Source organism: Streptomyces sp. CB02009 (assembly GCF_001905825.1).
Lineage (GTDB): Bacteria > Actinomycetota > Actinomycetes > Streptomycetales > Streptomycetaceae > Streptomyces.
Map to the genome: position 1 here is coordinate 343,975 of NZ_LIVV01000007.1, position 56,773 is coordinate 400,747.

The 56,773-nt window shown below is 72.0% G+C and carries 48 protein-coding genes and 2 tRNA genes (2 of these 50 running past the window's edge); 26 read left to right on the forward strand and 24 right to left on the reverse strand.

What is annotated here, in order from left to right; all coding sequences use genetic code 11:
• The 8 genes from AMK27_RS28280 to AMK27_RS28315 form a co-directional block, all read right to left on the reverse strand.
• Nucleotides 1-1,401, reverse strand: partial view of a hypothetical protein gene (locus AMK27_RS28280; RefSeq protein WP_073913868.1) — the 5' portion only. The gene continues 27 nt to the left of window position 1, outside the view; the window shows 1,401 of its 1,428 coding nt (coding positions 1-1,401); its start codon is at nucleotides 1,399-1,401; the stop codon falls past the left edge of the window.
• Nucleotides 1,402-1,708: 307 nt separating this feature from the next.
• Nucleotides 1,709-2,698, reverse strand: a complete 990-nt coding sequence (locus AMK27_RS28285) for an N-acetylglucosamine kinase (RefSeq protein ID WP_198955948.1) — start codon at nucleotides 2,696-2,698, stop codon at nucleotides 1,709-1,711.
• Nucleotides 2,689-3,954, reverse strand: a complete 1,266-nt coding sequence (locus AMK27_RS28290; protein ID WP_073913872.1) for a 6-phospho-beta-glucosidase — start codon at nucleotides 3,952-3,954, stop codon at nucleotides 2,689-2,691. The genes AMK27_RS28285 and AMK27_RS28290 overlap by 10 nt, the downstream gene beginning before the upstream one ends.
• A gap of 7 nt (nucleotides 3,955-3,961) precedes the next feature.
• A complete protein-coding gene (locus tag AMK27_RS28295; RefSeq protein WP_073913876.1) occupies nucleotides 3,962-4,858 on the reverse strand; it encodes a carbohydrate ABC transporter permease in 897 nt (298 codons plus the stop codon).
• A 3-nt stretch (nucleotides 4,859-4,861) separates the two neighbouring features.
• Nucleotides 4,862-5,821: a carbohydrate ABC transporter permease gene (locus tag AMK27_RS28300; protein ID WP_073913879.1), complete on the reverse strand. Its 960-nt coding sequence runs from the start codon at nucleotides 5,819-5,821 to the stop codon at nucleotides 4,862-4,864.
• A gap of 19 nt (nucleotides 5,822-5,840) precedes the next feature.
• The gene (locus AMK27_RS28305) at nucleotides 5,841-7,184 is read right to left on the reverse strand and encodes an ABC transporter substrate-binding protein (protein WP_073913883.1); all 1,344 of its coding nucleotides are present in this window, start codon (nucleotides 7,182-7,184) and stop codon (nucleotides 5,841-5,843) included.
• Between the two features lie 70 nt (nucleotides 7,185-7,254).
• Nucleotides 7,255-8,469, reverse strand: coding sequence for an ROK family transcriptional regulator (locus AMK27_RS28310; protein WP_073913886.1), 1,215 nt, complete (start codon nucleotides 8,467-8,469; stop codon nucleotides 7,255-7,257).
• 206 nt (nucleotides 8,470-8,675) lie between these two features.
• Nucleotides 8,676-9,755: a mechanosensitive ion channel family protein gene (locus tag AMK27_RS28315; RefSeq protein ID WP_073913889.1), complete on the reverse strand. Its 1,080-nt coding sequence runs from the start codon at nucleotides 9,753-9,755 to the stop codon at nucleotides 8,676-8,678.
• A 237-nt stretch (nucleotides 9,756-9,992) separates the two neighbouring features.
• Here AMK27_RS28315 and AMK27_RS28320 point away from each other — a divergent pair, with 237 nt between their 5' ends.
• Nucleotides 9,993-10,556, forward strand: a complete 564-nt coding sequence (locus AMK27_RS28320; protein WP_073913892.1) for an HNH endonuclease — start codon at nucleotides 9,993-9,995, stop codon at nucleotides 10,554-10,556.
• Nucleotides 10,557-10,635: 79 nt separating this feature from the next.
• On the opposite strand, the gene AMK27_RS28325 is transcribed toward AMK27_RS28320, so the two are convergent.
• On the reverse strand, nucleotides 10,636-13,830 hold the full coding sequence (locus AMK27_RS28325) for a beta-N-acetylglucosaminidase domain-containing protein (RefSeq protein WP_079188617.1): 3,195 nt from the start codon (nucleotides 13,828-13,830) through the stop codon (nucleotides 10,636-10,638).
• A 238-nt stretch (nucleotides 13,831-14,068) separates the two neighbouring features.
• Between AMK27_RS28325 and AMK27_RS28330 the strand changes: the two genes are divergently transcribed.
• The 3 genes from AMK27_RS28330 to AMK27_RS28340 are packed head-to-tail and all read left to right on the forward strand — an operon-like array spanning nucleotide 14,069 to nucleotide 16,636.
• On the forward strand, nucleotides 14,069-14,266 hold the full coding sequence (locus AMK27_RS28330) for a hypothetical protein (RefSeq protein WP_073913896.1): 198 nt from the start codon (nucleotides 14,069-14,071) through the stop codon (nucleotides 14,264-14,266).
• A 1-nt stretch (nucleotide 14,267) separates the two neighbouring features.
• Entirely contained in the window at nucleotides 14,268-16,388 is a 2,121-nt protein-coding gene (gene malQ, locus AMK27_RS28335) for a 4-alpha-glucanotransferase (protein WP_073913898.1), read from the forward strand.
• Between the two features lie 20 nt (nucleotides 16,389-16,408).
• On the forward strand, nucleotides 16,409-16,636 hold the full coding sequence (locus AMK27_RS28340) for a hypothetical protein (RefSeq protein WP_073913903.1): 228 nt from the start codon (nucleotides 16,409-16,411) through the stop codon (nucleotides 16,634-16,636).
• Nucleotides 16,637-16,768: 132 nt separating this feature from the next.
• On the opposite strand, the gene AMK27_RS28345 is transcribed toward AMK27_RS28340, so the two are convergent.
• The gene (locus AMK27_RS28345) at nucleotides 16,769-17,293 is read right to left on the reverse strand and encodes a MarR family winged helix-turn-helix transcriptional regulator (RefSeq protein ID WP_073913907.1); all 525 of its coding nucleotides are present in this window, start codon (nucleotides 17,291-17,293) and stop codon (nucleotides 16,769-16,771) included.
• A 134-nt stretch (nucleotides 17,294-17,427) separates the two neighbouring features.
• Here AMK27_RS28345 and AMK27_RS28350 point away from each other — a divergent pair, with 134 nt between their 5' ends.
• The 4 genes from AMK27_RS28350 (at nucleotide 17,428) to alc (ending at nucleotide 21,575) form a co-directional block, all read left to right on the forward strand.
• The gene (locus tag AMK27_RS28350; RefSeq protein WP_073913911.1) at nucleotides 17,428-18,435 is read left to right on the forward strand and encodes an EamA family transporter; all 1,008 of its coding nucleotides are present in this window, start codon (nucleotides 17,428-17,430) and stop codon (nucleotides 18,433-18,435) included.
• Between the two features lie 5 nt (nucleotides 18,436-18,440).
• Nucleotides 18,441-19,391, forward strand: coding sequence for a DMT family transporter (locus AMK27_RS28355; protein ID WP_073913915.1), 951 nt, complete (start codon nucleotides 18,441-18,443; stop codon nucleotides 19,389-19,391).
• 10 nt (nucleotides 19,392-19,401) lie between these two features.
• Nucleotides 19,402-20,328: a LysR family transcriptional regulator gene (locus AMK27_RS28360; protein WP_073913919.1), complete on the forward strand. Its 927-nt coding sequence runs from the start codon at nucleotides 19,402-19,404 to the stop codon at nucleotides 20,326-20,328.
• 110 nt (nucleotides 20,329-20,438) lie between these two features.
• Nucleotides 20,439-21,575, forward strand: coding sequence for an allantoicase (gene alc / locus AMK27_RS28365; RefSeq protein WP_073913923.1), 1,137 nt, complete (start codon nucleotides 20,439-20,441; stop codon nucleotides 21,573-21,575).
• 181 nt (nucleotides 21,576-21,756) lie between these two features.
• Here alc and pepN (AMK27_RS28370) read toward each other — a convergent pair whose 3' ends face one another.
• The 3 genes from pepN (AMK27_RS28370) to AMK27_RS28380 all read right to left on the reverse strand — a co-directional run bounded on the left by pepN (AMK27_RS28370) (nucleotide 21,757) and on the right by AMK27_RS28380 (nucleotide 26,159).
• Nucleotides 21,757-24,333, reverse strand: a complete 2,577-nt coding sequence (pepN, locus tag AMK27_RS28370) for an aminopeptidase N (RefSeq protein ID WP_073913927.1) — start codon at nucleotides 24,331-24,333, stop codon at nucleotides 21,757-21,759.
• A gap of 160 nt (nucleotides 24,334-24,493) precedes the next feature.
• On the reverse strand, nucleotides 24,494-25,513 hold the full coding sequence (locus AMK27_RS28375) for an aspartate-semialdehyde dehydrogenase (RefSeq protein ID WP_073913931.1): 1,020 nt from the start codon (nucleotides 25,511-25,513) through the stop codon (nucleotides 24,494-24,496).
• A 103-nt stretch (nucleotides 25,514-25,616) separates the two neighbouring features.
• Complete coding sequence (locus AMK27_RS28380; RefSeq protein ID WP_073913934.1) at nucleotides 25,617-26,159, reverse strand: CGNR zinc finger domain-containing protein; 543 nt, start codon at nucleotides 26,157-26,159, stop codon at nucleotides 25,617-25,619.
• Nucleotides 26,160-26,295: 136 nt separating this feature from the next.
• Between AMK27_RS28380 and AMK27_RS28385 the strand changes: the two genes are divergently transcribed.
• The 5 genes from AMK27_RS28385 (at nucleotide 26,296) to AMK27_RS28405 (ending at nucleotide 30,223) form a co-directional block, all read left to right on the forward strand.
• Entirely contained in the window at nucleotides 26,296-26,751 is a 456-nt protein-coding gene (locus tag AMK27_RS28385; protein ID WP_073913939.1) for a VOC family protein, read from the forward strand.
• Nucleotides 26,752-26,870: 119 nt separating this feature from the next.
• The gene (locus AMK27_RS28390; RefSeq protein ID WP_073913943.1) at nucleotides 26,871-27,752 is read left to right on the forward strand and encodes a pyridoxamine 5'-phosphate oxidase family protein; all 882 of its coding nucleotides are present in this window, start codon (nucleotides 26,871-26,873) and stop codon (nucleotides 27,750-27,752) included.
• Nucleotides 27,753-27,830: 78 nt separating this feature from the next.
• Nucleotides 27,831-28,466 (forward strand): HPP family protein, encoded by a 636-nt coding sequence (locus AMK27_RS44385; protein WP_073913946.1) that lies wholly within the window; start codon nucleotides 27,831-27,833, stop codon nucleotides 28,464-28,466.
• Between the two features lie 9 nt (nucleotides 28,467-28,475).
• Nucleotides 28,476-28,943, forward strand: coding sequence for an NUDIX hydrolase (locus AMK27_RS28400; RefSeq protein WP_073913949.1), 468 nt, complete (start codon nucleotides 28,476-28,478; stop codon nucleotides 28,941-28,943).
• 134 nt (nucleotides 28,944-29,077) lie between these two features.
• On the forward strand, nucleotides 29,078-30,223 hold the full coding sequence (locus tag AMK27_RS28405; protein WP_073913953.1) for a serine hydrolase domain-containing protein: 1,146 nt from the start codon (nucleotides 29,078-29,080) through the stop codon (nucleotides 30,221-30,223).
• 4 nt (nucleotides 30,224-30,227) lie between these two features.
• Here AMK27_RS28405 and AMK27_RS28410 read toward each other — a convergent pair whose 3' ends face one another.
• Together AMK27_RS28410 and pepN (AMK27_RS28415) are read right to left on the reverse strand one after the other, a co-directional pair.
• Nucleotides 30,228-31,232 carry a hypothetical protein gene (locus tag AMK27_RS28410; protein ID WP_073913957.1) on the reverse strand — a complete coding sequence of 335 codons (1,005 nt, stop codon included), beginning with the start codon at nucleotides 31,230-31,232 and terminating at the stop codon, nucleotides 30,228-30,230.
• Nucleotides 31,233-31,450: 218 nt separating this feature from the next.
• On the reverse strand, nucleotides 31,451-34,012 hold the full coding sequence (gene pepN / locus AMK27_RS28415) for an aminopeptidase N (RefSeq protein ID WP_198955949.1): 2,562 nt from the start codon (nucleotides 34,010-34,012) through the stop codon (nucleotides 31,451-31,453).
• A gap of 161 nt (nucleotides 34,013-34,173) precedes the next feature.
• On the opposite strand from pepN (AMK27_RS28415), the gene AMK27_RS28420 reads away from it, so the two are divergent.
• Complete coding sequence (locus tag AMK27_RS28420; protein WP_073913965.1) at nucleotides 34,174-34,809, forward strand: mycothiol-dependent nitroreductase Rv2466c family protein; 636 nt, start codon at nucleotides 34,174-34,176, stop codon at nucleotides 34,807-34,809.
• A 157-nt stretch (nucleotides 34,810-34,966) separates the two neighbouring features.
• Here the strand turns inward: AMK27_RS28420 and AMK27_RS28425 are convergent, their stop codons facing one another.
• From AMK27_RS28425 to AMK27_RS28435, 3 genes are all read right to left on the reverse strand, one after another.
• Entirely contained in the window at nucleotides 34,967-35,611 is a 645-nt protein-coding gene (locus tag AMK27_RS28425) for a superoxide dismutase (protein WP_073913969.1), read from the reverse strand.
• Between the two features lie 227 nt (nucleotides 35,612-35,838).
• Nucleotides 35,839-37,257, reverse strand: a complete 1,419-nt coding sequence (locus tag AMK27_RS28430) for an amino acid permease (RefSeq protein WP_073913973.1) — start codon at nucleotides 37,255-37,257, stop codon at nucleotides 35,839-35,841.
• Nucleotides 37,258-37,374: 117 nt separating this feature from the next.
• Nucleotides 37,375-38,748: an amino acid permease gene (locus AMK27_RS28435; protein ID WP_073913977.1), complete on the reverse strand. Its 1,374-nt coding sequence runs from the start codon at nucleotides 38,746-38,748 to the stop codon at nucleotides 37,375-37,377.
• A gap of 254 nt (nucleotides 38,749-39,002) precedes the next feature.
• On the opposite strand from AMK27_RS28435, the gene AMK27_RS28440 reads away from it, so the two are divergent.
• Nucleotides 39,003-39,614, forward strand: coding sequence for a biotin transporter BioY (locus AMK27_RS28440; RefSeq protein ID WP_073913980.1), 612 nt, complete (start codon nucleotides 39,003-39,005; stop codon nucleotides 39,612-39,614).
• A gap of 94 nt (nucleotides 39,615-39,708) precedes the next feature.
• Here the strand turns inward: AMK27_RS28440 and AMK27_RS28445 are convergent, their stop codons facing one another.
• Nucleotides 39,709-41,169, reverse strand: coding sequence for an amino acid permease (locus AMK27_RS28445; protein WP_073913985.1), 1,461 nt, complete (start codon nucleotides 41,167-41,169; stop codon nucleotides 39,709-39,711).
• 196 nt (nucleotides 41,170-41,365) lie between these two features.
• Between AMK27_RS28445 and AMK27_RS28450 the strand changes: the two genes are divergently transcribed.
• Together AMK27_RS28450 and AMK27_RS28455 are read left to right on the forward strand one after the other, a co-directional pair.
• Entirely contained in the window at nucleotides 41,366-41,860 is a 495-nt protein-coding gene (locus AMK27_RS28450; protein WP_073913990.1) for a ribose-5-phosphate isomerase, read from the forward strand.
• Complete coding sequence (locus AMK27_RS28455) at nucleotides 41,860-42,669, forward strand: Fpg/Nei family DNA glycosylase (RefSeq protein ID WP_073913995.1); 810 nt, start codon at nucleotides 41,860-41,862, stop codon at nucleotides 42,667-42,669. The genes AMK27_RS28450 and AMK27_RS28455 overlap by 1 nt, the downstream gene beginning before the upstream one ends.
• Before the next feature lie 153 nt (nucleotides 42,670-42,822).
• On the opposite strand, the gene AMK27_RS28460 is transcribed toward AMK27_RS28455, so the two are convergent.
• Nucleotides 42,823-44,052: a GNAT family N-acetyltransferase gene (locus tag AMK27_RS28460; RefSeq protein ID WP_073914000.1), complete on the reverse strand. Its 1,230-nt coding sequence runs from the start codon at nucleotides 44,050-44,052 to the stop codon at nucleotides 42,823-42,825.
• Nucleotides 44,053-44,158: 106 nt separating this feature from the next.
• Here AMK27_RS28460 and AMK27_RS28465 point away from each other — a divergent pair, with 106 nt between their 5' ends.
• Nucleotides 44,159-45,304 (forward strand): PP2C family protein-serine/threonine phosphatase, encoded by a 1,146-nt coding sequence (locus AMK27_RS28465; protein ID WP_073914005.1) that lies wholly within the window; start codon nucleotides 44,159-44,161, stop codon nucleotides 45,302-45,304.
• A gap of 155 nt (nucleotides 45,305-45,459) precedes the next feature.
• Nucleotides 45,460-45,654 (forward strand): hypothetical protein, encoded by a 195-nt coding sequence (locus AMK27_RS28470; RefSeq protein WP_015033610.1) that lies wholly within the window; start codon nucleotides 45,460-45,462, stop codon nucleotides 45,652-45,654.
• 56 nt (nucleotides 45,655-45,710) lie between these two features.
• On the opposite strand, the gene AMK27_RS28475 is transcribed toward AMK27_RS28470, so the two are convergent.
• Both AMK27_RS28475 and AMK27_RS28480 read right to left on the reverse strand, forming a co-directional pair.
• Complete coding sequence (locus AMK27_RS28475; RefSeq protein WP_073914010.1) at nucleotides 45,711-46,199, reverse strand: amphi-Trp domain-containing protein; 489 nt, start codon at nucleotides 46,197-46,199, stop codon at nucleotides 45,711-45,713.
• 152 nt (nucleotides 46,200-46,351) lie between these two features.
• Nucleotides 46,352-46,425, reverse strand: a tRNA-Gly gene (locus tag AMK27_RS28480).
• A 132-nt stretch (nucleotides 46,426-46,557) separates the two neighbouring features.
• Here AMK27_RS28480 and AMK27_RS28485 point away from each other — a divergent pair.
• The 5 genes from AMK27_RS28485 (at nucleotide 46,558) to clpX (ending at nucleotide 51,214) form a co-directional block, all read left to right on the forward strand.
• Nucleotides 46,558-46,634, forward strand: a tRNA-Pro gene (locus tag AMK27_RS28485).
• A 172-nt stretch (nucleotides 46,635-46,806) separates the two neighbouring features.
• Entirely contained in the window at nucleotides 46,807-48,192 is a 1,386-nt protein-coding gene (gene tig, locus AMK27_RS28490; RefSeq protein ID WP_073914014.1) for a trigger factor, read from the forward strand.
• A 240-nt stretch (nucleotides 48,193-48,432) separates the two neighbouring features.
• On the forward strand, nucleotides 48,433-49,050 hold the full coding sequence (locus tag AMK27_RS28495) for an ATP-dependent Clp protease proteolytic subunit (RefSeq protein WP_073914018.1): 618 nt from the start codon (nucleotides 48,433-48,435) through the stop codon (nucleotides 49,048-49,050).
• A 61-nt stretch (nucleotides 49,051-49,111) separates the two neighbouring features.
• A complete protein-coding gene (locus tag AMK27_RS28500) occupies nucleotides 49,112-49,774 on the forward strand; it encodes an ATP-dependent Clp protease proteolytic subunit (protein WP_030317610.1) in 663 nt (220 codons plus the stop codon).
• Nucleotides 49,775-49,930: 156 nt separating this feature from the next.
• Nucleotides 49,931-51,214, forward strand: a complete 1,284-nt coding sequence (clpX, locus tag AMK27_RS28505; protein ID WP_024755522.1) for an ATP-dependent Clp protease ATP-binding subunit ClpX — start codon at nucleotides 49,931-49,933, stop codon at nucleotides 51,212-51,214.
• Between the two features lie 64 nt (nucleotides 51,215-51,278).
• On the opposite strand, the gene AMK27_RS28510 is transcribed toward clpX, so the two are convergent.
• Nucleotides 51,279-51,563, reverse strand: coding sequence for a hypothetical protein (locus AMK27_RS28510; RefSeq protein ID WP_073914023.1), 285 nt, complete (start codon nucleotides 51,561-51,563; stop codon nucleotides 51,279-51,281).
• 182 nt (nucleotides 51,564-51,745) lie between these two features.
• Nucleotides 51,746-52,708 (reverse strand): hypothetical protein, encoded by a 963-nt coding sequence (locus tag AMK27_RS28515; protein WP_073914027.1) that lies wholly within the window; start codon nucleotides 52,706-52,708, stop codon nucleotides 51,746-51,748.
• A gap of 138 nt (nucleotides 52,709-52,846) precedes the next feature.
• Between AMK27_RS28515 and AMK27_RS28520 the strand changes: the two genes are divergently transcribed.
• Nucleotides 52,847-55,468: a valine--tRNA ligase gene (locus tag AMK27_RS28520; protein WP_073914030.1), complete on the forward strand. Its 2,622-nt coding sequence runs from the start codon at nucleotides 52,847-52,849 to the stop codon at nucleotides 55,466-55,468.
• Nucleotides 55,469-55,675: 207 nt separating this feature from the next.
• Nucleotides 55,676-56,773 carry the 5' portion of a sensor histidine kinase gene (locus AMK27_RS28525; RefSeq protein WP_241847627.1) on the forward strand. It continues 42 nt past the right edge of the window, so 1,098 of the gene's 1,140 nt are visible here — the first part of the coding sequence; its start codon is at nucleotides 55,676-55,678; its stop codon lies off the right edge, out of view.

Sequence of the window (56,773 nt, forward strand, 5' to 3'; positions counted from 1 at the left end):
GATGCCGAGCACGGCGCCCGCCGCGCCCAGGATCCCGAGGGCCAGCGCGCCGAGCGGCAGGGCCGTCAGCGCGTCCCTGGCGTCCCCGGCGGAGCGGGTGAACTCGGTCTGCTCGTGCGCCAGGGCGCGGTCCAGGGCGGCGTCGACCTGGTCGAAGGTCTGGCCCGTCGATTCCCCGGAGCCGACGATCCGGCCGAGGGCGCCCTCGAAGTCGCCCGCCTCGTCCTTGGCGCGGGCGTCCTTGTGGCGCTGCTTCCACTCCGCCGTGCGCGAGGCGGCCTCGTCGACGGGGCCGCGGCCCGCGTCGTCGTCGGCCAGCTCCCGCGCCACGGCGAGCGCGTCCGTCAGGGTGCCCGAGCTCGACGTGTACTCGGCCTCGTACTTGTCGTTCTTGCCGTCCTCGGTGAGGACGGCGCCGCGGGCGACCAGGGTCAGGAGTTCGTTGGCGCGGGCCGTGAGCGAGCCGATCCGGGCCGTGTTGAGCGACTGGAGGGACTCCTGCCCGTGCTCCCGCGCGTCGTCGAGGCCGCTGCGGGCGACGGTGTGCGCGGCGAGCAGCCAGAGCAGCACGGTCAGCGTGGCGGCGGTGGCGGCGAGCAGCCCGTGGTTGAAGACCCGGTTCGTCCGCGCGTAGGTGCGGCGCTGGGCCCAGGCCAGGGCGGCGAGGGTGAGCAGTCCCAGGCCGAGGGCGAGGAGCGGCCAGGCGCGGGCCGACTCGTCGTCCTCGTGGAGCCGCACGGTCTCGGCCTCGTACAGCCGCTCGGCGGCGGGCAGCAGGGTGCTGGTCATCTGCTGGTTGGCGTACCGCAGATAGGCCCCGCCCAGCGGGAGTCCCTGCCGGTTGGCGGCGCGGGCGCGCTCGATCAGGCCCGTGTAGCGCGGGAGCTGTTCGTTGAGGGTGGCGATCTCGCGGGCCGACTCGCCCGAACCGTCCGTGCCGGCCGCGGCCTTGACGAGCAGTCGGGCCGCGGTGGCGATGTCCCGGTCGTACCGCGCGCGGGACTCCGCGGGCTCCAGGGTGCCCGCGAGGAAGCCGCCGGCGGCGGTGGTGTCCGCGTCGGCGAGGGACCGGTAGATCGCGGCGGCGTCCGCGGACAGCGGCTGGCTGCGGCTCACGACGTCGTCGGCGGCGGTCGTCCGGTCGTCGACCTGGAAGGCGGTGACGGCTCCGAACGCGACGACGAGCAGCGCGAGAACGGCCCCGAGGATCTGGAGCCGGCCGGGCTCGGTCGTCGCGGCGACCCGCAGCCGCTCCCGTCCCACGGCCCAGGCGCCGCGCCCCGCGGGCGGGGCGGAGCCCGGCGCGGGCGACGGCTGCGCGGGTACGCCGGCCGGGCGCGCGGGCGCCTGCGCCGTGCTCCGCGCCGCCGGGGCGGCGGGTGCGTTCGGCGGGTGTGTCACGTGACCTCCCCCTGGGTCGCCGACTTCGGCCGGTCCGGCCTGCAGTATGGCCGCAGGGGGCCGTCCGCACACCGGGATTGACTGGATCTTGTTCTTATCGTGCCGTATGCCCCCGGCACATCCGCGGGCGAACCCCCTCATGCCGAGGGGCGAGCCCCTCGACATCGAGGGGCGAATCCCCTCACTCTGAATACGTCACGAGGCCGTGATCGGTTCCGTACCGGCCCTCGCTCGAACAGGTGAACATGCCTGCGGGGCGTCTCCTCCGGCAGAGGAGACGCCCCGCGACCACACCCCCGCAGGTCCTTCAGGCCCCGTAGTGCTCCCGCAGCCGGGCCGCCGCCTCCGGGCCCGCCGCCACCTCGTCCAGGGCGAGCAGCCCCGCCCCGAGGACCGGCGGCGCCGTCACGAAGCCGATGACGGCCTTCGGCGCCCGCTCGGCGAGGAGTTCACGGATCCTCTCCTCCAGCTGCGGATGCCGCGCGGCGAGCACGCTGCCGCCCAGCATCACCGGCGCCTCCTCCGCCAGGAGTCCGAGCCGCCCGAGCGCGACCGCCGACAGCGCGACGACCTCCTCGGCGAGCCGGTGCACCAGCGACAGCGCGACCGGGTCGCCGTCCGCGCTCACCCGGAACAGGACCGGCGTCAGCTCGTGCCGCCGCTCGAAGGGCACAAGTCCCAGGTGCAGCGCCTCGATCAGCGCGTACATCGACTCCAGACCGAAGTGCGCCGGCAGCGCCCGCGCCAGCTCGGACGGCTCGCCGCGACCGTCCTCGGCGCGCGCCGCGAACCAGAGCGCCTCCTCGGCCATGCCGCTGCCGCCGCCCCAGTCCCCGGAGATCTTGCCGATCGCGGGGAAGCGCGCGGTCCGGCCGTCCGGGGTCATACCGACGCAGTTGATGCCCGCCCCGCACACCACCGCGACGCCGCGCGGCTCGTCGAGCCCGGCCCGCAGGATCGCGAAGGTGTCGTTGTGCACCCGCGCCGACCGGCTCCAGCCCCTGCGGAGGAGTTCTGCCTGGAGCGCGGTCTCCTCGACGGGCAGGTCGGCGTTGGCGAGACAGGCCGCGACATGGGCGAACGTCGGGGGGAGACCGGCGCCGCCGGCCTCCGCCCAGGCCCGCCCGACGATCTCCGCCAGGGTGTCGACGGCCGTCTCCACCCCCACCACCGGCGGCTGGAACCCGCCGCCGCGCGCCGCGCCGAGGACGGTGCCGTCCTGGGCGAGGACCGCGACGTCGGTCTTGCTGTTCCCCGCGTCGATCGCGAGGAGCACGCCGTTCAGGTTCACGCCCACGCGAGGTGCTCCCGGTTGTGCGCGATCAGCCGGTCGGTGAGCCCGTCGGCGTACGCGTACTGGCCCACCAGCGGGTGCGCGAGCAGGGCCTTGAAGACCCGGTCGCGGCCACCGCGCAGCGCCGCTTCGAGCGCCAGGTCCTCGTAGGCCGTGACGTTCGCGACGAGACCGGCGTACAGCGGGTCCACCGGCGCGGCCGGCAGCGGCGCGGGGCCGTGGGTGCCGACCGCGGCCTGCGTCTCGATGACGGCGTCGTCCGGCAGGAACGGCAGCGTGCCGTTGTTGTACGTGTTGACCACCTGGTACGGCGAACCCCCGCCGCCGAGCAGGGCGGCCGCCAGGTCCACGGCCGCCTCCGAGTAGAAGGCGCCGCCGCGCTTGGCGAGCAGGGCCGGCTTCTCGTCGAGCGCCGGGTCCCCGTACATCTCCAGGAGTTCCTTCTCCATCGCGGCGACCTCGGCGGCCCGCGAGGGCTTGGTGCCGAGCTCCCGGACGACCTCGTCGTGCGCGTAGAAGTAGCGCAGGTAGTACGAGGGGACGACGCCGAGCCGGTCCAGGACCGGGCGCGGCAGGCGCAGGTCGTCGGCGATCGCGTCGCCGTGCTCGGCGAGCAGCCGGGGCAGCACGTTCTCGCCCTTGGGGCCCCCGATGCGTACGGCGCGCTCCCAGGTCAGGTGGTTGAGCCCGACGTGGTCCAGGTGGACCTCGGACGGGGCGACGCCGAGGAGTCCGGCGAACTTCCGCTGGAAGCCGATCGCCACGTTGCACAGGCCGACGGCCTTGTGGCCGGCCTGGAGCAGCGCGCGCGTGACGATGCCGACCGGGTTGGTGAAGTCGATGATCCAGGCGTCCGGGTTGGCGCGCCGGACCCGCTCCGCGATGTCCAGGACGACCGGGACCGTGCGCAGCGCCTTGGCGAGACCGCCGGCTCCGGTGGTCTCCTGGCCGACGCAGCCGCACTCCAGGGGCCAGGTCTCGTCCTGTTCGCGGGCGGCCTGTCCGCCGATCCGCAGCTGGAGCAGGACGGCGTCGGCGCCGTCGACGCCGGCGTCGAGGTCGGAGGTGGTGGTGATCTTCCCTTCGTGGTCCTGCTTGGCGAAGATCCGCCGGGCGAGACCGCCGACCAGGTCGAGCCGGTCCGCGGCCGGGTCGACGAGGACGAGCTCGGTGATGGGCAGGGTGTCGCGCAGCCGCGCGAAGCCGTCGATCAGTTCGGGGGTGTAGGTGGAACCGCCCCCCACGACAGTGAGCTTCATGTGTGAGTCAGCCCTTCACTCCGGTCAGTGTGACTCCCTCGACGAACGCCTTCTGGGCGAAGAAGAAGACGAGGATCACAGGGGCCATGACCAGTACGGTCGCGGCCATGGTCAGATTCCAGTCGGTGTGGTGCGCGCCCTTGAAGGACTCCAGGCCGTAACTCAGCGTGTAGGCCGCCGGGTTCTCGGAGGTGTAGATCTGGGGTCCGAAGTAGTCGTTCCAGCAGTAGAAGAACTGGAACAGGGCCACGGCGGCGATGCCGGGCTTGGCCATCGGGAGCACGACCTTGAGCAGGGTGCGCAGTTCGCCGCAGCCGTCGATCCTGGCGGCCTCGATGTACTCGTTCGGGATCGTCAGCAGGAACTGCCGGAGCAGGAAGATCGCGAAGGCGTCGCCGAAGGCCATCGGGACGATCAGCGGCCAGAGCGTTCCGGAGAGGTCCAGCTGCTTGGCCCAGAACAGGTACATCGGGATGATGACCACCTGCGGCGGCAGCATCATCATCGAGATGACGAGCAGCAGCGACAGGTGCCGGCCGCGGAAGCGGAACTTGGCGAGCGCGTACGCCACCGGGACCGAGGACACCACCACGAGCGCGGTGCCGAGTCCGGCGTACAGCAGGGAGTTCTTCCACCAGCCCAGGAAGCCCGGGGTCTCGAAGACCCGGACGTAGTTGTCCCAGTGCCAGGTGTTCGGCGTGAGGTCGCGGGTGAGGGCCTGCTGGTCGCTCATCACGGACGTCAGGAAGACGAAGACGAACGGCAGGACGAAGAACAGGGCCGCGGCTATCCCGAGGGAGTGCACGGCGATCCAGTGCAGCAGCGCCTTGCGGCGGGCCGTCTTCTCGGCCGCTCCGGCGGACTCCCGGCGGACGGGCCGGTCGAGGGTGGATGTGGAGGTCATGGATCAGTCACCCGAGCCGATCAGGCCGCCCCGCCGGCGCATGAGCAGCGCCGTGAAGGCCATGGAGAGGGCGAACAGGACGAGGGCCACGACGCTGGCCGCGCCGTAGTCGAAGCGGCCGAAGCCGAGGTCGTAGACCAGCTGCGGCAGCGTGAGCGTCGAATCGTCGGGGTAGCCCGGTTCGAAGGTCTGGCCGGAGCCGCCCATCACGCCCGAGGCGACCTTCGCCGCCACGATCGGCTGGGTGTAGTACTGCATCGCGCCGATGATCCCGGTGACCACCGCGAAGAGGATGATCGGCGAGATGTTCGGCAGGGTGACGTAGCGGAAGCGCTGCCAGGGCGAGGCCCCGTCCAGCTCGGCCGCCTCGTACTGCTCCTTCGGTACGTCGAGCAGCGCGGCCATGAAGATGACCATGAGGTCCCCGACGCCCCAGACGGCGAGGACGGTGAGGGCCGGCTTGGCCCACGCGGTGTCGTTGAACCAGGAGGGCGCGGGGATCCCGACGGCCTCCAGGAGCGAGTTGACCGGCCCCGTGCCCGGGTTGAGCAGGAACACGAAGGCGAGGGTCGCGGCCACCGGCGGGGCCAGGTACGGCAGGTAGAACAGGGTGCGGAAGATTCCCGCGCCGGTCTTGATCCTGGTGACGAGCAGGCCGATGCCGAGGCCGAACGCGACCCGGCAGGTGACCATGACGACCGCGAGCCAGAGGGTGTTCTGCATCGCGGGCCAGAACTTCGGCAGGTCGGAGAAGACGTAGTCCCAGTTCTCCAGGCCCCGCCAGGTCGGCGGGTTGAGCCCGTCGTACTTCATGAAGGAGAAGTAGACGGTCGAGACGAGCGGGTACGCGAAGAAGACGCTGAAGCCGATCAGCCAGGGCGACATGAATGCCGCGGTGCGAAGCGCGTTGCGCACGCGCTTCGACCGCAGCGCCGCCTGACGCCCGGCGAGGGTGTCGGACATGAGATACCGGTCCCGGGTCTTACTTCGCCTGGGCGATGTCGCGGTCGATCTGGGCGGCCGTGTCCGCGAGACCCTTCTTCAGGTCCGGGACCTGGCCCTTCTCGTACTTCTGGGCGAAGTCCTGGAAGGTGTCCTGGTACGTGGAGCCGTTCACCGCGCCGTCGGAGGTGGTGGACTGCGGGTGCTGGGCGATGTCCAGGAAGGTCTTGAAACGCGCGTCGAACTTCAGGTTCGGCGACTTCAGCGCCTCCAGGGTGGAGGGGACGTTGCCGATGTCGTTGGCGAAGTTCACCACGGCCTCGGTGTCCATCGTCATGTACTTGACGAGCTCCCAGGCCGCGTTCTGCTTCTTGCTCTGCGGCGCGATGCCGATGATGGTGCCGGAGAGGTAGCCCTTGCCGTACTCGGCGAGCTCGTCGTCGGCGACGGGCAGCGGCGCGACACCGACGTCGATCTTCACCCCGGCGTCCTTGATGAAGTTGAGCCGCCACTCGCCGTCCAGCTGCATGGCGACCTGGCCGGTGTGGAAGGGGTGCTTGGCGCCCCACTCGTCACCGAAGGTGGTGCGGTACCGGTCCAGCTTCGCGAACCCGCCCAGGCCGTCGACCAGCGACTTCTGGTAGCTCAGCATCTCGGCGAAGCCGGGGTCCTTGCCGAGGAGCGACTTGCCGCTCTCGTCGAAGTACGCGTGGTCCCACTGCGACATGTAGTGGCTCGGGACGGTCTCGTAGCCGAGGTAGTTCGGCATGAAGCCGAGCTGCTCGTAGCCGTCGCCCTTGGCCTTGGTGAGCTTCTTGGCGACCTCGGCGAACTGGGACCAGGTCTTCGGCGGCGCCTCGGGGTCGAGGCCGGCCTTCCGGAAGGCGTCCTTGTTGTAGTAGAGGCCGTAGGCGTCGGAGAGCAGCGGCAGGGAGCAGCGCTTGCCCTCGAACTGGGTGTAGTTCTGGAGGACCTTCGAGAACGTCTTGTCGAGGTCGACCTTGTCCTTGTCGAGGAAGGGCTTCAGGTCCGCGAGGGCGCCGGTGTGGCAGAACTTGCCGACGTTGGACGTGGTGAAGGAGGCGGCCACGTCCGGCCCGTTGGAACCGCCGGCGCGCAGGGCCTGGCCGAGCTTGGCGTCGTTGATGCCGCCGACGACCTTCACCTTGATGTTCGGGTGGGCCTTCATGAAGCGGTCGATGTTGTTCTGGATCGCCTTGACCTCGGCGGGCGCCGACCAGCCGTGCCAGAAGGTGATGGTGGTCTCGGCCTTGGGGTCGTCGGAGGCCGCGTTGTTCGCGGAGCCCGTACAGGCCGAGGCGAAGAGGGCTATCGAGGCGGTGGCGGCGAGCGCTGCGGCTGCTCTGCGCGGGCGTACGGGCATGACGGTGTCTCCCTGTGGCGGGGGCTTACGGGGGAAGGGGAACGCGTGGGGCGGTGAGTCGGTCGGTGGGTCAGCGCGAGGTGTCGAAGACCTCGGCGCGCGTGGTGGCGAGGGCGCTTTCGAGGGCGCCGCGCAGCACGGGGCGCCGGGGGACGGCGGCGAGGACGAGCCGTGGCCGGGAGGCGGCGAGATCGGCGAGTTCGGACTGCACGCGCGCGCGGAGGGGTTCGCCGCCGGCGACGAGGACGTCGCCGGAGAGCACGATGAGTTCGGGGTCGAGGACGGCGACGATCGAGGCGAGTCCGATGGCGACGCGCTCGGCGTACCGGTCGAGCAGCTCCGCGTACCGGGGGTCCTCGCCGTGCGCCTCGACGGCGTGGGCGAGGAGTCCGCTCGCGACCTCCACGTACGGCTGCTCGGGGGTGTCGATCCCGATGGCGCGGGCGATCCGGGGCACCGCCTGGACGCCGGCGAGCTCCTGGAAGCCGCCGGAGTTGGCCTTGGTGACCTGCCGTACGAGCGGGGTGCCGGGCACGGGCAGGAAGCCGACCTCGCCGGCGCCGCCGGTGAAGCCGCGGTGCAGCCGCCCGCCGAGGACGAGGGCGGCGCCGAGGCCCTCCTCGTTCCACAGCAGGGCGAAGTCGGTGTGGCCGCGGGCCGCGCCGACGCGCTGCTCGGCGACGGCGACGAGGTTGACGTCGTTCTCGTACTCGAACGGCATCGGCAGGACGGCGGCCAGCTCCTCGAGCAGGGTGGGGGAGTGCCAGCCGGGCAGGTGGGAGGCGTACCGGAGGCGTCCGGTGGCCGGGTCGAAGGCGCCGGGGGTGCCGATGACCAGGCGCCGGACGTCCTCGCGGGTGATCCCGGCCGCCTTGACGGCTCCGTCGAGGGCGTCGGTGACCTGGCGGACGACGCCGGAGGCGGCGCGGCCGGGGGTGCGGAGCTCGTACTCGCCGACGATCTCGCCCGTGATGTCGGCGACGGCGGCGTGGATGCGGAACGGGTTGACGTCGAGTCCGGCGGCGTACGCGGCCCGCGCGTTCACCGCGTAGAGCTGGGCGTTCGGCCCGGGCCTGCCCGCGGTGGTGCCGGTGGCGACGACGAGGCCGGCCGCTTCGAGGCGGGCCAGCAGCTGGGAGGCGGTCGGCTTGGACAGGCCGGTGAGCTTGCCGATCCGGGTCCGCGACAGGGGGCCGTGCTCCAGGAGCAGGTCCAGGGCGGCACGGTCGTTCATGGCGCGCAGCACGCGCGGCGTGCCGGGGGTTCCCGGAGTCGTACCGGCCATGAGGTCGCACCCGCCCTTCGGTCTGCTGGTCGGGCCATTCTGCTGCCTCGCGGCGGCCCGTCTCCCCGACTTCACTGTTAGGAAAGTTTCCTATTCGGTGGGAGGAAAATAAGACGGCCGTCACGGGGCCGTCAATACCCGGGCACGCGAGACGCCCCCGAAGGCAACCAAAGCGTTACCTGCGGGGGCGTCGTGCCGGAGTCCGGCTACTTGTTGAGGTCCGTCCTCGGGAGCGGCGTCGCCGCCGCCGACTGGGGCGAGGTCGCCGAGGCGAAGGCCGACGGCGCCGCCATGCCCGCGGTCGGGTCGGCGGCCGCCTCCTCGGCCGGCGCCGGAAGCCCGCCCACGATCCGGATGCCGGCCCGGTCCAGGCCCTGCTTGATCCGCCAGCGCAGCTCGCGCTCCACGCCCAGCGCCTTCCCCGGCATCGTCTTCGCCGAGACCCGGACGGTCATCGAGTCCATCAGCACCTCGACCAGACCCAGCACCTCGACCGGACCCCACAGCCGCTCGTTCCACGGCTCGTCCTTCGCCATGGACTCCGCGGCCTCGGTGATCACCGACCGCACCTTCTCCAGGTCCTCCGTCGGCCGGACGGTCACGTCCACGCCCGCCGTCGCCCAGCCCTGGCTGAGGTTCCCTATCCGCTTGATCTCGCCGTTGCGCACGTACCAGATCTCGCCGTCCACCCCGCGGAGCTTGGTCACCCGCAGACCCACCTCCACGACCTCGCCGGAGGCCACGCCCGCGTCGACCGAGTCGCCCACGCCGTACTGGTCCTCAAGGATCATGAAGACACCCGACAGGAAGTCCGTCACCAGGTTCCGCGCGCCGAAACCGATCGCCACACCGGCCACACCGGCCGAGGCGAGCAGCGGCGCCAGGTCGATCTTGAAGGCGCCCAGGATCATCAGCCCGGCCGTGCCCAGGATCAGGAACGAGGCCACCGAACGCAGGACCGAACCGATCGCCTCCGAGCGCTGCCGCCGGCGCTCGGTGTTGACGAGGAGACCGCCCAGGGCCGTCCCCTGCACGGCCTGCGCCGAACGGTTCATCCGCTCGATCAGCTTCGTCAGGGCCCGCCGGACCGCCATCCGCAGCAGCAGCGCGACGATCAGGATCAGCACGATCCGCAGGCCCGTGTTCAGCCAGGTGGACCAGTTCTCCTCCACCCAGCTCGCCGCGTTCGTGGCCCTCTCCGCCGCCTCGTCGAGCGTCACCGGCATGGGCTCGGGTTCGGTGGCAGCCGCAGGAGCGGACCAAAGCACGGGGAAACCTCCAGGCATCGCGTACGCAGAGCTTCCACAGTAACGGGGCGTCGGACGTGGTCCCGTAGCCCTGTTCGAGGGAGAGACGGACCTCACCCGGGCAAAGAGAAGGAGACATGCCGATGTGGTCGAGAACACGCCGGGCCCGTCACCCCGGTCCACATACGTGGTGGCGTTCCGACCAGGCATGAGGAGAGACTGAGAGCAGTTCGTCCCGGCGCGAGCCACGCGCCGCCGGCGTCATAGGAGGCATCCGTGCCGCATGTCCTGGTCCTCAACGCGTCGTACGAGCCGCTCGGCGTCGTACCGCTCCGCCGCGCACTCGTCCTCGTCCTGGAGAACAAGGCTCTCTGCCTCGAGGAATCAGGCGCCTTCCTGCACAGCGAGACCCAAGTCGTCCCCGCGCCCAGCGTGGTGCGACTGAAGCGCTTCGTGCGGGTCCCCTACCGGGGGCCCGTTCCCTTGACCCGCAGAGCCCTCTTCGCACGCGACGGCGGGCGCTGCATGTACTGCGGGGGCGTCGCGACCAGCGTCGACCACGTCATCCCCCGCAGCCGCGGGGGCACGCACGCCTGGGAGAACGTGGTGGCGGCCTGCCGCCGCTGCAACCACGTCAAGGCCGACCGGCACCTGAGGGAGATCGGCTGGCGGCTGCGCCACCAACCGGCCCCGCCGACCGGCCTGGCCTGGCGGATCATCGGGACCGGACACCGGGACCCCCGCTGGCTGCCGTACCTCCAGCCGTTCGGCGCCGAGGATGTGATGGCCCGGATCGACTCCGCCGCCGACGCCCCCGTGAGGGCGCTGACGACGGGTTGAGCCGGGCCTTTCGCGTCCGTACGCGGAACCACGCGCGGACGGACGCGGGGGCGGCCCCGGCACGGAAGCGGTCCGCCCCTCAGGGGGCGGGCCGCTCCTCCGCCGTGCCCTGGGGCGGGTCGGCCGGCGCCGTACTGCCGACGGCCCCCGTCGGCGGCTCCGCCGGCTTCCGGGCGGGACCCGCGGGCTGCCCGGGCCGCTGCTGCCCGGCCACCGCGTAGGTCTCCACCGACCAGAGCGAATAGCCGTACTGCGTCGCCCGCGCGTCGCCCTGCACCCGCAGGAACCGCGTGTCCGCCGCGTCCATCCGCACCGACTCCCGGCCGCCGCGGCCCTCCGCGACCGTCGCCGCCGTACGCCACACCCGCCCGTCGGCCGAGACCTGGACCCGGTAGCGGGAGGCGTACGCGTCCTGCCAGTGCAGCACCACCTGCCCTATCCGGGCCGGCTCCGCCAGCTCCAGCTGCCACCAGGCGCCGTCCTCCGCCGGCGAGGACCAGCGGGTGGCCGGATCGCCGTCCACCGCGAGAGCGGCCGGGAAGTCCGGCGTCTCGTCGCCCGAGGAGGAGGCCGTCGCCGCCCGCGCCAGGTCCGGGCCCGCCGTGCGGGGGAAGGCGCGCACCGTCAGCACCCGCTCCTCGCCCGCGAACGACACCGGCACCCGGTACGTGCCCGCGTGCGCGTCGGGAGCCACCGACACCTGGAGGGGCACCGTCGACCGGGCGCCGCGCTCGACCACCGCCTGCTCCGGCAGCGCGACCGTGATCCCCTTCGGGGCCTTCGCCGTCAGCGGCCCCCGCACCTCGCCCGCGCGCAGTCCCGACAGCTCCACGTCCACCCGCTGGGCCGGACCGCCGATCTCCGCGTCCGCCTCCGTCCGGGCCAGGTCGAGCGTCGCGCGCGGCCCGTCGGCGAACCACGGCACCAGCGAGCGCACCGCGGGCGCCGGGCCGTCGCCGCTCCACACCACCCGCAGCGCCTCCGCGCGCAGCCCCTTCAGCTCGGCCTGCGTCCAGCCGGACGCCGACAGCGGGCCGAGCGGCCGCCAGCCCTCGCCCGCGACGTACGCCTCCACGCGCGCGTCGCGCGGGTCCCCGGCGGCCGGATCCGTCATCACGGTCAGGGCCTCCACCGGCCGCGCCCGGTCGAGCCGCACGGTGTACGAGTCGGTGGCACGGTCGGCACGGGCCTTGGGCGTCCGGTCGGCGCCGGTCCAGGCCTTGGCCCGGTCCACCGCGCGCGTGAGGAACGGTTCGAGCACGCCCGTGCCGACCGTGACCCGGCCCGCCGCGAGGTCCTTCCGCTGCGCCTCCAGGTCCAACTGCGCCCGCCAGGCCGCCGCCCCGTCGCCGGAATCCTGGGCGACCAGCATGTCGACGGCCGTCTCGCCGGCCCGGCCGTAGCGGGAGAGCCGCTCCAGCCAGGGCCCGGTCTCGTCGTCGAGGGTGCCGCCGGCGGTGCCCGAGAGCCGCGCCGGCGCCTCGCGCATCACGGTGAACGCGGCCCGCAGCTCCCGCGCGGCCTTCTCCCGCCCGGGGCTCGCCCCGGTCCCCGCGCTCGTGCGCGAGGCCCAGAAGGCCGCCAGGAGGGGCTTCAGATAGGCCGATTCGGCCGCCGGGTCGAGGACCGATGAGGCGCCGTTCCCCACGAGCGCCCGCAAGGCCTCGCGGGCGGCCGGCTCCGGGCCCGCGAGGTCGTCGACGGCCGCCTGCCAGGACTCCTCGGGCCGGTAGCCGCGCGGGTTCCAGGCGTAGTCGGCGGTGGTGAAGAGCGGGACGCGGGAGGCCGCGGGCTGCTCCATCGCGAGCGCGAGGAAGGCCGCGGAACCGGCGGCCACGGCCGGCTCACGGCCCGTCGCGGGGCCGAGGAACAGCCGGTCCTGCGCGTAGTCGTTGACCGGGTAGTTGTCCATGGTGACCAGCGGATGGCGCAGGGCGGCCCGCGTCCGGGCCAGTTCCCCGCCGGTGATCGAGCGCGGCACCACGCCGACGCCGGTCCACGCCACCCGCACGTCCGCGTCGAGCGCCTCGCCGAGCCGGGTGCGGTAGGCGGTCGCGCCGTCCTGGTAGTACTCCGTCGGCATCACCGTCAGCGGCTCGGCGTCCGGGTACCGCTCGGCGAGGTGCCGGGCGACCGTGTTCGCCACGCGCGCGTGGGCGGCCGCCGCGGCCTCGGGACCCCGCCCGAAGGTGTCGGCGTCCCGGTCACAGTGCCACTCGTCGTACGAGGCGTCCTGGAACTGGAGCTGGAAGGAGCGCACCCCGAGCGCCCACATCGCGTCGAGCTTCCGCGTCAGCGCCGCCATGTCACCGCCCGAGGACAGGCACATGGACTGGGCGGGCGCCACGGCCCAGCCGAGCGTCACGTGGTTGGCGCGGGCACGCTCCGCGAGCGCGCGGAACTCGGCCTGCTGCGCGGCCGGGTAGGGGTCGCGCCACTGCACGCCCCGGTACGGGTCGTCGCCCGGCGCGTAGAGATAGCGGTTCTGCTTGGTCCGGCCCAGGAAGTCGATCTGGGCGAGCCGCTGTTCGGCCGTCCACGGCGTCCCGTAGAAGCCCTCGGTGATCCCGCGCTCGGCCGTGCCCGGCCAGTCGCGCACGACGACCCCCGGGATCTCCCGGCCGCCGCCGAGGAGCTGGCGCAGCGTCTGCACGGCGTGGAACACCCCGTCGCCGCCCACCCCGTCCAGGACGACCGTGTCCCGGCCCCCGAGGCGGCCCGTGGCGAGCCGGTAGCCACCGCGCGGCAGATCGAGCCGGTCGGGCACCCCCAGGGCGCTCAGCGCGTCCTCCGCGGCCTCGCCGGAGGGGCCCGCGACCCGGAAGAGCGGGCCCCGGCCCGGGAGCCCGGTGTGGACGGTCCGCACCCCGGCGGCCCGCAGCAGCTCGCGCAGGGCCGCGAGGGCGTACGGATCGGCGTCGGCGTCCGCGAGCAGCGTCACCTCGTCCCCGAGGGGTACGGCGGGCCCGGCGGCGGTCAGCGACTGCGGCCGCGGCCAGACGGCGGGCACGCGCGCGGAGCCGACGGCCGCGGAGCCGACGGAGGGGGCCGAGGTCGAGGAGGCCGAGGTCGAGGAGGCCACGGGCGCCCCCGGGTCCGCCGGAGCGTCCGGCGCTGTCGGGGTGAACGGCGCGGCCTTCGGGCGCTCGTTCGGAGCCGTCCCCGGGACCGCCTGCGCCGAGCCCGGCACCGCGCCGCCGAGGAGGCCGCCGATGACGGCGGCGGCGACGGCCGTCGCGGTGCGCCTGCTGCGCCCGAGGTGCCCGAGGTGCACAGAGGTCTCCCTTCGGCCGGGGCCGCCGGCCGCTCGCCGGTTCGGTAACGAGTGGGTCACGAGCCCACCACCCGTCGCACTGAGGTGTCAATGCACGTGGCCGATGTGTCGGCTTTGCCCGGCGATCCGTCGGCGAGGTGACGTCACTTCGCCACTTTCCGCCGGTAAAACGAGGTGCGGTGGGTAGGCCTCAGTCGTTACCCAGGTCCCACCAGTCGAGACGAATCGGGAGACCCCCGTGACCACGACCGCCCCGCACCTCGCACGGATACGGATTCCGGAGCAGCCGGCCAGGACGGACGAGCCGCTGACCAGCGAGCCGCCGCTGCCCGACGCCGAGCCCCTCACCAGCGAGCCGCCCCTGACCATGGCGGCCCCCCTCACCAGCGAACCCACCGCCCCAGGAAGTGCGGGCACGGAGTCCCCCGGAGTGTGAAGTGACCCTGGCCCGTCTCGCCGCCCGTCACGGCGTCGCCACCGCCTACAGCCCCTCCGCCGGGGTCACCGTGCCCGTGCCGGACGCCACCGTGGTGGCCGTCCTCGGCGCGCTCGGCGTGGACGCGGCGACGCCGGAAGCGGTCGCCGCCGCCCTCGACGCGGCCGAACGGACGGACCGGGAGCGCCTGCTGCCCCCGACCCTGGTCCGCTGGCGCGGCGAGGACCCCGCCGACCCGCCGGCCGGCCTGCCGCCCGGCACCCGGTTCCGGGTCACCACCGAGGAGGGCGCCGTCGTCACCGGCCAGGACTGGGAGCGCCTTCCCCTCGGCGTCCACACGGTCGAGGCGCAGGCCCCCGACGGGCGCGCCGCCACCGCGACCCTGATCGTCGCCCCCGCGCGCGTGCCCGCCCCCGAGCGGCGCGCGTACGGGCTGCTCGTCCAGCTCTACTCGCTGCTCTCCACCCGCTCCTGGGGCATGGGCGACCTCGGCGACCTGCGGGAACTCGCCACCTGGGCCGGCCGCACGCACGGCGCCGGCTTCGTCCAGGTCAACCCGCTCCACGCGGGCGTGCCCGGGGCTCCGAGCGACCCCTCCCCGTACCGCCCGTCCTCGCGCCGCTTCCCCGACCCGGTCCATCTGCGGATCGAGGAGATCCCCGAGTACGCCCTGGTCGGCCCCGAGCGCCGCGAGGAGCTCGACCTGATCCTCGCCGACGCCGCCGAGCTGCGTGACCGCGTCCTCGGCAAGGGCGCGGTGATCGACCGGGACGCCGTGTGGGAGGTCAAGCGGCGCGCCCTCGAACTCGTCGTCGGCGGTGTGGAGCTCGGCCCCGGCCGGCGCGCCGACTTCCACGACTTCCTCGCCGCGCGCGGCCCGGCCCTCGAGGACCACGCCACGTACCAGGCCCTCGCCGAGCGGCACGGCCCCCACTGGCGGAGCTGGCCCGAGGAACTGCGTTCCCCGCGCGCGGCGGAGGCCGCCGTCCGCGACGACCCGGCCCTCGCCGCCCGCGTCGACTTCCACTGCCGGCTCGCCTGGCTGACGGACCGGCAGCTCGCCGACGCCGCCGCGGCCGCCCGCGAGGCCGGGATGGAGGTCGGGATCGTCCACGACCTGGCGGTCGGCGTCCACCCGGAGGGCTCCGACGCCTGGGCCCAGCAGGACGCCTTCGCGGCCGGCATGTCGGTCGGCGCCCCGCCCGACGCCTTCAACTCCCGCGGCCAGGACTGGGGCCTGCCGCCCTGGCGGCCCGACGCCCTGGCCGCCGCCGGCTACGCCCCGTACCGCGGACTCCTGCGTGAACTCCTGCGCCACGCGGGCGCGCTGCGCATCGACCATGTGATGGGCCTGTTCCGGCTGTGGTGGGTGCCGGAGGGCCGGGAGCCCACCGAGGGCACGTATGTCCGCTACGACGCAGGGGCGATGCTCGCCGTCCTCGTCCTGGAGGCCCACCGGGCCGGCGCCCTCGTCATCGGCGAGGACCTCGGCACGGTCGAGTCCGGGGTACGGGAGGAACTGGCCGCGCGCGGGGTGTTCGGCACCTCCGTGCTCTGGTTCGAGCGGGACTGGGCGGCCTCCGGCCGTCCGCTGGCCCCGGCCGACTGGCGCGCGGAGTGCGTGGCCACCGCCACGACCCACGACCTGCCGCCGACCGCCGCCCGTCTCTCCGGCGACCATGTCCTGCTGCGGCACCGCCTCGGCATGCTCCCGGGAGACCTGCCGCGCGAGCGGGCGGCGGACGCGGCCGAGACCGCCGAGTGGCTGGGCCTGTTCCAGCGGCTCGGTCTGCTGCCGGAGGGCCCCGGGACGGAGGAGGCCGAGATCAGGGCCGTGCACCGGTTCCTGCTCGGCACCCCGGCCCGGATGGTGGGCGTCTGGCTGCCGGACGCGGTGGGCGACCGCAGACCGCAGAACCTGCCCGGCACCTGGGACGAGTACCCCAACTGGCGGCTGCCGCTCGCGGACGCGGACGGGCAGCCGATGACCCTGGAGCGCCTCGCCGCCTCGCCCCGGGCGCACGCCCTGCTGCGCGAACTCCACGCGCGGACGGCGGTCCCGGAGGCCCGGACCACCCGCTCCGACGCCCGTACGGCACCCCCGGGCGCGCGGGCCGATTAGGTGTTCGCTACGTTTGCACCGTGGACAAGAAGAACGCACTGCGCGCCGGCTCGCTCGCGGCCGGTACGACGCTGATGATGCTGCTCATGTCGTCCCCCGCGCTCGCGCTCACCCGCGACGACGGCGACGACCCGGCCCCCAAGCTGTCGGTCATCGAGACCCTCGGCCTGTTCGTGGCCGCACCGCTGGTGCTGTTCCTGGTCATCACCGGCCTGGTGATGGTCCTCGACAAGTCCAAGAAGGCCTGACCGCCTCCTCCTCAGCTCCGCCGAGGGCGCCGCACGGTACGACGTACCGTGCGGCGCCCTCGCGTGCGTGAAACCCTCCGGCCGCCAGGGGTGCCGTGTCGATCGAGCCCCTCTCGATCGACACGACAGTGCCTACGCCGTGCTCGCCAGCAGCCGGCGCAGCAGCCCGGCCAGCTGCGCCGCCTCCTCCTCGTCGAGCGCGCCCTCCAGGGCCTCCCGCTGCTGCGCGAGACCGGCCGTGACGGACTGGTCCACCAGCTCCCGGCCCTGCTCGGTGAGCGTGACCCGCAGTCCGCGCCGGTCGTGCGGATCGGGGCTGCGGGTGACGAGCCCCGCCTTCTCCAGCTTGTCCAGTCGGCCGGTCATCCCGCCGGTGGTGATCATCAGCGTCGCCGTCAGCTCACGCGGCGAGAGCGTGTACGGCTCCCCTGAGCGGCGCAGGGTCGCGAGCACGTCGAACTCCCCGAGTGCCAGGCCGTAGGGCGCGTACGCCTTGTCCACCCTGCTTCGCATGGCGTTCGAGAGCCGGTAGATCCGCCCGAAGACGGCCATCGGCACGGTGTCCAGGTCGGGGCGGACCACCGCCCACTGGTCGGCGATGGCGTCGACGGCGTCGTGGGCGGGGCCGGGGCCGGGGCCAGGAGTCTTCGTGTCCATGCGGGCAGTCTCCTCTTCCCCGCGACTCGATGGCAAGAAAGCCACTTGCAAGTAAGTAGCTTAGTGGTAAGTTAATTACCGCCAAGCCAGTCCGGCTCGTCCGGACCGGCATCCGCAGCGAGGGGGAGACCGTCATGTCCCGCAAGGCAGCCGTCGTCGCACTGACCGCCCTGGCCCCGATCTCCTGGGGCTCCACCTACTTCGTCACCACCGAGTTCCTGCCGCCCGACCGGCCGCTCTTCACCGGCCTGATGCGCGCCCTGCCCGCCGGGCTCCTGCTCCTGGCGCTCACCCGCAAGCTCCCGCGGGGCGCCTGGTGGTGGAAGTCCGCCGTCCTCGGGGCCCTCAACATCGGCGCGTTCTTCCCGCTGCTCTTCCTCGCGGCCTACCGGCTCCCCGGAGGCGTCGCCGCCGTCGTCGGCTCGGTCGGCCCGCTGTTCGTCGTCGGCCTCGCCGCCCTCTTCCTCGGTGAGAAGCCCACGGCGAAGACCCTCCTCACCGCCGTCGCCGCCGCCTTCGGCGTCAGCCTCGTGGTCCTCAAGGCGGGCGCGGCGTTCGACACCGTCGGCGTGCTCGCCGGGCTGCTCTCCGCCCTGTCGATGTCGGCCGGCGTCGTCTTCACCAAGCGCTGGGGCCGCCCCGAGGGTGTCGGCGCCCTCGCGCTCACCGGCTGGCAGCTCACCGCGGGCGGCCTGGTCATCCTGCCGATCGCCTTCCTGATCGAGGGCGCCCCGCCGGCCCTGACCGGCACCCACCTGGCCGGGTACGCCTACCTCGCCTTCGGCAACACCGCGATCTCGTACTTCCTCTGGTTCCGCGGCATCGAGCGGCTCAGCGCCTCCTCCGTCACCCTCCTCGGCCCGCTCTCGCCCCTCACCGCCGCGATCATCGGCTGGGCGGCGCTCGGCCAGGCCCTCGGCGCCGTGCAGGTGCTCGGCATGGCCATCGCGTTCGGCGCGACCCTGGCGGGCCAGCTGAGCCCCCGCGCGGCGAAGCGGACCGAACAGGCCGCCGGGACGGGCGTCGAGACGGCCGCCGAGCTGGCCGCCGGGCCGGTCGCCGAGACTGCACCGTTCAGTTCCACTGAAGAAAAGGCTCAGGAAGTTTCGATGGACCTGGAAGGTTCGGCGGTGCGACGGTAGGCCCCATGAGCCTGATCACCGCACGTCGCCCGACCCCCGTCACCACCCGGAAGCCGGCGCCCGCCCGAGGCGCCGGCTTCGGTGTGCTCCTCGCCCTGCTCGCCACCGTCGTCTGGTCCGGCAGCTTCGTCGCGGCCCGCGCCCTGCACGACACCGTCCCGCCCGTCCAGGCCGCCTTCTGGCGCTGGATCGTGGCGATCCTGGCCGTCACCCCCTTCGCCGCCCGCGCCACCTGGCGGCAGCGGCACCTGATCCGCCGGCACCTGGCCTTCGTCGCCCTCGCCTCGCTGCTCGGCATCACCGTCTACAACACCCTCGTCAACCAGGCCGGACTCACCACGTCCGCAGGCAACATGGGCATGATCATGGCCGCCTCACCGGTGGTCATGGCGCTGTACGAGCGGCTCGGCGGCGCCCGGCTCGGGGCCCGGCGCGTCACGGGCATGGCCATCGCCTGCGCCGGCGTGCTGCTCCTGGTCGGCGAGGGGGCCCTGCCGTCCCGGCTCGGCGCCGGCGACCTCTGGATGTTCGCCGCGGCGCTCAGCTTCGCCTCGTACAGCGCCCTGCTCAAGCGCCGGCCGGAGGGACTCGGCGGGATCGTCTTCCTCTACGCGACCTTCCTCCTCGGCGCCCTGATGCTGCTCCCGGCGTACGCGGCCGACCTCGCCGTCCACGGCGGCTTCGAGCCCACCGCCGGCACCGTCGGCCCGCTCGTCTACGTCGGGGTGCTCTCCTCCGCCGTCGCCTTCTTCGCCTGGAACAAGGCCGTCGCCCTCGTCGGCGCCGCCCGCGCCGGAATCGTCTACTACCTCCAGCCCGTCTGCGTCGCCCTCCTCTCGTACGCCCTGCTCGGCGAGCGGCTCGGCCTCCTCGGCGTGGCCTGCATGGCGCTCATCCTCGGCGGCGTGGCCCTGAGCTCGGCGACCGGCGCACGCGGGCCGCGCAGGTCCGGATAGGTTGCGCCCCATGACCGAGTGGGACATCAAGAAGCTCCAGATCCTCCGCACCCTCCGTGACCGCGGCACCGTCACCGCGACCGCGGAGGCGCTGCTCATGACCCCCTCGGCCGTGTCGCAGCAGCTCACCAACCTCGCCAAACAGCTCGGCGTACCCGTCCTCGAGGCCCAGGGCCGACGCGTCCGGCTCACCGACGCCGCCCACCTCGTCCTGCGGCACGCGGAGGCGGTCTTCGCCCAGCTGGAGCGCGCCGACGCCGAACTCGACGGCTACCTGCGGGGCGAGGCCGGAGAGGTGCGGGTGGCGGCGTTCTCGACGGCCGTGCCCGCGCTCGTCGTGCCCGCCGTACGGCAGCTCCGGAGCGCCCACCCCGGGCTCGCCGTCCGGATCAGGGAGGCCGAGGCGGCGGAGGCGTACGAGCTGCTCTCGGCCGGCGAGGTCGATCTGGCCCTCTCGCTCGCCGCCCACGCGCCCTCCGCCCGCGACCCCAAGTTCAGCCGGGTCCCCCTGCTCGCCGACCCCCTCGACGTGGCCCTGCCCGCCGGGCACCCGCACGCCGACGCGCCCGGCCTGCGGCTCGCCGACCTCGCCGCCGAGCCCTGGATCTTCGGCGGCTCGGGCCCCTGGTCGGAGATCACCACCGCCGCCTGCGAGGCCGCCGGCTTCGTGCCCGAGCAGGCCCACAGCGCCTCCGGCTGGACGGCGATCCTCGCCATGGTCGAGGCCGGGATGGGGATCGCCCTGGTGCCCCGGATGGCCTCCGCGGAACGCCGGGGCGGCGCCGGGATCGTGATGCGCGTCCTCGCCGCCGACCAGCCGCGCCGCCATGTCGTCGCGGCGGTACGGCGCGGTGCGGAGGAGGGTCCGGCGGTGGCGCGGGTGCTGGGAGCCCTCCGGCAGGCGGCGGCCCACCGGGAGACCGCGCAGCAGGCCTGACCCCGGCGCCGCCCGGCCGGGCCGTGCCCCGGAACCGTTCAGCAGAACTGAACACGCCCATCGAAAACATTCGATGGACCCACCAGGTCCCCGGGGCGCACAGTCGACGCATGACCTTCGAGACGAGCCAGGACCAGGACCCGCACGCCAACGACGCCGCCCCGTACTCCGGCGGCGACCCGTACGCCGACTACCGGACCGGTGACTTCCCGTTCACCGAGCTGGTCGACCTCGCCGACCGCCGTCTCGGCGCCGGCGTCGTCGCCGCGAACGACGAGTTCTTCGCCGAGCGGGAGAACCTCCTCGTCCGTGAGCGCGCCGTCTTCGACCCCGAGCACTTCGGCCACAAGGGCAAGATCATGGACGGCTGGGAGACCCGCCGCCGCCGCGGCGCCGACGCCGAGAACGTCTTCCCCGCCCCCGAGGACCACGACTGGGCGATCGTCCGGCTCGGCGCCCCCGGAGTGATCCGCGGGATCATCGTCGACACCGCCCACTTCCGCGGCAACTACCCGCAGCGCGTGAGCATCCAGGCCACCTCGGTGGAGGGCTCGCCGAGCCCCGCGGAGCTCCTGGACGCCAAGTGGGAGGAGCTCGTCCCGGAGACCCCCGTCCGGGGCCACGCCGAGAACGGCTTCACCGTCACCGCCGAGCGCCGCTGGACCCACCTGCGGGTCTGCCAGCACCCCGACGGCGGCATCGCCCGCCTCCGCGTCCACGGCGAGGTCGTGCCCGACCCCGAGTGGCTGGAGCTGCTCGGCACCCTCGACCTGATCTCCGTGCTCAACGGCGGTTCGTACGAGGACGCCTCCGACAAGTTCTACTCCTCGCCGACCCAGATCATCCTGCCGGGCACCTCCCGCAAGATGGACGACGGCTGGGAGAACCGGCGCCGCCGGGTGCGCGGCACCAACGACTGGGTGCGCTTCCGGCTCGCCGCGCAGGGCGCCGTCCGCGCCGTCGAGATCGACACCGCCTACCTCAAGGGCAACTCGGCGGGCTGGATCGCCCTCCAGGGGCGCAACGGCGATCCCTCGGGAGGCGCAGAGTGGTTCGAGATCATCCCCCGCACCAAGCTCCAGCCCGACACCCTGCACCGCTTCAAGCTCCCCGCCCAGGCCGTCGTCACCCACGTCCGCCTCGACGCCTTCCCCGACGGCGGCGTCGCCCGGATGCGCCTCCACGGGGCGCTGACGGAGCAGGGCGCGGCCGATCTGCGCGCCCGCTTCACGGCGCTCGGCGGCTGAGCACGGCCGACGCCCCTCCCGTACTTCCGCCCGGCGGCGCGGCAGCGCGCCGACGCCCGCCCGCCGGGCGGACCTCACGTCCGGTCCTCCACGATCCGCACGCGTCGGACCGTCGGAGCGCCGATACGCCGAAGGGCCCCGGACCGACCTGGTCCGGGGCCCTTCCCTCGCTACGGGTGCGCTACTTCGCCGCCGCCGCGTCCGCCGCCCGGGCCCGGAGCGCGCGCTCCACGCCCGCGCGGCTCTCCGTCACCAGACGGCGCAGCGCCGGGGCCGGGTTGTGCTCGGCGATCCAGGCGTCCGTCGCGTCCAGGGTCTCCTGCGAGACCTGGAGGCTGGGGTAGAGGCCGACCACGATCTGCTGGACGATCTCGTGGCTGCGGGTCTCCGAGACACCCTTGATCGACGCGAAGTACTTCGCCGTGTACGGGGCGAGCAGCTCGCGCTGGTCGGCCTGCACGAAGCCGCCGATGACGGCCTCCTGCACGGCGTTCGCCAGCTTGTCGTCCTCGACGACCGAGGCCCAGGCCTCCGCCTTCGCCGCCTCCGTCGGACGGGCCGCGCGCGCGGTGGCCGCGTGGCGCTCGCCCGCCGCGGTGCGGTCGCGCTCCAGCTCGGCGGCGATCTCCGGCTCGTCGTAGACGCCGGTGGCCGCGAGCCGCTGGACGAACGCCCAGCGCAGCTCGGTGTCGACCGCCAGGCCCTCGATCGTCTCGCGGCCCTCCAGGAGGGCCGCGAGCAGGTCCAGCTGCTGCGGGGTGCGGGCGGTCGCCGCGAAGGCGCGCGCCCAGGCCAGCTGGTGGTCGCTCGCGGGCGCGGACGCCTGGAGGTGCGCGAGGGTGGCCTCGGTCCAGCGGGCCAGCCCGGCCTCGCGCCACTCCGGCGCCGCGTACATCTCCAGGGCGGCCTTGACCTGGCCCTGCAGCGACTGGACCACGCCGATGTCGGACTCCTTGGCGACGCCGGAGAGCACGAGCTCCAGGTAGTCGCGGGTGGCCAGCTCGCCGTCGCGGGTCATGTCCCAGGCCGAGGCCCAGCTCAGGGCGCGCGGCAGCGACTCGGCGAAGTCGCCGAGGTGCGCGGTGACGTTCTTCAGCGACACCTCGTCGAGGCGGACCTTGGCGTACGACAGGTCGTCGTCGTTGAGCAGGACGACCGCCGGGCGGGCCTTGCCCACGAGCTGCGGGACGGCGGTCAGCTCGGCGGCCTCGATGTCGAGTTCGAGGCGCTCGGTGCGGACCAGCTTGCCGGCCGCGTCGAGGTCGTAGAAGCCGATCGCGATCCGGTGCGGGCGCAGGACGGCCTCGCCCTTGGCGCCGGCGGGGAGCGCGGGCGCCTCCTGCTTGACGGCGAAGGAGGTGATCGAGCCGTTCTCGTCGGTCTCGATCTCCGGGCGGAGGATGTTGATGCCGGCCGTCTCCAGCCATGCCTTCGACCAGGTCTTCAGGTCGCGGCCGGAGGTCTCCTCCAGGGCGCCGAGGAGGTCGGAGAGGCGGGTGTTGCCGAAGGCGTGGGCCTGGAAGTAGGCCTGGACGCCCTTGAAGAACTCGTCCTGGCCGACGTAGGAGACGAGCTGCTTCAGGACCGAGGCGCCCTTGGCGTACGTGATCCCGTCGAAGTTGACGAGCACGTCCTCCAGGTCGTTGATCTCGGCCATGATCGGGTGCGTGGACGGCAGCTGGTCCTGGCGGTAGGCCCAGGTCTTCTCCGCGTTGGCGAAGGTCGTCCAGGCGTTGGGCCAGCGGGTGCCCGCCACCGAGGCCTGGCAGGCGACGGAGGTGTAGGTGGCGAACGACTCGTTCAGCCAGAGGTCGTTCCACCACTCCATCGTCACGAGGTCGCCGAACCACATGTGGGCGAGCTCGTGCAGGATGGTCTCGGCGCGCCGCTCGTACGCCGCGTCCGTCACCTTCGAGCGGAAGACGTACTGGTCGCGGATGGTGACCGCGCCCGCGTTCTCCATCGCGCCCGCGTTGAACTCCGGCACGAAGAGCTGGTCGTACTTCGCGAACGGGTAGTCGTACGCGAACTTCTCCTGGAACCAGTCGAAGCCCTGGCGCGTGACGTCGAAGATGTGGTCCGCGTCGAGGAACTCGGCGAGCGACGGACGGCAGTAGATGCCGAGCGGGACGCTCTGCCCGTCCTTCTCGTACGAGGAGTGCACCGAGTGGTACGGGCCCACGATCAGCGCGGTGATGTACGTGGAGATCCGCGGCGTCGGCTCGAAGACCCAGAGGTCGTCCTTGGGCTCCGGGGTCGGCGAGTTGGAGATGACCTTCCAGCCCGTCGGCGCCTTCACGGTGAACTGGAAGGTCGCCTTGAGGTCGGGCTGCTCGAACGAGGCGAAGACGCGACGCGCGTCCGGCACCTCGAACTGCGTGTACAGATAGGCCTGGTCGTCGACCGGGTCGACGAAGCGGTGCAGACCCTCGCCGGTGTTGGTGTACGCGCAGTCGGCGACGACCTTCAGCTCGTTGCGGCCCGCGACGAGGTGGGCCAGCGCGATCCGCGAGTCGCGGAAGACGGCGGCGACGTCCAGCGAGTGGCCGTTCAGCACGACCTCGTGGACGGCGGGGGCGACGAGGTCGATGAAGGTGGAGGCACCGGCCTCGGCGGAATCGAAGCGGACGGTGGTGACGGACCGGTAGGTGCCGCCCTCCTGCGCACCGGAGAGGTCCAGTTCGACCTCGTACGCGTCCACGGTGAGCAGCGCTGCCCGCTGCTGAGCCTCTTCACGGGTCAGGTTTGTGCCAGGCACCCGGTCAACTCCTCGGTTTTGTGATGTTTGGCCCATCCTTCCACGGGGTGTGTCGGCAGTGCACGAGACATTTCCCAGGGCGAACACGGGAGCGTCCCCGGGCGCACGCGTGAGGGCGGCCACCCGCCTCCGGATGGCCGCCCTCGTACCGCTTCAGGTGTCAGGCGCCCGTGAGCTCGGCCGCGACCAGCTCCGCGATCTGCACGGCGTTCAGCGCCGCGCCCTTGCGCAGGTTGTCGTTGGAGAGGAAGAGCGCGAGACCGTTGTCGACGGTCTCGTCCACCCGGATGCGGCCCACGTACGAGGCGTCCTTGCCGGCCGCCTGGAGCGGGGTCGGGATCTCGGAGAGCTCGACGCCCTCGGCGTCCTTGAGCAGCTCGTAGGCGCGCTCGACGCTGATCGGGCGGTCGAAGCGGACGTTCACCTGGAGGGAGTGGCCGGAGAAGACCGGGACGCGCACGCAGGTGCCGGAGACCTTGAGGCCGGGGATCTCCAGGATCTTGCGGGACTCGTTGCGGAGCTTCTGCTCCTCGTCGGTCTCGAAGGAGCCGTCGTCGACGAGGGAGCCGGCGAGCGGGACCACGTTGAACGCGATCGGGCGCTTGTAGACGGCGGGCTCGGGGAACGCGACGGCCTCGCCGTCGAAGGCCAGCTGGTCGGCGGTCTCGGCCACGGCGCACGCCTGGGTGCGGAGCTCGGCGACGCCGGCCACGCCCGAGCCGGAGACGGCCTGGTAGGTGGTGGCGATCAGCCCGGTGAGGCCGGCCTCCTGGTGGAGGGGCTTGAGGACCGGCATCGCGGCCATCGTGGTGCAGTTCGGGTTGGCGATGATGCCCTTGGGGCGGTCCTTGATCGCGTGCGCGTTGACCTCGGAGACCACCAGCGGGACCTCGGGGTCGCCGCGCCAGGCGGAGGAGTTGTCGATCACAACGGCGCCCTGGGAGGCGACCTTCTCGGCGAGGGCGCGGGAGGTGGCGCCGCCGGCGGAGAAGAGGACGATGTCCAGGCCGGTGTAGTCGGCGGTGGAGGCGTCCTCGACCGTGACGCCGTCCACGACGGTGCCGGCGGAGCGGGCGGAGGCGAAGAGCCGCAGCTCGTCGAGGGGGAAGCTCCGCTCGGCCAGGATGCTGCGCATGACTGTGCCGACCTGACCGGTGGCTCCGACGATTCCGACCTTCACGGGGACTCCTCCGTACGTATGTGCAGGTTGCTGCCGGTCCATGATGCGTATGTCCCGGGTCGCCTTGTCCAATCCATTGTCCAAGGGACGGGACGGAAGAGGGTCAGCTCTCCTTCGTGCGGGCGTAGTGGCGGGAGGCCTTGGCCCGGTTGCCGCAGACGGCCATCGAGCACCAGCGGCGGGTGCCGTTCCGCGAGGTGTCGAAGAAGTGCAGGATGCAGGCCTCGTGGGCGCAGGCCCGGATCCGGTCGGGGGCGGTGCGCAGCAGGTCGAGGTAGTCGCGGGCGGCGGTCCAGCCGGGGCCCCAGGCGGGGTCCGCGAACTCGGGTCGCTCACCGGGGCCCTCGGCGGTGAGCGTGGCCCGGATGCGGCCGTGGCCGAGGACGGTGTCGACGCGGGCGGTGGCGGCGGGGTCGCCGGGGCGGTCGACGAGCGCGGTGAGGGCGTCCCGGGCGGTGAGGGTGTGGCGCAGGGTGGTGGCGTCGGCGGTGAACCGCTCGTCGAGCCCGTTGGCGGCGAGCCAGACGGCGAGCCCGTCGACCCCGGCGAGCAGGTCCTGCCGGACGCCCTCGTCGTTCCAGCGGGTGTTGAGCAGATCGAGGGAGACGGGCTCGCCGACGAGCGGCCGTGGGTCGATCGCGGTCATGACGGGAACCCTCCTCGGTGAACTAACCCCTCAAGAGTACGTGAGCGGTTGACGTTCCTCGCGTATAACCTTTAAAGTCAAATTGAAAGGTTAGCCCCAGGAGGGGCCGGCCACCTCCGCGACGGACGGATCCGCCATGACCGCGATCGGCACGCTCACCACCCACCACGTCGGCCTCAACGTCACCGACCTGGACCGCTCCCTCACCTTCTACGGAGAGGTCCTCGGCTTCGAGACGCTCGGCGAGGGCGAGGAGGGGGACAGCCGCTTCGCCTTCCTCGGCCGGGACGGCAGCCTGGTCCTCACCCTCTGGCAGCAGGCGGGCGAGGCCTACGCGCCGGGCCGCGCGGGCCTCCACCACCTCGCCTTCGAGGCCGAGTCCCTCGACCACGTCCGCGCCGCCGAGGCCGCGCTGCTCGCCCGGGGCGCGACCTTCGCGTACGAGGGCGTGGTGGCCCACCGCGAGGGCGCGGCCTCGGGCGGCATCTTCTTCCACGACCCGGACGGCACCCGCCTGGAGATCTCGGTCCCGAAGGGCGCGGAGGGCGCGGAAGCCCCCAGCGAAACGGCCCCGACCTGCGGCTTCTTCTAACAGATACCAGGTTGTGGGCAATCGTTCCGTAGGGCGGAACGGGTGGGCACAACCATGAACGCGCCCCCGCGCCAGGGGCCGGACCCGCACCCCCAGCGACCCGCACCCCGGAGGACCCCGTGACCGCCTACCACCAGGGCTCGATCAACGTCCAGGCCCGCGTGGGCGTCCAGGACCTGGCCGCCCACATCGCCCCCTCCATCCGTCCCGGCATCCGCCCCGTCGCCGCCGCCTTCCTGGAGGCCCAGCCGATGCTGATGATCGGCGCGGCGGACCGGGGCGGCCACGTCTGGGCGAGCCTCCTCACCGGCGCGCCCGGCTTCACCCGCGCCACCGGCCCGCACACCGTCTCCGTCGCCGGCGGCGTCCCCGCGTACGACCCGCTCGCCGAGGCGATCACCCCCGACGGCACCCCGGTCGGCACCCTCGCCCTCGACCCCCGCACCCGCCGCCGCATGCGCCTCAACGGCACCGCCCGCCCCAGCGCGCGCGGCTTCACGATCGAGGCCGAGCAGGTCTTCTCCAACTGCCCCAAGTACCTCCAGAAGAGGGAGTGGTACGGCTCCGATCCCACCGCCCCCGGGACCGGCGCCGTCCGGTACGGCGCGGAGCTCACCCCCGCCCAACTGCGCCGGGTCCGGGCGGCGGACACCTTCTTCGTGGCCAGCGTCGCGTCCGACGGGGTCGACACCAGCCATCGCGGGGGCAACCCCGGGTTCGTCCGGGCCGACGCGCCCCGGGAGCTCAGCTGGCGCGACTACCCGGGCAACGCGATGTTCCTGACCCTGGGGAACCTCGAGTCGGACGGCCGCGCGGGGCTGCTCTTCCTCGACTGGGAGACCGGGGCGACCCTGCAGCTCAGCGGCCTCGCCCACACCGAGTACGGCCCCGAGGGGCGCGTCACCCGCTTCCGCGTCGAGCACACGGCCGAGACCCCGGCCGGCAGCCCGCTGCGCTGGTCGCCGCCGGAGTACTCCCCGGCCAACCCGGCCGCGGCCTGACGACGGCCGGCCCGCCCGCACCGCTCCCGTACGCCCACGCCCGTGCCCACCCGCCGACCCCACCCCGAGGACCGCTCCGTGACCACCACCCCGGCCCCCGACACCACCCTGCCCACGAGCCCCGGCTCCGGCCCCGGCTCCGGCTCCGGCTCCGTCTCCGGCTCGGCCCCCGCCCCCGCGACGGCCGTCGCCGGAACCGCCCCCTCCGCGGTTCCGGCGGCCGCCGCCGCACCCCGGCGCCCCGGCCCGCCCCCGCGCCCCCGGCCCCGCGTCCTCCTCCTCTCCACCGCCGGAAGCGTCGCCGCGCTGCTGCTGCTCGTCGTCGTCGGGACCGTGCTCGACCGGCCCCTGCTCATCCCGCCGCTCGCCGCGAGCATGGCCCTGGTCGCCGGCGCGCCCGATCTGCCGCTGTCCCAGCCGCGCTCGGTCCTCGGCGGCCAGCTGCTCTCCGCCCTCACCGGCTTCGCCGTCCTGACCGTGGCCGGGCCGGGACTCTGGAGCGCCGCCGTCGCGGGAGGCCTCGCCCTGGGCGTCATGTCGCTGGCCCGCACCCCGCACTCGCCCGCCGCCGCCACCGCCGTGATCGTCGCCCTCGCGGCCCCGCCCTTCTGGTCGTTTCTCGGCCTTCTCGCGCTCGCCTGCCTCCTCCTCGTCGCCGTCGGTCTCGGAGCCGCCCGCGCCACCGGCCGGACGTACCCCGCGTACTGGTTCTAACCTCCTTCCATGCAGAAGGACTTGAGAGTGGCGGCCTACGCCGTGTGCGTACGGGACGGGCAGGTGCTGCTGGCCCGCTGGGTGGCGGGCGACGGCACCAGGCGCTGGACGCTGCCGGGCGGCGGCATGGACCACGGGGAGGAGCCCGTGGACACCGTGGTCCGCGAGGTGGAGGAGGAGACGGGGTATCTCGCCGAGCCCACCGCCCTCCTCGGCATCGACTCCATCCGCCGCGGCTGGCTGCGCCGCCTCGGGAGGCCCGGCGACTTCCAGGGCCTGCGGATCGTCTACGAGGCCCGGATCACCGGCGGCGCGCTGCGCAACGAGACCGACGGTTCCACCGACCTCGCCGCCTGGCACCCGCTCGACGCCGTGCCCGGACTGGCCCGCGTCGGCCTGGTCGACATCGGCCTCGACCTGTGGCGCGAGCGGCCCCCGGTCGGCCGCTCCCGGCTCGCCGACCCGTCGGGCAGCTGAGCACCGACCGCCCGGTCGAGGATCGGCCGAAAACCGCTCAACCGGCGCACACCCGCTCAACCGTCCCGCAGCCCTCGAAGTCCTCCCCGCCGACCGCGGCACACGCGCCGCAGCAGAGTCCCAGGGGAGCCCGCATGCCAGCCGTACGCACGACCCGCACCGTCCTCGCCGCCGTCCTGGTCGCCGGACTCACCGGCACGGCACTCGCCACCCCGGCCCTGGCGGCGGACGCGCCCGCGGCCTCCGACCACACCGCCACCCGGGCGGCGCTCCAGGCCGCCGTCGACGCCGGTGTGCCCGGGGCCGTGGCCCAGGCCCGGGACGGCCGGGGCGCCTGGACCGGCACCGCGGGGGAGCGCCGGGGGAACGACCGCTACCGCGTCGGCTCCATCACCAAGACCTTCGTCGCCACCGTCCTCCTCCAGCTCCAGGCGGAGGGCCGGCTCGACCTCGACGACCCGGTCGAGAAGTGGCTGCCCGGAGTCGTCCGGGGCAACGGCCACGACGGCCGCAGGATCACCGTCCGCCAGCTGCTCAACCACACCAGCGGCGTCTACAGCGTCACCTCCGACCCCGGCTTCCAGGAGAAGATCTTCGGCCCCGGCTTCCTGGAGCACCGCTACGACCGCTGGACCCCGCGCCAGCTCGTCGACATCGCGATGACCCACGCGCCGGACTTCGCCCCCGGCACCGACTGGAACTACTCCAACACCAACTACGTCCTCGCCGGGATGGTCATCGAGAAGGTCACCGGCCGCCCCTACGGCAAGGCCGTCGAGAACCGCATCATCAAGCCGCTCAAGCTCCGCGCCACGAGCGTCCCCGGCACCGACGTGCGGATGCCGAAGCCGAGCTCCCCCGCCTATTCCACGCTCTCCGAGGCCCCGGACGCACCGGTCCACGACGTCAGCCGGCTGAGCCCCACCATCGCCTACGCCGCCGGCGAGATGATCTCCGACTCCAACGACCTGCAGACCTTCTACCGCGCCCTGCTCAAGGGCCGGCTGCTCCCCAGGGCCGAGATGAAGGAGATGACCACCACCGTCGCGGTGTCCCCCGAGCTCCCCGGCGTGGGATACGGACTCGGGCTCATGAGGCAGAAGCTCAGCTGCGGCAAGGAGATCTGGGGTCACGGCGGCGGCATCCACGGTTCCTCCTCCGAGGCCCAGGCCACCCGTGACGGCGGGCACTCCCTCGCGCTGAACTTCAACGCCGACTGGACGGGCGACAGCGGCAGCGTCCTGGAGGCCGAGTTCTGCGGCGTCACGCCCCCGCGCTGACCCCTCACCGCGGCAGGACGACGACATACGCGGCAGGCGGCCGGTCGGGCGCGGCCATCAGGGCCGTACGCACCACGGTGGCCTGCTGCTCCATCGCCTCGCGCAGCTTGCGCGGGGTGAGGTGGACGACCGTGATGCCGAGCCGCTCCAGGTGCTCCCGCTTGCGGGTGTACTCGGACCACAGCGCGTCCTCGTCCTGCCGCGGCGCCCGGGTGTCCAGCTCGACGGCGACGGCCTGGTCGGGCCAGTAGGCGTCCACCCCGCCCAGGTGCGGGCCGCCCGGCAGCCGCAGGTCCACGTTCCACACCGGGTCCGGCAGGGCGAACTCCCGCACCATCTCGTACAGCCGCTCCTCGGAGAGCGAGCGCCCCTCGGCGAGCAGCGCGTCCACCGCGTCCACTACGTGCGGCCGGGTGAGGAGCCGGGCCTGGTTCAACTCGCGCACCACCGCACCCGGTTCGCAGTGGCCACCGCGTACCGCCTCGGTGAGCAGCCGGCGTACGGCCTCCGCGTCCGAGAGCCCGGACACCGCGTCGGCGACGGCGCGGGCGACCGGGGCGACGGGCACGCCCGTCAGCTCCACCGGCTCAGGGGACTCCAGGGCGCGCACCACCCGCACCCAGCCGGTGGAACGCAGCCGCCGGGTCCGGGGGACCAGGACGTCGATCCGCTCCAGGGCGGTGAGCGGGGGAGCGGCGGAGAAGCGGTGCAGGGCCAGTGCGGCGAGTCCGGTGATCATCGGGTCGGGGCCCTGCTGGGGCACGGCCCCGGTCCTGCGGGCGTAGAGCAGCGCGGCGTGGAGCCGGTCCTCGCTGGTGGGCTGCCCCGGCTGGAGCAGGAAGACGCCGGGGAGGAGCTGCTGCCAGGCCCCCGGCCGGCAGTGCGCGGCGACCTCGCCGGCGGGAATGCCCTGGGCCCTCAACTGGTCGGCGGACGCCAGGCGTTGCGCCTGGCCGGTGTGGGGGGAGAGGGGGAGGGGGCGGGGGGTGATGGGGGTGTTGTGGTTCATGCCGGGGGTCTTCCGCTCCCGAAGGCCGCCCTAACCCCTGTTACACGCTCGTCGACAATTAGGGACAACCCCGTCCTAAAGTACGCGCGTTCGAGTGCCGATGAGGGGCGCGCCCCGATCCGCTTCGACCTGGCCCGGTCCGTCCGGGCCGTGCCCGGAAAGCCCGGTGGGGGCCGCGGACCGAAGTCCGCGACCCCCACCGCCGCCGGCCGGGGGCGTCAGCCCGCCAGGCGGTCGCAGTCCTGCGCCCGCAGCGCCCGCGCCAGGTCGTCCCGCGACTCCAGGACCAGCCGGCGCAGGGCCGGGGCGGCCGACTCGTGCGCCGACAGCCAGGTGTCCGTCGCGGCCAGCGTCGCCTCGTCGTCCTGGAGCCCCGGGAACAGGCCCCGGACGACGTCCATGCCGATCTGGATCGACCGCTCGGCCCACAGCCGCTCGATCACCGCGAAGTACTTCTCCGCGTAGGGGGCGATCAGTTCGCGCTGCGAGGGCTGGACGAAGCCCGCGATGGTCGCCTCGACGAGCGCGTTCGACAGGGTGTCCGACTCGACGACCTGGGCCCAGGCCTGCGCCTTGACGGCGGCCGAGGGCCGCGAGGCCAGCAGCCGGACCTGGTGGCGCTTGCCCGTCGCCGTGTCGTCCCGGGTCAGCTCCTCGCCGATCCGCGCCTCGTCCGCGCGGCCGTGCGCGGCGAGCGGCGAGAGCAGCGACCAGCGCAGCTCCTGGTCGACGTCGAGCCCGTCGATCTTCGCCGCGCCGTCGAGCAGCCCTTCGAGGAGCTGGAAGTCGGCCTCGGACGAGGCCGTCGCGGCGAAGAACCGCGCCCAGGTCAGCTGGTGCTCGCTGCCCGGCTCGGCGACCCGCAGCTCGCGCAGCGCGCCCTCGGCGAGCAGCCGCCCGCCCTCCTCGCGCCACGCGGGAGCCGCGTAGTGGGTGACCGCGGACTTGCCCCAGGCGTGCACCATCTGCAGGACGCCGATGTCGGTCTCGCGGCCCGCGAAGGCGAGCACGACGGAGACGAAGTCCCGGGCGGGCATCAGGGCGTCGCGGGTCTGGTTCCACAGCGCCGACCAGCACAGGGCGCGGGCCAGCGGGTCGGTGATGTTGCCGAGGTGCGCGCGCAGGGTGGCGAGCGAGTCCTCGTCGAAGCGGACCTTGCAGTAGGTGAGGTCGTCGTCGTTGACGAGGACCAGGTCGGGCTTCGCCTCGCCCTCCAGGTCGGCGACGACGGTCCGGGCCCCGGTGATGTCGGCCTCGGCGCGCGCGTACCGGGTGAGCTGCCCGTCCGTGAGCCGGTAGAGGCCGACCGCGGCCCGGTGGGGGCGCAGCTCGTCGCCCTCCTGGAGGACCGCGAGCTCGGTGATCCGGCCCTCGGCGTCGTGGCTGACGGCCGGCGTCAGGGTGTTCACGCCGGAGGTCTGGAGCCAGGACTTCGCCCAGGCCTTCATGTCACGGCCCGAGGTCTCCTCCAGGATGGTGAGGAGGTCCGTGAGCCGGGTGTTCCCGTACGCGTGGCGCTTGAAGTAGCGGCGCGCACCCTCCAGGAACGCGTCCCGGCCGGCGTACGCGACGAGCTGCTTGAGCACCGACGCGCCCTTGGCGTAGGTGATGCCGTCGAAGTTGAGCTTGGCGTCCTCCAGGTCACGGATGTCGGCCGTGATCGGGTGCGTGGACGGCAGCTGGTCGGCGCGGTACGCCCAGGCCTTGCGGTTGTTGGCGAAGGTCACCCAGCTGTTGGTGAAGCGGGTCGCCTCGGCGAGCGAGAACGAGCCCATGAAGTCCGCGAAGGACTCCTTCAGCCACAGGTCGTCCCACCACACCATGGTGACGAGGTCGCCGAACCACATGTGCGCCATCTCGTGCAGGATGACGTTCGCCCGGCGCTCGTACGCCGCCTGCGTGACCTTGCCCCGGTAGATGTACTCCTCGCGGAAGGTCACCATGCCCGGGTTCTCCATCGCGCCGAGGTTGTACTCGGGGACGAAGGCCTGGTCGTACTTCCCGAAGGGGTACGGGTAGTCGAAGTTGTCGTGGAAGAAGTCGAAGCCCTGCTTGGTGACCAGGAAGACGTCGTCCGCGTCGAAGTGCCGGGCGAGCCCCTTGCGGCACATCGCGCCGAGCGGGATCTCCAGCTCGGTCCCGTCGGCCAGCGTCCGCGTGTAGCGGTCCGTGACGTAGTGGTACGGGCCCGCCACGACACAGCTGATGTACGTGGAGATCGGCGCCGTCTCGGCGAACCGCCACACGCCCTCGGCGTCCTGCTCGCCCGCGCCGTTCGACCAGACCGTCCAGCCCTCGGGCGCGGTCACCGCGAAGAGGTGCGGGGCCTTGAGGTCGGGCTGCTCGAAGGTGGCGTACACCCGGCGGGCGTCGGCCGGCTCGTACTGCGTGTAGAGGTAGACCTCGCCGTCCTCCGGGTCGACGAAGCGGTGCATGCCCTCGCCGGTCCGGCTGTAGGCGCACTGCGCGTCCACCACGAGGACGTTCTCGTCGGCGAGCCCGTCGAGCGCGATCCGGGAGCCGTCGAAGACGGCCTCGGGGTCGAGGGAGCGCCCGTTGAGGGTGACCGCGGTCACGGCCGGGGCGATCAGATCCACGAACGTGCTCGTGCCCTCGCCGGTGCGACGGAAGCGGATCGTCGTCTCCGAGCGGAAGGTGCGCACGGCGTCGGCCGAGTCGCCGACCGCCGAGCGCAGGTCGAGGACGACCTCGTACCCGTCGACGGACAGCAGCGCCGCCCGCTCGTGGGCCTCGTCGCGGGACAGATTCTCACCGGGCACGGTCACTCCTTCGTGGCACGTTCGAAACAGCACCGATCTTCCCATGTGCGGCTGTCACCCGGGACACGGGAATGCCACCGCGCGTCCGGGGGTTCCCTCCTTTCGGCGCACCACCGTCTTCTTTCCGCCTTTCTTCCCCCACGGCCGTACCGAGGAGTGACATGTCCGAGAGCAGGACCACCGCCGACTTCTACTTCGACCCGCTGTGCCCCTGGGCCTGGATGACCTCCCGCTGGATGCTGGAGGTGGAGCAGGTCCGCCCGGTCGACGTGCGGTGGAAGGTCATGAGCCTGGCCGTGCTCAACGAGAACCGTCTCGACGAGGTCCCCGCCGAGTACCGCGAGATGCTGGAGACCAAGGCCTGGGGCCCGGTCCGCGTCGTGATCGCCGCCCAGCAGCTGCACGGCGACGAGGTCGTCGGCAAGCTCTACACCGCGCTCGGCACCCGCTTCCACAACAACGGCGAGGGCCCGACCCGCGAGGCGATCGCCGGTGCCCTGGCCGACGCCGGCCTGCCCGAGGACCTCGTCGAGTACGCCGACAAGGACACCTACGACGCGGAGCTGCGCGCCTCCCACACCGAGGGCATAGCGAAGGTCGGCCAGGACGTCGGCACCCCGGTCATCGCGGTGCCGGGCGCGGACGGTGACGAGGTCGCCTTCTTCGGTCCCGTCGTCACCCCGACCCCGCGCGGCGAGGCGGCGGCCCGGCTCTGGGACGGCACCCTGCTCGTGGCGTCGACGCCGGGCTTCTACGAGATCAAGCGCACCCGGACGGCGGACCCCAGCTTCACGTAGTCCGCAGCTTCACGTAGTCCGCGTGGCCGCTCCGGCGTATGGAAGAACCCCCGTGATTCACGTCATCACGGGGGTTCTTCTTTCATCCGCCCGCACGTGAAGGTTGAGAAGACGATCACGAGTGGGACGTCGGAGGGAGCCCGCCGGGCTCCGGTCCTCAGAAGGAGATCAGCGGCACGGAGGCCTTGGCGGCGTGGTAGCGCTTGCTGACGTCCTGCCAGTTGACGACCTGCCACATGGCCTCGATGAAGTCCACCTTCTGGTTCTTGTACTGCAGGTAGAAGGCGTGCTCCCAGGCGTCGAAGACCAGGACCGGGACGGAGCCCTGACCGACGTTGCCCTGGTGGTCGTAGACCTGCTCGACGATCAGGCGGCCGCTGATCGGCTCGTACGCGAGGACGCCCCAGCCGGAGCCCTGGGTGGTCGCGGAGGCCTTGGTCAGCTGCGCCTTGAACTTGGCGAAGGAGCCGAAGGACTCGGTGATCGCGTCCGCGAGGTCACCGACGCCGTCCGCGGCCAGTGGCTCGCCGCCGCCCCCGTCCTTCGGGCTGTTCATGTTGTTCCAGTAGATGGAGTGCAGGATGTGGCCGGAGAGGTGGAAGGCCAGGTTCTTCTCCAGGCCGTTGATCGAGCCCCACTGGTCCTTGTCGCGCGCCTCCTCCAGCTGCTCCAGCGTGTCGTTCGCGCCCTTGACGTACGCGGCGTGGTGCTTGTCGTGGTGCAGCTCGATGATCTGCGGATTGATCACCGGCTCCAGCGCCGCGTAGTCGTACGGCAGCTCCGGAAGTGTGTAGATCGCCATGACCGAGCCCTTCGACTGACCTCTTATTGCAACCTGTATGCAAGTGCAGGCTAACAGTAGGTGCTACTCGTAGGTGATCAGCCCTTGGTCCTAAGTCGGTCCTGGTCCTCTGGTTCGTTCGTCCTGCTTCCGCGTGCTCCGCCGAACGGGCCAACGCGTCCGGAGGCAGCGCCGCGCCCCGCCGAGCGGGAGCTCGACGGGGCGCGGTGGGACGGGGCGGGGCAGGCTCAGGACTCCTGGGCGACCGGCCCCCGCAGCTTCTGCCGCGCGAAGCCGACGGCGGCGAGCAGCAGCGTCAGGCCGCCCGTCCAGTACAGCTGCACCCGCGTGCCCTCCTCGCGGGCCATCAGGACGAAGATCGCCGCCATGCCGGCGAGCGCCACCCAGGTCAGCACCGGGAAGGCCCACATGCGCACGACCAGCTTCTCCGGCGCCTCGCGCTCGGTGCGGCGGCGCAGCACCAGCTGGGAGGCGGCGATGAAGAACCAGACGACCAGGATGATCGCGCCGATCGTGTTGAGCAGCCAGACGAAGATGTCGTCCGGGCGCCAGTAGCTGAGCAGCACGCAGGCGAAGCCGAAGACGGAGGAGACGAGCACCGCCGGGCGGGGGACCCCGCCGAAGGTGCGGCCCAGCGCCTTCGGGCCCTGGCCGCGCGAGACGAGCGAACCTGCCATGCGGGAGGCGCCGTAGATGTTGGCGTTCATCGCCGACAGCAGGGCGACGAGCACGACGACGTTCATGATCTGGCCGGCCGCCGGGATGCCCAGGTGGTCGAGGGTCGCGACGTACGGGCCCTTCTCGACGACGGCCTTGTCGCCCCACGGGACGAGCGTGACGATGACCGCCATCGACCCGATGTAGAAGAGCGCGATCCGCCACATCGCCGTACGGACCGCCTTGGCGACGCCCTGCACCGGGTGCTCCGACTCGGCCGCCGCGATGGTGACCGTCTCCAGGCCGCCGTACGCGAAGACGGAGGCGAGCAGGCCCACGATCAGACCCTCGGAGCCGTGCGGGAAGAAGCCGCCGTCGCCGGTGAGGTTCGTGGTGCCGGGGGAGTCCGTGCCGGGCAGGACGCCGACGATCGCGAGGACGCCGATGCCGAGGAAGAGGACGATCGCGCCGACCTTGAGCGCGGCGAACCAGAACTCGAACTCGCCGAAGTTCTTCACGGCCGCGAGGTTGGTGACGCAGAAGACCAGCATGAAGAGGGCGACCCAGGCCCACTCGGGGCTGTCCGGGAACCAGCCGGTCATGATCTTCGCGGCGCCGATGCCCTCCAGGCCGACCGCGACGCAGAGCAGGAACCAGAAGGCCCAGCCGGCGGTGAAGCCCGCCCAGGGGCCGAGGGCCCGCTCGGCGTGGACGGAGAACGAGCCGGAGGCCGGGTTCGCCGCGGACATCTCGCCGAGCATGCGCATCACCAGCATCACCAGGATGCCGGAGATCGCGTAGGCGATCACGATCGAGGGCCCGGCGGCGGCGATACCGGCGCCGGAGCCCACGAAGAGCCCGGCGCCGATGACGCCGCCGAGGGCGATCATCGAGAGATGGCGCTGCTTGAGGCCGTGACCGAGGCCATCGGCGGTCGCCGTCGCGCCGTCCTTGCGGTCGGCCGGCGCGGGCGCGGTGGTCCGAGACATGGGCGAGCCCTGTTCACTAGCTGAGACGGGGGAGGGAGCCCACAGTCTGTGGGCCACCACCGCTCACAGGGAACGGATGTCCGCTATACGGGCACGACCTTCACACAAGGTGAAGATCTAACCCCGCTTCGTACGCAGTTCCCGGGCCCAGGCCACCAGCAGTACCGCCCCGGTCGCCGCCCCCGACCACAGCACCTGCGGCCGGGCCGAGTCGTCGAAGAGCATCAGGACCAGCACCGCGCCCATCGCGGCGAGCGCCACCCAGGTCAGCCACGGGAAGCCCCACATCCGCAGCGTCAGCGTCTTCGGGGCCTCCCGCTCGATCCGGCGCCGCAGCCGCAGCTGCGAGACCGCGATCAGCGCCCAGACGAAGAGCAGGACCGCGCCGACGGCGTTGAGCATGTAGAGGAAGACGGAGTCCGGCCACTTCAGATTCAGCAGCACGGAGACGAAGCCGAAGGCCACCGAGGCCAGCACCGCCCGCCGCGGCACCCCTCCGCCGGACACCCGCAGCAGCCCCTTGGGGGCCTCGCCGCGCTCGGCCAGCGAGAACACCATCCGCGAGGAGCCGTACAGGTTCGCGTTGAGCGCCGAGAGCAGCGCCACGAACACCACGATGTTCATGATCTGGCCCGCCGCCGGCACCCCGATCGCGTCCAGGACGGCGACGTACGGCGACTCGCCCGGCTCCATCGAGGTCCAGGGCAGCAGCGTCACGATGACCAGCATCGAGCCCACGTAGAAGAGGAGGATCCGCCAGACCGCGCTGCGCACCGCCCGGGCCACGTTCCGCGCCGGGTCGTCGGACTCGGCCGCCGCGATCGTGACGACCTCGAGACCGCCGAAGGCGAAGACGACGGCGAGGACCCCGGAGATCACTCCCGACCAGCCGTTGGGCAGGAAACCGCCCTGCCCGGTCAGGTTCGCCAGCCCCACCGGATCCGTGTCCGGCAGCCAGCCGACGATCGCCAGCGTGCCGAGGATCAGGAAGAGGACGATCGCGCCGACCTTGAGCGCGGCGAACCAGAACTCGAACTCGCCGAAGTTCTTCACCGCCGCGAGGTTGGCCACGGTGAACACGACCATGAAGATCAGCACCCAGCCCCACTGCGGGACCCCCGGCACCCAGCCGTTCGCGATCCGCGCCGCGCCCGTGGCCTCCACGGCGAGGACGACGACGAGCAGGAACCAGTACAGCCAGCCGACCGAGAAGCCGGCCCACCGGCCGAGCGCACGCTCGGCGTGCACCGAGAAGGCCCCCGACGCGGGCATCGCCGCCGACATCTCGCCCAGCATCCGCATGACCAGCATCGCGAGCGCGCCGGCGATCAGATACGAGACCACGATGCCGGGTCCGGCCACGGCGATGCCCGCGCCGGAGCCGACGAAGAGCCCGGCGCCGATCACACCGCCGAGGCCCAGCATCGTCAGATGACGCTGCTTCAGACCGTGGGAGAGGGGCTCCGGTTCGGAGGCGAGGGAGTCGTGCATGTGGGGGCTCGTGCTCTCTGACGGTTTATGGAGACCCCACAGTCTCTCCAGTGAACGACCCCTGGCGCAAAAGGGACCTCCATGCAGGACTTCCCAGTGACAAGCGTCACGTGGCGAGACGTGTGATCGACGCGGTTTGTTCGATCTCCACGAAGCACGCGACCGTCGCTTTGTCGGCGGCTGACGGTGATCGAGCGTTCACTCCTGGCATACCGTCAAGGCGTCCCGCCCACCCTCACCCCCGCGGAGTACCGATGAGCACCGCCACCGCCCCCGTCCGTCCCCTCCGTGCGGGGACCGTCCTCGCCGACCTGCTGCCCGCGAGCGGGAGCGTGGCCGCGAGCCGCGCCCGCGACATCGCGCTGGTCGTCGGCGGCGCCGCCCTCACCGGCCTCGCCGCCCAGCTCTCCGTCCCGGTCCCCGGCTCGCCGGTCCCGGTCTCCGGCCAGACCTTCGCCGCCCTGCTCGTCGGCACGGCCCTCGGTGCCCGCCGCGGCTTCCTCGCCCTGGCCCTGTACGCGGTCGCCGGCATGGCGGGCGTGCCGTGGTTCGCGCAGGCCACCTCGGGCTACGCCATGCCGTCCTTCGGCTACGTCCTCGGCATGCTGCTCGCCTCGACCGTCGTCGGCGCCCTCGCCCGCCGGGGCGCGGACCGCTCGGTGCTCCGCACGGCCGGCGCGATGGTGCTGGGCTCCGCGGTCGTCTACGCGGTCGGCGTGCCCTACCTGGCGCTCGCCACCGGCATGACCCTCGGCCAGGCCGTCGCGGCGGGCCTCACCCCGTTCCTCATCGGCGACGCCCTCAAGGCTGCCCTCGCCATGGGCGTCCTGCCGACCGCGTGGAAGCTGCTCGACCGCAAGGGCTGAGCCGCCACCCCGTCCGTACGGGACCCCGGCGCACAGGAAGAGGGCCCGTCGTTCCCCGAGGAACGACGGGCCCTCTCGCGTGGGTGCCCCGGCGCTAGACGCGCTCGGAGAGCTCCGGGGCGGCCTCCGCCGAGGCCTTCGTGAACCGCTCCTTGACCAGGGCGATCACGATCACGAGCGCGGCCACGAGGAGCGAGAGGACGACCTGCTCACGCGCGCTGCCGCCGTCGTAGATCATGTAGCCGAGGACGAAGACGATCATGCCGATCGTCGCCCAGGTCAGGTACGGGAAGAGCCACATCCTCACGACGAGCTTCTCCGGCGTCTCGCGCAGGATGATGCCGCGCATCCGCAGCTGGGTCACGCAGATGACCAGCCAGACGAAGAGCGCCACCGCACCGGAGGAGTTCAGCAGGAACGCGAAGACGGTGTCCGGCCACTTGTAGTTGAAGAAGACCGCGACGAAGCCGAAGACGACCGAGCCGAGGATCGCCGCCACCGGCACGCCCCGCTTGTTGACCTTGGCGAAGGCCTTGGGCGCGTCACCGCGCCGGCCGAGCGAGAAGGCCATGCGGGAGGCGGTGTAGAGGCCCGAGTTCAGGCAGGAGAGCACGGCGGTGAGGACGATCACGTTCATGATCTGACCGGCGTGCGCGATGCCGATGGAGTCGAGGGCGGCGACGTACGAGCCCTTCTCCGTGATCGACTTGTCGTTCCACGGCAGCAGGGTCAGGACGACGAAGATCGAGCCCAGGTAGAAGACGCCGATGCGCCAGATGACGCTGTTGGTGGCCTTGGTGACGGCGCGCTGCGGGTCCTCGGACTCGCCGGCGGCCAGGGTGACGATCTCGCTGCCCATGAAGGAGAAGACGACCATCAGCACACCGGTGAGGATCGCCCCCGCGCCCATCGGGAAGAAGCCCCCGCTGTCGGTGAGGTGCGCGAATCCGGCGCCCGGGTTGTCCGAGCCGGGCAGCACGCCGAAGACGGCGAGCATGCCGATGACGACGAACGCGCCGATCGCGACGACCTTGATGCCCGCGAACCAGAACTCGAACTCGCCGTACGAGGCGACGGAGCCGAGGTTGGTGGCGGTGAGCACCACCATCACGATGAGCGCCCAGCCCCACTGCGGCACGGCGGGGATCCAGCTCTCCAGGATCTTGGCGCCCGCGGTCGCCTCGACGGCGAGCACGACGACCCAGAAGAACCAGTAGAGCCAGCCGATGCTGAAGCCGGCCCAGCGGCCGAGCGCGCGGTCGGCGTAGGCGGAGAAGGAGCCGGAGGACGGCCGGGCGGCGGCCATCTCGCCGAGCATCCGCATCACGAAGACGACCATGGCGCCGACGAGAGCGTACGAGAGCAGGATCGCGGGACCGGCGGCGGCGATGCCGGAGCCGGAGCCGACGAAGAGACCGGCACCGATGACGCCGCCGATGGCGATCATCGACAGGTGGCGGTTCTTGAGACCGGCCTTGAGACCGTCGGAGGAGTCCGGTGTCCCGGGGGTACCGGTCTCCTCGCCGTCCTTCGTCAGGGTCGGTTGCGTGTTCATGGACGCTTCCTTGCGTGTGGGGGTCGCTCGGATCGCGAGCCCGTGCATTGAACACCGGGAACGGGTCTGATCGGAAGACCTCATTCCGGATCGTTGTGTGGACCACTTCGCGAGAGTCGAAGGTCCGTACCAGGGCGGATGAAGGTCCCGACCCCGCTGCCTGCTACCCGGCCCCGGACATGCCACACTCGGTTTCATGCGCGTCTACATCGGTTCCGACCACGCCGGCTTTGAACTCAAGAACCACCTCGTCGAGTGGCTCACGGCACACGGCCACGAGCCCGTCGACTGCGGTCCCCACATCTACGACGCCCTCGACGACTACCCGCCGTTCTGCCTGCGCGCCGCCGAGAAGACGGCCGCGGACCCGGACAGCCTGGGCATCGTCATCGGCGGCTCGGGCAACGGTGAGCAGATCGCCGCGAACAAGGTGAAGGGGGTGCGCGCCGCCCTCGCCTGGAGCGAGCAGACCGCCGCCCTCGGCCGCGAGCACAACAACGCCAACGTGATCTCCGTCGGCGGCCGGATGCACACGCAGGAAGAGGCGACCAAGTTCGTCGAGATCTTCCTCAGCACCCCGTACTCCGGTGACGAGCGTCACACCCGCCGGATCGACATGCTCACCGCCTACGAGAACACCGGCGAGCTCCCCCCGATCCCGGCCCACCACCCGCAGGAGCCGACCGCCTGATGCCCGAGGGGCACACGATCCACCGACTGGCCGCCGACCACCGGGAACGGTTCGGCGGCCGGTCCGTGCGGGTGACCAGCCCGCAGGGCAAGTTCACGGACTCCGCCGCGCTGCTCGACGGCACCGTGCTCGACACCACCGAGGCCCACGGCAAGCACCTCTTCCTCGGCTTCACCGGCATGGGCTGGGTCCACATCCACCTGGGCCTCTTCGGCAAGGTGGCCTTCGGGGACGCCCCGGCCCCGCCGCCCACCGACACGGTCCGGCTGCGCCTCGCGAACCCCGAGTCGTACGTCGACCTCCGCGGCCCCACCACCTGCGCGCTGATCACCGACGCCGAGAAGCGGGCGATACACGACCGCCTCGGCCCCGACCCGCTCCGCGACGGCGACGACCCCGACCGGGCCTGGCGCCGCGTCGCGAAGTCCCGCACCACGATCGCCGCGCTGCTCATGGACCAGAAGGTCATCGCCGGCGTCGGCAACGTCTACCGCGCCGAGGTCCTCTTCCGGCACGGCATCGACCCCTACCGCGCGGGCAAGGACCTGACGCGCCGGGAATGGGACGCCCTCTGGACCGACCTGGTCGCGCTCATGCGCGAGGGCGTCCGCCTGAACCGCATCGACACGGTCCGCCCCGAGCACACCCCCGAGGCGATGGGCCGCCCGCCGCGCGTGGACGACCACGGCGGCGAGGTCTACGTCTACCGCCGCGCCCACCTGCCCTGCCACCTCTGCGCCACGGAGATCCGCACGGCGGACCTCGCGGCCCGCAACCTCTTCTGGTGCCCGGGCTGCCAGCAGCACTGAACGCTGCCGCCGGACTTCCGTCCGCCCCGCGGGCGAGGACGGGAGACCGCGGACAGGGCCCGGCGGGCGCGCCCCGCCGGAACCCCCGCGGGACAGCCCCGCCGGAAGCCGTACGGGGCGGCCGCGGCTAGAACCCGTGCGGGGCGGCCATGGCTAGAACCCGTGCGGCAGCCACGGCGCGACCGGCGACCCGAAGGCGACGGACGCCTCCACCAGCGCCCCCTCCCGCAGCTCCCGCACCCGACCGGCACCCGCCAGCGACGCCAGCGAGATCCCGCCCAGATAGGCCGCGCCCAACTCCTTGACGGACAGCGTCAGATCAGCCGGATCCGAGGTACGGACACAGGTCGCGCCCTTCTGGTCCCCGACCAGCCGCCACCGCCCCTCGTTCCACGGACAGAACGCGTCCTCCACCTCGAACACCACGTCCACCGGCGCCTGGTACGTCCGCGCCTCCAGCGCCGCCCCGACCTCCACCAGCCGCAGATGCAGCGCGTCCCGCAGATGCGGCGCGCAGCGCCGGATGTCGCTCACCAGGTGCTGCCAGCCGTCGTCCACCGGCCGGCTGAGGATCCGTACCTCCGAGGTCAGGTCCACCGAGCAGAGGAACCGCCACAGCGACGCCTCCGCCGCCGGGTCGAGACCGAACAGCCGGTGCACGATCACCGCCCCCGCCGACCCCGTGAACGACCAGTCGGGCTTGATCGCGTAATGGGCGTACCCCACGACCTCCCCGTCCCGCTCGGCGAGCACGCAGAGCCGCGGCGACGCACCCTCCCGGTCGCCCGCCGGGTCGAGCAGCGCGAGGCGCTCCCAGCCGGGCATCGAGGCGAGCATCCCCGGCCTGCTGGGCACGAGACGCGCGTACACGGCCTCGCACGCCGCCGCGGACTCGGTGGGATCGGCCAGCCGCAGCCGCACCTCGTCCGTGCCCTCCGGCACCGTGAGCCGCACCCGCGTCGTGTCGATCGTCGCCCGCGCCGTGTACGCGGTGACGCCGTACCCGAACCGCCCGTAGATCTCCGGCTCCGAGGCCGTGAGCACCGCGATCGACTCGCCCGCCGCCCGCAGGTCGTCCAGCTGCCGCCGCATCATCGACGTCAGGATCCCGCGCCGCCGGTGCGTGCCGGCCACGCTCACCATCGTCACCCCGCCGACCGGGACCGACGCCCCTCCCGGCACCGTCAGCCGGAACGAGAACGCCCCCGCCGTACCGACACACAGGTCACCGTCCCAAACCCCCAGAGAACGGTCGAACTCGGTCAGGTCGCGCCACAGCTGTCGCTCCTCCGGCGACTCGGGCACACCCCCGAAGGCGAGTTCGAGGACCCCGTACCAGCGGTCCCACTCGGTCGGGTCGAGAACCCGCAGTTCAGTAGTCATATGCCATCGATATCAGCGGCACCCGCCCGGGGCGACCCGATTTCGCGCACATTGTCACAGGGGTACCCCTGCGCGATGTCGGACGGGATGGATAGGGTCCAGGCCAATGGGACACCGCGGCGGAGTGAAGACGTACGCGGCCCGGATGCGCCGACGCGCCCGCCGGGCCCGCATCGCGCTGCGCAGATCCGGCGTCGACTACTTCCGCGGGGACGGCTCCGACTGGCTCGCCTTCGCCGCACTCCTGCTGATGATTCCGGCCATCGCCGTCGGCACGATCCTCGACCCGGTCTGGTGCGCACCCGCCGCCCTCGTCCTGCCGATCGTCGCCGGCGGACTGCTGCTGCGCCCCGCCAGCCTGCTCGGCCTGTACGCGGCCGCCGCCGGCGCCCTCATCGTCGAGTCCATCGTCCTCGGCCCGTACACCCAGGGGCCCGCGCGCGTGACCCCCGGCACCGTCCTGGTCGTCGCCGCCTGCGGACTCTTCGGACTGCTCATCGCCCAGTTCCGGGCCCGGGTCGGAGTGCCCTGGCGGCGCGGCGGCACCATGCTCTTCGACCTGCGCGAGCGCATCCGCGTCCAGAGCGCCCTGCCGCGGCTCCCGCAGGGCTGGCACCGCGAGATGGCCCTGCGCCCGGCCGGCGGCCAGTCGTTCTCCGGCGACTTCGTCGTCGCCGCCCGCACCCACGGCGGCCGGACCCTCGAGGTCGTCCTCACCGACGTCTCCGGCAAGGGCATGGACGCGGCCTCCCGCTCCCTGCTGCTCTCCGGCGCCTTCGGCGGACTCCTCGGCTCGCTCCCGCCGCACGGCTTCCTGCCCGCGGCCAACGGCTATCTGCTCCGGCAGAACTGGGACGAGGGCTTCGCCACCTCCATCCACCTCGTCCTCGACCTGGAGTCCGGCGACTACGAGCTCTTCTCCGCCGGCCACCTGCCCGCCCTCCAGCTGCACGCGGGCAGCGGACGCTGGGAGGAGAAGGCCGCCGACGGCCCGCTGCTCGGCGTCTACGACGGCGCCGAGTTCCACCCGGACAAGGGGACCCTGCGCCCCGGCGACGTCCTCATGCTCTTCACCGACGGCCTCGTCGAGGCCGCCGACCGGGACATCGCCGAGGGCATCGACCGCCTCACCGGCGAGGCCGACCGCTGCGTCGTGGAAGGCTTCGACGGCGTCGCCTGGGACCTGATCGAGGCCGTCGCCAAGGACGTCAACGACGACCGGGCCCTGCTGCTGATCTCCCGCCGCGCCTGACCCGCGTCCGCCGGGCGACGTGATCTTGTCCACGACGATTCGTCACCAGGCAGCGGGGGCAGGGGGGTTGGTGGCACGATGGAGGCAGCGGGGGGTGTTCCGGGACACGGGCTCCCTGGTGGGCAAGGCGGGACCGACCGAGGGTGTGATCAGTTGTGGCCATTTCACTGTCTGTGGTGTTGCTGTTGGCAATCATCCTGGTGGTGCTGATCCGCGGGGGGAACCTCAAGGGCGGCCCCGCCGTGGTCGCGGTCCTCTTCGGCTTCTTCCTCGCCTCCACCGGCATGGCCGACGACATCCAGCGCTTCCTGGACTCGATAACGCAGACGGTCGCCTCGATCAAGTTCTGAGGCGGGCCCCGGGACGGCCCTGAGCGGCGGACACCGGGGCCGCTCCGAGGCGACTGTCAGGAGGAGGCGGCGGCCGAGGCGGTCGCCTCGGGCTTCGCCGCCGCTTGCTTCGTCCGCCGGCCGCCACCGGAGGCCGGGGCGGGCCCGGCCGCCGCCTTGCGCGACGCCCGCTTCGCCGGCGTCGCCGATCCGGCCGCCGCGGTCTTCTTCGCGGCCCTCGCCGGTCTGGCCTTCGCCGCCGAGGCGTTCGCCGTCGTGCTCTTCGCCGCCGAGGCCTTCGCCGGCTCGGCCGCCTTCGCGGGCGCGCTCTTCCGCGCGCGGCCCGTCGGCCACGTGAACTCGATCTCCAGCTCGATCTCCCCGTCCGACACCTCGAATTCCAGCTCGCAGCGGAGCTCGTCGGGGATGCGCAGGCTCAGGGTCCCCGCCCCCAGCTCCAGCTCGGCCTCCCCGCCCTGCCGCAGGGCGGCCGCGAGTGCGGTCAGCTGGTCCGCCGCCTCGGCGCGGGACAGCGAGCGCTTCTGCTCGAACTTCAGGTCCTTCATGGACGGCCTCCGGTGCGGAGAAGGACGGGGCGTGATCTCAGCCCAGTCTGCGGCCGTCCGTCCGACCCGGCATCTCGCACGGTCCGGGGACACCCCGTGAAACGCCTCGGGGCCGGTCAGGAGAAGACAACTCCTGACCGGCCCCGGGTACATGGAGCGGGTGACGGGAATCGAACCCGCGTAGCTAGTTTGGAAGACTAGTGCTCTACCATTGAGCTACACCCGCACAGCATCGCGCCGCAGGTCACGAGGACCGCGGCACGAAGAGCATGGTAGCGGTTCCGGGGCCCTCCGCGCACACCCCGAAATCAGGGGGCGCCGCACAGTCTCCGTCCATGTACCCTACGTGTCGCACCGACGGGGTGTGGCGCAGCTTGGTAGCGCGTCCGCTTTGGGAGCGGAAGGCCGTGGGTTCAAATCCCGCCACCCCGACCATGACGATCACGCGCGGCAGCTCGCGCGCTCTTGATCACGTTGTGGGCGTCATCCCGCTTGCGGTTACTATGCAAGCTGCGTGCCCGTGTGTCTTTCTGACCGGGCCGAGCCACCGGAACCGCCACACGCGGCGCCGGTGGATTCCAGGAATCAGCCACAAGGAGACCGAACCGTGAAGAGCGCCGTGGAGACCCTGAACCCGACCCGGGTTCGGCTCACTGTCGAGGTGCCCTTCGAGGAGCTCAAGGACAGCCTCGACGCGGCGTACAAGAAGATCAACCAGCAGGTCACGGTCAAGGGCTTCCGTAAGGGCAAGATCCCGGCTCGCGTGATCGACCAGCGGTTCGGCCGCGGCGCCGTGCTGGAAGAGGCCGTCAACGACGCGCTCCCGAAGTTCTACACCGAGGCCGTCAACGAGGCCGAGGTCAACCCGCTCGGCCAGCCCGAGGTCGACATCACCGAGCTGAAGGACGGCGAGCTGCTGGCCTTCACCGCCGAGGTCGACATCCGCCCGACGCTCGAGATCCCGGACTACTCCGGCATCGAGGTCACCGTCGACGCGGTCGAGGTCACCGACGAGGACGTCGAGAAGTCCGTGGAGCAGCTCCGCGAGCGCTTCGCCTCGACCTCCGCGGTCGAGCGCGCCGCCCAGGACGGCGACGTCGTCACCATCGACCTCGAGGCCAAGGTCGACGGCGAGGTCCTGCCCGACGGTGTGGCGAGCGACGTCTCGTACACCATCGGTTCGGGCGAGCTGCTCGACGGCATCGACGAGGCCGTCAAGGGCCTGGAGGCCGGTGGCGAGGCCACCTTCACCTCGCAGCTGAAGGGCGGCTCCGCCGAGGGCAAGGACGCGGAGGTCACCGTCAAGGTCACCACCGTCTCCGCCCGTGAGCTCCCCGAGCTCGACGACGAGTTCGCGCAGATGGCGTCGGAGTTCGACACCCTCGACGAGCTCAAGGCCGACAGCCGCAAGCGCCTCGAGAACATGAAGCAGTTCGACCAGGCCACCCAGGCCCAGGAGCGCGTCCTCGACGAGCTCCTCAAGCTGGTCGAGGTCCCGATGCCCGAGAAGCTTCTCGAGGACGAGATCAACACCCGCAAGCACAACCTGGAGCACCACCAGCTCGGCCAGATGGGCCTCGACCTCGCGAAGTACCTGGAGATCCAGGGCAAGACCGAGGAGGAGTTCCTGGCCGAGACCAAGGAGCAGGCCGAGAAGGGCATCAAGACGCAGTTCATCCTCGATGAGCTCGTCAACAAGGAGAAGCTCGACGTCTCCCGCGAGGAGCTCACCGAGCACCTGTTCCGCCGTGCCGCCTCCTCCGGCATGAGCCCCGACCAGTTCGCCCAGGCCGTGGCCGAGGGCGGCCAGGTGCCGATGCTCGTCGGCGAGGTCGCCCGCGGCAAGGCCCTCGCGGTCGTCGTCGAGGCCGCCAAGGTCCTCGACAGCAACGGTGAGGTCGTCGACCTCTCCGACGACGAGGACGAGGTCGAGACCGCCGCCGAGGCCGTCGAGGCCGTCACCGGCGAGGCCGAGGTCTCCGAGGACAAGTAAGGGGCCCTCCGCCCCGCGCGGACCCCGCTCCACGGGCCCGTACGCACTCCAGTGCGTACGGGCCCGCGGACGTCCGAGGACCCGGTCATGCGCCTCCAACTACCTTGCGCTCCCAGCGAACAGTTCGGGAACCGGGATGGCGTTGTCCCACCTGCGCGTTAGGGTCCATGAAGAGAGGGCAGTGCCCTCGGTACGAGACGCTGAGACGGCCCTGGCCGTCGGAGACGAGCAGGTGGATACGTGACGAATCTGAAGCCTTACGCCGCGGGTGAGCCGTCCATCGGTGGCGGCCTCGGCGACCATGTCTACAACCGGCTGCTCGGCGAGCGGATCATCTTCCTCGGCCAGCAGGTCGACGACGAGATCGCCAACAAGATCACCGCCCAGATGCTCCTCCTGGCCGCCGAGCCGGAGAAGGACATCTACCTGTACATCAACAGCCCCGGCGGCTCGGTGACGGCCGGCATGGCGGTCTACGACACCATGCAGTTCATCCCGAACGACGTCGTCACCATCGGCATGGGCATGGCGGCCTCGATGGGCCAGTTCCTGCTCACCGCCGGCACCCCCGGCAAGCGCTTCGCGCTGCCGAACACCGACATCCTGATGCACCAGGGCTCCGCCGGCATCGGTGGAACCGCCTCCGACATCAAGATCCAGGCCGAGTACCTGCTCCGTACGAAGAAGCGGATGGCCGAGATCACCGCGCACCACTCCGGCCAGACCGTCGAGGCGATCATCCGTGACGGTGACCGCGACCGCTGGTTCACCACGGAGGAGGCCAAGCAGTACGGCCTCATCGACGACATCATCACGCACGCCGCAGGTGTTCCGGGCGGCGGCGGCACGGGCGCCTGAGCCCGACCGCCCACCCAAGAGCCCCAGCCCACCGAACGCCACCAGGACGGTGAACACCCAGATGCAGAACAACCTCTCCGCCAGCGGCCTCTACACCGGCGCGCCGATCGACAACCGCTACGTCGTGCCGCGTTTCGTCGAGCGCACCTCGCAGGGCATCCGCGAGTACGACCCGTACGCCAAGCTCTTCGAAGAGCGCGTGATCTTCCTCGGCGTGCAGATCGACGACGCCTCCGCCAACGACGTCATGGCGCAGCTCCTGTGCCTGGAGTCGATGGACCCGGACCGCGACATCTCCATCTACATCAACAGCCCCGGTGGCTCCTTCACCGCGCTGACGGCGATCTACGACACGATGCAGTTCGTGAAGCCGGACATCCAGACGGTCTGCATGGGCCAGGCGGCCTCCGCCGCGGCCGTGCTGCTCGCCGCCGGCACCCCCGGCAAGCGGATGGCCCTGCCGAACGCCCGCGTGCTGATCCACCAGCCGTCCGGCGGCACCGGCCGTGAGCAGCTCTCCGACCTGGAGATCGCGGCCAACGAGATCCTGCGCATGCGCAGCCAGCTCGAGGAGATGCTGGCCAAGCACTCCTCGACGCCGATCGAGAAGATCCGCGACGACATCGAGCGCGACAAGATCCTCACGGCCGAGGACGCCCTGGCGTACGGCCTCGTGGACCAGATCGTCTCGACCCGTAAGAGCACGGCCGCCGCGGCACACTGACGCCCGACCTTCCCGCGGCACGGTGCGCATGGCCGAATCCCGACCATGTGAACCGTGCCAAGGGGGGCCCGAACGGGGGGCCCGGCAAGGTACCGTCGAATATGAGGCACCAGGAGTCGCTGAACCAGGCGCTCCCAGGCGAAGGGGAAGCACCTCGTGGCACGCATCGGTGATGGCGGCGACCTGCTCAAGTGCTCGTTCTGCGGAAAGAGCCAGAAGCAGGTGAAGAAGCTCATCGCGGGACCCGGTGTGTACATCTGCGACGAGTGCATCGACCTCTGCAACGAGATCATCGAGGAAGAACTCGCGGAGACGAGCGAGGTGCGCTGGGAGGAACTCCCCAAGCCCCGCGAGATCTACGAGTTCCTCGAGGGGTACGTCGTCGGGCAGGAGCCCGCGAAGAAGGCCCTCTCGGTCGCGGTGTACAACCACTACAAGCGCGTCCAGGCCGGCGAGAACGGCGGCGGCGCGGGGCGGGACGACGCCATCGAACTGGCGAAGTCCAACATTCTGCTGCTGGGCCCCACGGGCTCCGGCAAGACGCTCCTGGCCCAGACGCTGGCGCGCATGCTCAACGTTCCGTTCGCCATCGCCGACGCGACGGCGCTGACGGAGGCCGGCTACGTCGGCGAGGACGTCGAGAACATCCTGCTGAAGCTGATCCAGGCGGCCGACTACGACGTCAAGAAGGCCGAGACCGGGATCATCTACATCGACGAGATCGACAAGGTCGCCCGTAAGAGCGAAAACCCGTCGATCACCCGCGATGTCTCCGGCGAGGGCGTGCAGCAGGCCCTCCTGAAGATCCTGGAAGGGACGACGGCCTCGGTGCCGCCGCAGGGCGGCCGGAAGCACCCCCACCAGGAGTTCATCCAGATCGACACGACGAACGTGCTCTTCATCGTGGGCGGCGCCTTCGCCGGCCTCGAGAAGATCATCGAGTCGCGGGCGGGCGCCAAGGGCATCGGCTTCGGGGCGACCATCCGCTCCAAGCGCGAGATCGAGGCGAGCGACCAGTTCCAGGAGGTCATGCCGGAGGACCTGGTGAAGTTCGGGATGATCCCCGAGTTCATCGGCCGCCTCCCTGTCCTCACCTCCGTCCACAACCTGGACCGCGAGGCACTCCTCCAGATCCTGGTCGAGCCGCGGAACGCCCTGGTGAAGCAGTACCAGCGCCTCTTCGAACTCGACGGCGTGGAGCTGGACTTCGACCGCCCGGCCCTGGAGGCCATCGCCGACCAGGCGATCCTCCGCGGCACCGGCGCGCGAGGCCTGCGGGCCATCATGGAGGAGGTCCTCCAGTCGGTGATGTACGAGGTCCCGTCCCGCAAGGACGTGGCCCGCGTGGTCATCACGGCGGACGTCGTCCGCAACAACGTGAACCCGACGCTGGTCCCGCGGATCGTGAAGAACGACGGCAGGCACGAGAAGTCGGCCTGAGCCGCACGGACATGAAAGGGGCGCCCCGCCGACCGGCGGGGCGCCCCTTTCGTTCACGTAGGTGTCACGCCCGCATGCACGCGCTGTAGCGGTGCTGCCAGTTGCTGACCCCGATGTCGGAGAGTATCCCCATGCAGGCGGGGCTGGGCTTCCAGATCGGGAAGTGATCGGCCGGCCAACCGCAGGCCGACCGCACCTTCGGGCCGATGACGTAGCCGAGGTCGGACATGTGGATGATGCAGCTGCTCTGCGTCGCTGACGCGGGTGCCGCGGTCGCCAGAGGGGCTGCGATCGCCGCTCCGGTGAGAACGAGGCCGGTGACCAGCCGCCGGAGGTTCGCGCGGGCCATGAATGCTCCTGAGGTAGGGAACGAGTGTTCGATCTACCTCAGGGGAGCAGGAACGGGGAGTGCGGCACCAGGCACAGCCGGGGTTTTGGCCGGTTCTCTGTGATCCTCGGCCTGCTCCGGGTCGATCTTCTCGTGCGGGCCCAGCCGGGCCTCTGGTCGGCTGGGCCCGCACGGAGCCGATGTCAGGCCTTGCTGCGCGAGGCCTTGTACTGCTGGGCCGTCAGCTCGGCGACCTGGTCGAGGGTGAAGCCCTGGCCGCCGGTCAGCATCGTCGACGGGTCGAGCGCGTTGACGACGCCCACGGTGCCGTAGTCCGCCCAGATGCACGTGGGCACCGTGAACGACTTCGGGCCCGGGGTGGTCTGCGCCTTGGTGCTCTCGAGGGTGAGGTTCTGGCACTTCATCAGCGCGCCCTCGAACCCGGCCGGGGTCTTGTCCTCGGGGCTGCCGACCGGGGTGACCTTGACGTCCTCGGACTTGCTGCCCTGGTTCTTCCCGTAGTTCGCGAACGCGGCGTCGATCGCCTTCTCCGGATCGGCGACCTCACCCCACATCCCGTTCAGGCTCATGTTCTTGCCCTTGAGGGGATCGGTCGCGTCGCCGGCCTTGTACGAGGCCTGCGCCTGCTGCGGGTTCTTGATGCCCATCGCGTCGGCGGCGATCTTCTGCTCGGGGGTCAGGTCGCCGGTCTTGCCGGCGCCCTCCTTCTTGTATTCGCCGATCGTCGCCGCCGGGGTGATCTTGTACCCCTTGGTGTCGTCGGCCACGGCACTGTTCCCGCTGCCGCCCAGCACGAAGTACGCGCCCACGCCGATCGCCGCCACCACCGCGACCGCGCCGATGATCCAGCCCGCCTTCGACTTCTTCGGGGCCGGCGGGTGCGGGACGTAGCCGCCGGGGCCCTGGGGGGCGCCGTAGGGGGGCTGCTGGCCGTACGGGCCGGGCTGCTGGGGCTGCTGCGGGTAGCCGTACGGCGGCTGCTGCGGCGGGACGCCCTGCGGGGCCTGCTGGGGGTAGCCGTAACCGGGCTGCTGGCCGTAGGGCCCGGGCTGCTGCGGCTGCTGCCCGTAGGGGCCCGGCTGCTGGCCGTAGGGCCCGGGCTGCTGCGGCTGCTGGCCGTACGGGCCCGGCTGGTTGTAGCTCATCGACAGGTTCCCCTCACAGGATGTTTATGCCTACCGAACATCCTGGCGGAACCGGTGGGGTGGCAGTGCGGCGGGGCCCACACCGTTACCGAACCAAAGCGTTTCAGGACAGCACCGGGACACCCCTAAACTGGCCTCGTGACCGAGAACACTCAGCAGCAGACAGCGCCCACCACCGAACTGCCGACCACGTACGCGCCGGCCGAGGTAGAGGGGCCGCTGTACGAGCGCTGGGTAGAGCGCGGCTACTTCGAGGCGGACGCGAAGAGCGAGAAGCCCGCGTACACGATCGTCATCCCGCCGCCGAACGTCACCGGCTCGCTCCACCTGGGCCACGCCTTCGAGCACACGCTGATCGACGCCCTCACCCGCCGCAAGCGCATGCAGGGCTTCGAGACGCTGTGGCAGCCCGGCATGGACCACGCCGGCATCGCCACCCAGAACGTCGTCGAGCGTGAGCTCGCCAAGGAGGGCAAGTCCCGCCACGACCTGGGCCGCGAGGCCTTCGTCGAGCGCGTCTGGGAGTGGAAGGCCGAGTCCGGCGGGCAGATCGCCGGGCAGATGCGCCGCCTCGGTGAGGGCCTCGCGTGGAGCCGCGACCGCTTCACCATGGACGAGGGTCTCTCCCGCGCGGTCCAGACGGTCTTCAAGAAGATGTTCGACGACGGTCTGATCTACCGCGCCGAGCGCATCATCAACTGGTGCCCGCGCTGTCTGACGGCCATCTCCGACATCGAGGTCGACTACCAGGACGACGACGGCGAGCTCGTCTCCATGAAGTACGGCGAGGGCGAGGACACCATCGTCGTCGCCACCACGCGTGCGGAGACGATGCTCGGCGACACCGCGGTCGCCGTCCACCCCGACGACGAGCGCTACGCGCACCTGATCGGCAAGCAGATCAAGCTGCCGCTGACGGACCGGACCATCCCGGTCGTCGCCGACACGCACGTCGACCCGGAGTTCGGCACCGGCGCCGTCAAGGTGACCCCCGCCCACGACCCGAACGACTTCGCCATCGGCCAGCGCCACGACCTCGAGTCCATCGAGGTCCTCGACGAGCGCGGTGTGATCACCGTCCACGGCCCCTTCCAGGGCCTGGACCGCTTCGAGGCGCGCTCCGCGATCGTCGCCGCCCTGCGGGCCGAGGGCCGGATCGTCGCCGAGAAGCGCCCGTACGTCCACTCCGTCGGCCACTGCTCGCGCTGCAAGACGACGCTGGAGCCGCGTCTGTCGCTGCAGTGGTGGGTCAAGGTCGAGACCCTCGCCAAGGCCGCGGGCGACGCGGTCCGCGACGGGCGGGTCGACATCCACCCGGCCGACATGTCGCAGCGGTACTTCGACTGGGTCGACAACCTCAACGACTGGTGCATCTCGCGTCAGTTGTGGTGGGGCCACCGCATCCCCGTCTGGCACGGCCCGAACGGCGAGCTGGTCTGCGTCGGTCCCGACGACGAGACGCCCACGGGTGAGGGCTGGACCCAGGACACCGACGTCCTCGACACGTGGTTCTCGTCCGGCCTGTGGCCGTTCTCCACGCTCGGCTGGCCCGAGAAGACCCCGGACCTGGAGAAGTTCTATCCGAACTCCGTCCTGGTCACCGGCTACGACCTGATGTTCTTCTGGGTCGCCCGGATGATGATGTTCGGTCTGTACGCGATGGACGGCCAGCCGCCGTTCCGCACGATCGCGTTCCACGGCATGGTCCGCGACGAGTTCGGCAAGAAGATGTCGAAGTCGTTCGGGAACACGGTCAACCCGCTGGACTGGATGGACAAGTACGGCTCCGACGCCCTGCGCTTCACCCTGGCCAAGGGCGCCAACCCGGGCGTCGACGTCCCGATCGGCGAGGACTGGGTCCAGGCGTCCCGTAACTTCGCCAACAAGATCTGGAACGCGACCCGTTTCGCGATGATGAACGGCGCCACGATCGAGGGCCCGCTGCCGGACGCCTCGGCGATGTCGGCGACGGACCGCTGGATCCTGTCCCGGCTCAACGAGACGGTCGCCCAGGTCGACGCTTACTACGAGGACTTCCAGTTCGCCAAGCTGGCCGACACCCTCTACCACTTCGCGTGGGACGAGGTGTTCGCCTGGTACGTCGAGCTGTCGAAGACCACGTTCTTCGCGGGCGGCGAGGGCGCCAAGGTCTCCGGCCGGGTCCTCGGCGAGGTCCTGGACGTCATGCTGCGGCTGCTGCACCCGATCGTCCCGTTCGTCACCGACACCCTGTGGACCACCCTCACCGGGGGCGAGTCCCTGGTGGTCGCCGACTGGCCGAAGGACAGCGGCTTCCGCGACAAGGCCGCCGAGCAGGAGATCGAGCTGGTCCAGCGGGTCGTCACCGAGGTCCGCCGCTTCCGCAAGGAGCAGGGCCTCCAGGACGCCCAGAAGGTGCCGGCCCGCCTCACCGTCGAGGGCACCCCGCTGGTCGCGCACGAGGCCGCCATCCGCCAGATCCTGCGCCTCCAGCCGGAGGGCGAGGGCTTCGCCGCCACCGCCTCCCTGCCGGTCGCCGGCGCGACGGTCGCGCTCGACCTCTCGGGCACGATCGACGTGGCCGCGGAGCGCAAGCGTCTCGCGAAGGACCTCGCGGCCGCCGAGAAGGAGAAGGCCCAGGCGAACGGGAAGCTCGGCAACGAGGCGTTCCTGGCCAAGGCCCCGGACAACGTGGTCGACAAGATCCGTGGCCGCCTCGCCAAGGCGGACGAGGACATCGCCCGCATCGAGGCCCAGCTGGCGAACCTGCCGCAGGCCTAGTACGGCACGACGAGGGGGCCCGGGACCGTGACACACGGTCCCGGGCCCCCTCGCGTACGCCCGTCCGTGCGCCCGCCCTCCGGTTCCGCGGCGGCGGCGGCGTCGGCGTCGGCGTCGAACAGGAATCGGGACGAAGTGCCCGATCTCACATCAGACGGGACTTCAGGTCCACGACGTCGGGACGAAAGACCTTGGATGATGGAAGGCATGCTCCGCCTCCCCACCGTCCCCGCGCTGCGCCGATGCGTGGACCGGTGGGCGGTCTCGCCCCGCGCCCTCGACGTCGTCGCCGCGCTCAGCGCCTTCGGCCTCATGTGCCTGGACGTGCCGGGGCTCGCCCGCGCCGACAACTCCCTCAGCGGGCTCACCGCCACCCTGGTCCTCGCGGCCGGAGCCGCCACGCTGGTGCTCCGGCGCCGACTGCCCTGGGTGCCGTACGTGGTGGCGCTCGTCCTGATGGGCTGGCTGCACGAGCTGACGATGATCCAGTTCGCGCTGTACTCGATCGGCCGCTACCGGGGACGGCGGTCCGCGGTCGTCGCCACCCTGCTGTACGTCGGCGTCGCCTACGGCCTCTTCCTGACACCCGGCTGGCCCGCCCGGCACGGCGACACCCTGAGCGACTTCCTGAGCCTGGTCGTCCCGATCGGCGTCCTCGCGGCGGGCGTCGGCATCGCCGCGTACCGCCAGGACCTCGTCCGCGCCCTGGAGGTCCAGCGGCGCGAGGCCGCCGCCCGGCAGGCCGTCCAGGAGGAGCGGATCTCCGTCGGCCGGGACGTCCACGACCTGGTCGGCCGCGAGCTGACCGTGCTCGCGGTGCGCGCCGAGGTCCTCGCCGTACGGGCCAGGGGCGACGGCCACCAGAAGGACTTCGAGGAGCTCGCGGACACCGCCCGGCGCGCCCACCTCATGCTCAACGAGACGATCGTGCGCCGCGCCGACCGGGACTCGGCCACCCCCGGCCTGGAAGGGCTCGCCGAGCTCGCCGGGGAGAGCGAGCGGATGGGCAGCCCGGTCGAGCTGACGGTCGCCCGGGAGGCGAAGGCCCTCTCGCCGCTGCGGCAGGCGGCCGTCCACCGGGTCGTGCGGGAGTGCCTGACGAACGCCGCGAAGCACGCGCCCGGACTGCCCGTGACGGTCGCGATCACGGTGGAGGGCCCCGATCTGCGGATCGAGGTCCGCAACCCGCTGCCGAAGACACCGCCGGACCCGGCCCCGGTCTCCACCGGCACCGGGCTGTTCTCGATGGAGGAGCGGGTCACCAGCATGGGCGGCACCCTGAGGGCCCGCCGCGAGGGCGGGTCG

What these genes read in the sequence shown, in the direction of transcription:
- AMK27_RS28290 (WP_073913872.1), bottom strand. Translation starts at nt 3,954, where the DNA reads ATGAAGCTCACTGTCGTGGGGGGCGGTTCCACCTACACCCCCGAACTG.
- AMK27_RS28295 (WP_073913876.1), bottom strand. Translation starts at nt 4,858, where the DNA reads ATGACCTCCACATCCACCCTCGACCGGCCCGTCCGCCGGGAGTCCGCC.
- AMK27_RS28300 (WP_073913879.1), bottom strand. Translation starts at nt 5,821, where the DNA reads ATGTCCGACACCCTCGCCGGGCGTCAGGCGGCGCTGCGGTCGAAGCGC.
- AMK27_RS28305 (WP_073913883.1), bottom strand. Translation starts at nt 7,184, where the DNA reads ATGCCCGTACGCCCGCGCAGAGCAGCCGCAGCGCTCGCCGCCACCGCC.
- AMK27_RS28310 (WP_073913886.1), bottom strand. Translation starts at nt 8,469, where the DNA reads ATGGCCGGTACGACTCCGGGAACCCCCGGCACGCCGCGCGTGCTGCGC.
- AMK27_RS28315 (WP_073913889.1), bottom strand. Translation starts at nt 9,755, where the DNA reads ATGCCTGGAGGTTTCCCCGTGCTTTGGTCCGCTCCTGCGGCTGCCACC.
- AMK27_RS28345 (WP_073913907.1), bottom strand. Translation starts at nt 17,293, where the DNA reads ATGGACACGAAGACTCCTGGCCCCGGCCCCGGCCCCGCCCACGACGCC.
- AMK27_RS28350 (WP_073913911.1), top strand. Translation starts at nt 17,428, where the DNA reads ATGTCCCGCAAGGCAGCCGTCGTCGCACTGACCGCCCTGGCCCCGATC.
- AMK27_RS28355 (WP_073913915.1), top strand. Translation starts at nt 18,441, where the DNA reads ATGAGCCTGATCACCGCACGTCGCCCGACCCCCGTCACCACCCGGAAG.
- AMK27_RS28360 (WP_073913919.1), top strand. Translation starts at nt 19,402, where the DNA reads ATGACCGAGTGGGACATCAAGAAGCTCCAGATCCTCCGCACCCTCCGT.
- alc (WP_073913923.1), top strand. Translation starts at nt 20,439, where the DNA reads ATGACCTTCGAGACGAGCCAGGACCAGGACCCGCACGCCAACGACGCC.
- AMK27_RS28380 (WP_073913934.1), bottom strand. Translation starts at nt 26,159, where the DNA reads ATGACCGCGATCGACCCACGGCCGCTCGTCGGCGAGCCCGTCTCCCTC.
- AMK27_RS28385 (WP_073913939.1), top strand. Translation starts at nt 26,296, where the DNA reads ATGACCGCGATCGGCACGCTCACCACCCACCACGTCGGCCTCAACGTC.
- AMK27_RS28400 (WP_073913949.1), top strand. Translation starts at nt 28,476, where the DNA reads ATGCAGAAGGACTTGAGAGTGGCGGCCTACGCCGTGTGCGTACGGGAC.
- AMK27_RS28405 (WP_073913953.1), top strand. Translation starts at nt 29,078, where the DNA reads ATGCCAGCCGTACGCACGACCCGCACCGTCCTCGCCGCCGTCCTGGTC.
- AMK27_RS28410 (WP_073913957.1), bottom strand. Translation starts at nt 31,232, where the DNA reads ATGAACCACAACACCCCCATCACCCCCCGCCCCCTCCCCCTCTCCCCC.
- AMK27_RS28420 (WP_073913965.1), top strand. Translation starts at nt 34,174, where the DNA reads ATGTCCGAGAGCAGGACCACCGCCGACTTCTACTTCGACCCGCTGTGC.
- AMK27_RS28425 (WP_073913969.1), bottom strand. Translation starts at nt 35,611, where the DNA reads ATGGCGATCTACACACTTCCGGAGCTGCCGTACGACTACGCGGCGCTG.
- AMK27_RS28430 (WP_073913973.1), bottom strand. Translation starts at nt 37,257, where the DNA reads ATGTCTCGGACCACCGCGCCCGCGCCGGCCGACCGCAAGGACGGCGCG.
- AMK27_RS28435 (WP_073913977.1), bottom strand. Translation starts at nt 38,748, where the DNA reads ATGCACGACTCCCTCGCCTCCGAACCGGAGCCCCTCTCCCACGGTCTG.
- AMK27_RS28440 (WP_073913980.1), top strand. Translation starts at nt 39,003, where the DNA reads ATGAGCACCGCCACCGCCCCCGTCCGTCCCCTCCGTGCGGGGACCGTC.
- AMK27_RS28445 (WP_073913985.1), bottom strand. Translation starts at nt 41,169, where the DNA reads ATGAACACGCAACCGACCCTGACGAAGGACGGCGAGGAGACCGGTACC.
- AMK27_RS28450 (WP_073913990.1), top strand. Translation starts at nt 41,366, where the DNA reads ATGCGCGTCTACATCGGTTCCGACCACGCCGGCTTTGAACTCAAGAAC.
- AMK27_RS28455 (WP_073913995.1), top strand. Translation starts at nt 41,860, where the DNA reads ATGCCCGAGGGGCACACGATCCACCGACTGGCCGCCGACCACCGGGAA.
- AMK27_RS28460 (WP_073914000.1), bottom strand. Translation starts at nt 44,052, where the DNA reads ATGACTACTGAACTGCGGGTTCTCGACCCGACCGAGTGGGACCGCTGG.
- AMK27_RS28465 (WP_073914005.1), top strand. Translation starts at nt 44,159, where the DNA reads ATGGGACACCGCGGCGGAGTGAAGACGTACGCGGCCCGGATGCGCCGA.
- AMK27_RS28475 (WP_073914010.1), bottom strand. Translation starts at nt 46,199, where the DNA reads ATGAAGGACCTGAAGTTCGAGCAGAAGCGCTCGCTGTCCCGCGCCGAG.
- AMK27_RS28500 (WP_030317610.1), top strand. Translation starts at nt 49,112, where the DNA reads ATGCAGAACAACCTCTCCGCCAGCGGCCTCTACACCGGCGCGCCGATC.
- AMK27_RS28510 (WP_073914023.1), bottom strand. Translation starts at nt 51,563, where the DNA reads ATGGCCCGCGCGAACCTCCGGCGGCTGGTCACCGGCCTCGTTCTCACC.
- AMK27_RS28515 (WP_073914027.1), bottom strand. Translation starts at nt 52,708, where the DNA reads ATGAGCTACAACCAGCCGGGCCCGTACGGCCAGCAGCCGCAGCAGCCC.